At 62.3% G+C, this 57,671-nt stretch carries 35 protein-coding genes; 19 read left to right on the forward strand and 16 right to left on the reverse strand.

Annotated elements, in window-relative coordinates; genetic code table 11:
* Positions 1–232 (forward strand): hypothetical protein (locus NLX68_RS08930; RefSeq protein WP_254283711.1); only part of this gene is annotated, 232 nt, incomplete at its 5' end.
* Between the two features lie 68 nt (positions 233–300).
* On the opposite strand, the gene NLX68_RS08935 is transcribed toward NLX68_RS08930, so the two are convergent.
* From NLX68_RS08935 to NLX68_RS08980, 10 genes are all read right to left on the reverse strand, one after another.
* On the reverse strand, positions 301–1,479 hold the full coding sequence (locus tag NLX68_RS08935; protein WP_254283712.1) for a PepSY domain-containing protein: 1,179 nt from the start codon (positions 1,477–1,479) through the stop codon (positions 301–303).
* Between the two features lie 85 nt (positions 1,480–1,564).
* The gene (locus NLX68_RS08940; RefSeq protein WP_254283713.1) at positions 1,565–4,081 is read right to left on the reverse strand and encodes a TonB-dependent siderophore receptor; all 2,517 of its coding nucleotides are present in this window, start codon (positions 4,079–4,081) and stop codon (positions 1,565–1,567) included.
* 88 nt (positions 4,082–4,169) lie between these two features.
* Positions 4,170–5,135, reverse strand: coding sequence for a FecR domain-containing protein (locus NLX68_RS08945; RefSeq protein ID WP_254283714.1), 966 nt, complete (start codon positions 5,133–5,135; stop codon positions 4,170–4,172).
* A 6-nt stretch (positions 5,136–5,141) separates the two neighbouring features.
* Positions 5,142–5,645, reverse strand: coding sequence for a sigma-70 family RNA polymerase sigma factor (locus tag NLX68_RS08950; RefSeq protein ID WP_026001151.1), 504 nt, complete (start codon positions 5,643–5,645; stop codon positions 5,142–5,144).
* 126 nt (positions 5,646–5,771) lie between these two features.
* On the reverse strand, positions 5,772–6,239 hold the full coding sequence (locus NLX68_RS08955; protein WP_254283715.1) for an SRPBCC family protein: 468 nt from the start codon (positions 6,237–6,239) through the stop codon (positions 5,772–5,774).
* Positions 6,240–6,269: 30 nt separating this feature from the next.
* A complete protein-coding gene (locus tag NLX68_RS08960; protein ID WP_254283716.1) occupies positions 6,270–9,716 on the reverse strand; it encodes a non-ribosomal peptide synthetase in 3,447 nt (1,148 codons plus the stop codon).
* 2 nt (positions 9,717–9,718) lie between these two features.
* Positions 9,719–10,660 (reverse strand): diiron oxygenase, encoded by a 942-nt coding sequence (locus tag NLX68_RS08965; protein ID WP_254283717.1) that lies wholly within the window; start codon positions 10,658–10,660, stop codon positions 9,719–9,721.
* Entirely contained in the window at positions 10,657–11,433 is a 777-nt protein-coding gene (locus NLX68_RS08970) for a DUF3050 domain-containing protein (RefSeq protein ID WP_254283718.1), read from the reverse strand. Before NLX68_RS08970 ends, NLX68_RS08965 begins: the two co-directional genes overlap by 4 nt.
* 615 nt (positions 11,434–12,048) lie before the next feature.
* Positions 12,049–12,639 carry a thioesterase domain-containing protein gene (locus NLX68_RS08975; protein WP_254283719.1) on the reverse strand — a complete coding sequence of 197 codons (591 nt, stop codon included), beginning with the start codon at positions 12,637–12,639 and terminating at the stop codon, positions 12,049–12,051.
* Positions 12,640–12,716: 77 nt separating this feature from the next.
* A complete protein-coding gene (locus tag NLX68_RS08980; protein WP_254283720.1) occupies positions 12,717–13,409 on the reverse strand; it encodes a GntR family transcriptional regulator in 693 nt (230 codons plus the stop codon).
* Positions 13,410–13,712: 303 nt separating this feature from the next.
* On the opposite strand from NLX68_RS08980, the gene lapG reads away from it, so the two are divergent.
* Both lapG and lapD read left to right on the forward strand, forming a co-directional pair.
* Positions 13,713–14,405: a cysteine protease LapG gene (lapG, locus tag NLX68_RS08985; RefSeq protein ID WP_045197930.1), complete on the forward strand. Its 693-nt coding sequence runs from the start codon at positions 13,713–13,715 to the stop codon at positions 14,403–14,405.
* Positions 14,406–14,415: 10 nt separating this feature from the next.
* Positions 14,416–16,362 carry a cyclic di-GMP receptor LapD gene (gene lapD / locus NLX68_RS08990; RefSeq protein WP_254283721.1) on the forward strand — a complete coding sequence of 649 codons (1,947 nt, stop codon included), beginning with the start codon at positions 14,416–14,418 and terminating at the stop codon, positions 16,360–16,362.
* 37 nt (positions 16,363–16,399) lie between these two features.
* Here the strand turns inward: lapD and NLX68_RS08995 are convergent, their stop codons facing one another.
* Together NLX68_RS08995 and NLX68_RS09000 are read right to left on the reverse strand one after the other, a co-directional pair.
* On the reverse strand, positions 16,400–16,744 hold the full coding sequence (locus NLX68_RS08995) for a hypothetical protein (protein WP_036995343.1): 345 nt from the start codon (positions 16,742–16,744) through the stop codon (positions 16,400–16,402).
* Positions 16,745–16,901: 157 nt separating this feature from the next.
* Positions 16,902–37,091, reverse strand: a complete 20,190-nt coding sequence (locus tag NLX68_RS09000; protein ID WP_254283722.1) for an immunoglobulin-like domain-containing protein — start codon at positions 37,089–37,091, stop codon at positions 16,902–16,904.
* 345 nt (positions 37,092–37,436) lie between these two features.
* Here NLX68_RS09000 and NLX68_RS09005 point away from each other — a divergent pair, with 345 nt between their 5' ends.
* The 7 genes from NLX68_RS09005 (at position 37,437) to NLX68_RS09035 (ending at position 46,271) form a co-directional block, all read left to right on the forward strand.
* Positions 37,437–38,774 carry a TolC family outer membrane protein gene (locus NLX68_RS09005; protein WP_254283723.1) on the forward strand — a complete coding sequence of 446 codons (1,338 nt, stop codon included), beginning with the start codon at positions 37,437–37,439 and terminating at the stop codon, positions 38,772–38,774.
* A 42-nt stretch (positions 38,775–38,816) separates the two neighbouring features.
* Entirely contained in the window at positions 38,817–40,973 is a 2,157-nt protein-coding gene (locus tag NLX68_RS09010; RefSeq protein WP_254283724.1) for a type I secretion system permease/ATPase, read from the forward strand.
* Positions 40,974–40,980: 7 nt separating this feature from the next.
* Positions 40,981–42,336, forward strand: a complete 1,356-nt coding sequence (locus NLX68_RS09015) for an HlyD family type I secretion periplasmic adaptor subunit (RefSeq protein WP_254284064.1) — start codon at positions 40,981–40,983, stop codon at positions 42,334–42,336.
* Positions 42,337–42,583: 247 nt separating this feature from the next.
* Positions 42,584–43,483 (forward strand): TauD/TfdA family dioxygenase, encoded by a 900-nt coding sequence (locus NLX68_RS09020; protein WP_254283725.1) that lies wholly within the window; start codon positions 42,584–42,586, stop codon positions 43,481–43,483.
* 18 nt (positions 43,484–43,501) lie between these two features.
* Positions 43,502–44,521 (forward strand): ABC transporter substrate-binding protein, encoded by a 1,020-nt coding sequence (locus NLX68_RS09025; protein WP_100782582.1) that lies wholly within the window; start codon positions 43,502–43,504, stop codon positions 44,519–44,521.
* A 5-nt stretch (positions 44,522–44,526) separates the two neighbouring features.
* A complete protein-coding gene (locus NLX68_RS09030; RefSeq protein WP_254283726.1) occupies positions 44,527–45,390 on the forward strand; it encodes an ABC transporter ATP-binding protein in 864 nt (287 codons plus the stop codon).
* 14 nt (positions 45,391–45,404) lie between these two features.
* Positions 45,405–46,271: an ABC transporter permease gene (locus NLX68_RS09035; protein ID WP_254283727.1), complete on the forward strand. Its 867-nt coding sequence runs from the start codon at positions 45,405–45,407 to the stop codon at positions 46,269–46,271.
* A 5-nt stretch (positions 46,272–46,276) separates the two neighbouring features.
* On the opposite strand, the gene NLX68_RS09040 is transcribed toward NLX68_RS09035, so the two are convergent.
* A complete protein-coding gene (locus NLX68_RS09040) occupies positions 46,277–47,287 on the reverse strand; it encodes a YafY family protein (protein ID WP_254283728.1) in 1,011 nt (336 codons plus the stop codon).
* Positions 47,288–47,493: 206 nt separating this feature from the next.
* Between NLX68_RS09040 and NLX68_RS09045 the strand changes: the two genes are divergently transcribed.
* From NLX68_RS09045 to NLX68_RS09070, 6 genes are all read left to right on the forward strand, one after another.
* Positions 47,494–48,312, forward strand: a complete 819-nt coding sequence (locus NLX68_RS09045; RefSeq protein WP_254283729.1) for a tetratricopeptide repeat protein — start codon at positions 47,494–47,496, stop codon at positions 48,310–48,312.
* Positions 48,313–48,406: 94 nt separating this feature from the next.
* Complete coding sequence (locus NLX68_RS09050) at positions 48,407–48,859, forward strand: MarR family winged helix-turn-helix transcriptional regulator (protein ID WP_254283730.1); 453 nt, start codon at positions 48,407–48,409, stop codon at positions 48,857–48,859.
* Positions 48,856–50,946 (forward strand): FUSC family protein, encoded by a 2,091-nt coding sequence (locus NLX68_RS09055; RefSeq protein WP_254283731.1) that lies wholly within the window; start codon positions 48,856–48,858, stop codon positions 50,944–50,946. Before NLX68_RS09050 ends, NLX68_RS09055 begins: the two co-directional genes overlap by 4 nt.
* The gene (locus NLX68_RS09060; protein ID WP_254283732.1) at positions 50,943–51,155 is read left to right on the forward strand and encodes a DUF1656 domain-containing protein; all 213 of its coding nucleotides are present in this window, start codon (positions 50,943–50,945) and stop codon (positions 51,153–51,155) included. The genes NLX68_RS09055 and NLX68_RS09060 overlap by 4 nt, the downstream gene beginning before the upstream one ends.
* The gene (locus NLX68_RS09065) at positions 51,152–52,027 is read left to right on the forward strand and encodes an HlyD family secretion protein (RefSeq protein WP_254283733.1); all 876 of its coding nucleotides are present in this window, start codon (positions 51,152–51,154) and stop codon (positions 52,025–52,027) included. The genes NLX68_RS09060 and NLX68_RS09065 overlap by 4 nt, the downstream gene beginning before the upstream one ends.
* Positions 52,024–53,424, forward strand: coding sequence for an efflux transporter outer membrane subunit (locus tag NLX68_RS09070; RefSeq protein ID WP_254283734.1), 1,401 nt, complete (start codon positions 52,024–52,026; stop codon positions 53,422–53,424). The genes NLX68_RS09065 and NLX68_RS09070 overlap by 4 nt, the downstream gene beginning before the upstream one ends.
* A gap of 79 nt (positions 53,425–53,503) precedes the next feature.
* On the opposite strand, the gene NLX68_RS09075 is transcribed toward NLX68_RS09070, so the two are convergent.
* Together NLX68_RS09075 and NLX68_RS09080 are read right to left on the reverse strand one after the other, a co-directional pair.
* Positions 53,504–54,250, reverse strand: coding sequence for a slipin family protein (locus NLX68_RS09075; RefSeq protein WP_010222080.1), 747 nt, complete (start codon positions 54,248–54,250; stop codon positions 53,504–53,506).
* A gap of 1 nt (position 54,251) precedes the next feature.
* Entirely contained in the window at positions 54,252–55,637 is a 1,386-nt protein-coding gene (locus NLX68_RS09080; RefSeq protein ID WP_254283735.1) for a nodulation protein NfeD, read from the reverse strand.
* Between the two features lie 102 nt (positions 55,638–55,739).
* On the opposite strand from NLX68_RS09080, the gene NLX68_RS09085 reads away from it, so the two are divergent.
* From NLX68_RS09085 to NLX68_RS09095, 3 genes are all read left to right on the forward strand, one after another.
* Positions 55,740–56,198: an aminoacyl-tRNA deacylase gene (locus NLX68_RS09085; RefSeq protein WP_010222082.1), complete on the forward strand. Its 459-nt coding sequence runs from the start codon at positions 55,740–55,742 to the stop codon at positions 56,196–56,198.
* A gap of 60 nt (positions 56,199–56,258) precedes the next feature.
* Positions 56,259–56,501 (forward strand): DUF2789 domain-containing protein, encoded by a 243-nt coding sequence (locus NLX68_RS09090; protein ID WP_254283736.1) that lies wholly within the window; start codon positions 56,259–56,261, stop codon positions 56,499–56,501.
* Positions 56,502–56,572: 71 nt separating this feature from the next.
* Positions 56,573–57,208 carry a hypothetical protein gene (locus NLX68_RS09095; protein WP_010222084.1) on the forward strand — a complete coding sequence of 212 codons (636 nt, stop codon included), beginning with the start codon at positions 56,573–56,575 and terminating at the stop codon, positions 57,206–57,208.
* 12 nt (positions 57,209–57,220) lie between these two features.
* On the opposite strand, the gene NLX68_RS09100 is transcribed toward NLX68_RS09095, so the two are convergent.
* Positions 57,221–57,661, reverse strand: coding sequence for a CBS domain-containing protein (locus NLX68_RS09100; protein WP_254283737.1), 441 nt, complete (start codon positions 57,659–57,661; stop codon positions 57,221–57,223).
* Positions 57,662–57,671 lie beyond the last annotated feature (10 nt).

The following is a 57,671-nucleotide window of genomic DNA, read 5'->3' on the forward strand; positions in this document are numbered from 1 at the left end:
GAACTCAGCAGTGAAACGATGCATCGCCGATGGTAGTGTGGGGTTTCCCCATGTGAGAGTAGGTCATCGTCAAGATTCAATTCCAGAACCCCTGTCTGCACTGCAGACAGGGGTTTTGTCTTTCTGGCGGTTGCAGATTGCTCTTTCTGTGTTGGTGGTTGTGGTAGTGCTGGTGGGAGCGGGCTTGCCCCGCGATGAGGCCGGTACAGCCAGCACACCAGGTGAAGCCTGAATTGTGACCGCTGTGCGCCCGATCGCGGGGCAAGCCCGCTCCCACAGATCCCAAGGCGTCACCAGCACTTATCCAGCTCTACGCACCTTCCCACTACGCCGCGCCTGCAATTTGCGCCACCCGATATACACCCCGGTCAACGACAGCACCGCAATCATCACGCCCAGCACTGCAATCAACACCTGGCCGGTCATACCGATGATGCGTCCGCCATGGATGGGTAGCTGCAGGCGGTAAAAGCGTTCCCCCAGGGTGCCTTGCCCGGCAATCTCCTTGCCCAGCAGATGCCCGTCAGTCCCGTGAAAGAACAACCAGGACTTACCTTGGGCATCGGTATCGTGCTGACCAAACCCCGCGCCATAGAAGTTGTACTCGAAGCTGTAGTACAGCTCACCGATCGGCGCCTTCAGCCCCAGCCGCTGACCCTCCTGTTGTGCCAGCTGGTAGGCCTGTTGATAGCTCAGCTGGGTAACCCCCAGTTGTGCCTTGGGCAGGGTGCCACGGGCTTCATAGACGCTTGGCTCGACAGGTGAGAACAACGACACCGCCGGTTTGAACACCTGGGCCGGCAGGTTCATCGCCACGCTGCTGAGCGCAACCGGCAGCAGCAGTAACCACAACCACAAACCGCCTGCCCTGTGGATATCCATGTTCAGCCGATAGGCATGACCGCCCTTGATCTTCCAGGCTTTCGACCACTTGCCCCAGAACGGCCGCCCACGAGGCAAGGTCAGCAGCACGGCGATAAAGCAGTCGATCACCCACATGATCGCCACCACACCCATCAGCAGGATCCCCCAGTTACCGGGCAGGGTCAGGCTGTAGTGCAACTCGAGCATGAACGGCATGAAGTTCTCCCGGGAGAAACAGCATTCACCCCAATAGCGCTGGCCCAGGGTCAGGCCGCTGACCGGGTCGAGATAGAACACGGTGTTCTTCTCGGCATAGGGCTCGCCGCTGGCAGGATCGTTGCGTGGCACCATCGCCAGCAGTGCTGCATGCCCAGGCTCGTTCGGATACTCCATGTACCAGACCTGCAGCCGCGGGTGCTCGGCCTGCAACTTATCCACAAGCACCCCCGGTTGCTGCCGTTCACCCACGGCGGGGGCTTCGTAGAAGGAAGGGTTGAGCCATTCGTCCAGTTCGTGATGAAAGGCCAGGACGCTGCCGGTGAGGCCGGCCAGGGCTAGAAACAGTGCGGTGATCAGGCCGAGGTAGCGGTGTAGCAGTACGTAGAGCTGACGCATGAGTAAAGGTCCGGGGTAAGTCGCCAGATGCAACAAAGCCAGCGCCCGGAATCAGGTGCTGGCTTTGGCGTTCATACAGGTGAGGTCAGAACTGGTAGCTGACCGTGGCACTGACGTTGCGCTCTTCGCCCATGTAGCAGTAACTCAGGCTGGCACAGGAGGCGATGTAGCTTTCGTTGGTGAGGTTGTTGGCGTTGAGCCGCACATCCAGCCCCTTGAGCCCGACCTTGCCCAGGTCATAACCAACCGAAGCATCGAACAGGGTGTAGGAGGGCACCTTCATGGTGTTCTCGGCATCCACCCAGCTGTAGCCGACATAGCGCACACCACCGCCCAGGCGCAGGCCGTCGAGGGCGCCCTGGCGGACGTTGTAGTCAGCCCACAGCGAGGCCATGTGCCGCGGTGCCTGGGTCGGCGAGTTGCCCTTGTTGTCGAGGTCGCTGGCAAGCAACGTGCTCGGCATCGACTTGGAGTACTCGATATCGGTGAAGGTGTAGCTGCCGAGGACTTTCAGGTTGTCGGTGACCTGCATGTGCGCTTCCAGCTCCAGGCCCTGAGAACGGACCTGGCCGACAGGACGGTAGAACTCTTCCTGCGGCAGCTTGGAGGCAAGGTTCTCCTGCTCGATGCGGAACACCGAGGCGGTGAACAGGTTGTCGGTGCCCGGCGGCTGGTACTTGATACCGGCCTCCCACTGGGTACCCTCGGTCGGCGCCAGCGGGTTGCCCGACTGGTCGGCGTAGGAGTTGGGGTTGAACGACTCGGAGTAGCTGATGTACGGCGCAATGCCGTTCTCGAACAGGTACAGCACGCCGGCGCGACCGGTCAGCTTGGTACGCTCGTCACTGATCTTGGTCCCCAGCGGACGGCTGGCTTCGGCGATGCGGTTCTCATCCGACGTCTTCACCCAGTCCTGACGCAGGCCCAGGGAGAAACGCCACTGGTCGAGCTCGATCAGGTCCTGCAGGTATACGCCGGTCTGCTGCAGGCGACGCAGGTAGCTGGTGGGGTCGAAGTAGGTGATTTGCGAGTTGCCATACTGCGGATCGAAGGCATTGATGGGGGCTAGGGCGCCACTGCGCCAGTCGACCACGGTCTTGCGTCGCTGGTAGTCCAAGCCCAGCAGTGTGGTGTGCTTGGCGCTGCCGGTGAAGTATTCGGCCTGGAGCATGTTGTCGATGATGTACGAATGCAGTTTTTCATCGCCGCCGGTGTAGTAGCGGTTCAGCTCATTGCTGGTCGGCGTGGTCCAGCCCCAGGCATACACCTGGTCCATCTTCACCGTCGAATCCAGGTAGCGGAGGTTCTGCCGCGCGCTGAACACGTCGTTGAAGCGGTGCTCGAACTGGTAGCCGAACGACTGCTGGTCACGCTCGTAACGGTCGACGCCCGGCTCGCCTTCGAAGAAATGATCGGAGATGCGCCGGCCATTGCGCTGGTGCAGCGCACCATCGGCCGGCACGCCGCCGTGATAACCGCCGTCGGGGTCATGCTGCAGGTAGGCCTGCAGGGTCAGCGAAGTATCTTCGCTGAAGTTGATGCTGACGGTTGGCGCCAGGGCGAAGCGCTTTTCTTCGTTGTGGTCGAACTGGGTGTCGGACTGATCGACCAGGCCCACCAGGCGATAGGCGATGCGCTGGTCGTCATCCAGCGGGCCGCTGAAGTCGAAACCGACGCCACGCTGGCCCTGGGTGCCGACGGTGGCCTGGACTTGATGATAGGCCTCGTACAGTGGCTTCTTGCTGGTCAGGGCGACCAGGCCGCCGGGCGAGCTGCGGCCATAGAGCACCGAAGACGGCCCCTTGAGGATATCCACCCGCTCGAGGAAGTACGGATCGACCTGCATGGTGCTGTAGGTGCCGCTGTCACCCATGGACTTCAGACCGTCCAGGTAGATGTTATCCACAGAGCCGTCGTTGAAGCCGCGCATGGCCACGTAGTCGTAGCGGTGAGTCGCGCCATAGGGGTTGGTCAGCACGCCCGGGGTGTAGAGCATGGTCTGGGCCACGGTCTGCGAGCCCTGGTCGTCCATTTGCTGACGGGTAACCACCGACACCGACTGCGAGGTTTCCAGAATCGGCGCACTGGTCTTGGTCGCGACCTGGCTGTGGGTGGCGTTGTAGCCTTCCATGCTGCCCAGCGCGTTACCCAGGGCGAACTCGCGCACTTCTGTACTTGGCAACGACAGCGCTGCGTCCTGTGGCTGAGCCCGCAGCACAAAGCTGCCGCCATCCTGGCTGACGGCCTCCAGGCCCGAACCGTTGAGCAATTGGCGCAGCGCCTGGTCGGTGGCGTAACTGCCTTGCAGGCCTGGCGACTGCAGGCCCTGGGTCATTTGCGGCGTGCTCGACAAGGTGATCTGGGCCTGGCGGGCGAACTGGTTGAGCACGTCATCCAGGGAACCGGCGGGGATGTTGTACTGCTGGCTGACACTGCCCGCTTGCGCGGCAAGCGCCACAGCCGGTACAGCAGTAATGCCCAGGGCGGTGCTGAGCAGCGCGGCGCGGATGGCCTTACCGAGGGTGCTGCTCGTGGCAGAATCTAAGACAGGTTGAAAATCATTCTTCTTGTTGAGCCGCAACAGGGGCGAAGCATTACGCATGGAGAGCATCCGTAGAGTCGGTAAGGGCAGAAGGAGTCGCTTACTGTCCTAGCCGGACTCGTTGGTAAAACCCGCCAAAAAAACTTGTTCAGGCCAGTCGCTCGAGGCGCACCCACCAGCGAGTGCGATGGCTGACCTTCACTGGCAGCGTCTGCGGCAGCAGCTGCAGCAGTTTGTCGGTGTCCTCAAGGCGGAACACACCGGACAGGCGCAAGTCGGCAATGTCATCGGCGCAGCTCAGATAACCGTGGCGATAGCGCCCGACTTCGGCGAGGAAATCGCCCAGGCGCATGTCGCGGGTGACGATCAGCCCTTCGGCCCAGGCGCCGGTATCCATGTCCTGATTGTGCAGGAGGGTTGCGCCCCGGGCATCGAGGCGATAACTCTGGCCGGCGTGAACCCATTGCAGCGGGCCTGGCGAGTGGATGGCGACGCTGCCCTGGTTGACGCTGATGCGGGTGCAGTCGCTGTCCTGGCGCACCACGAAGCGGCCGTCGAAGCCTTGCAGCAAGGCTTCGCGGGTGCGTATCAGCAACGGACGACCCGGGCCGGTCGTATCCTTGGCGCAGGTCAGCATCAACTCGCCGCGCTTGAGGCGAATCAGGCGCTGATCGGCCTCGAAGGCGAGGTCGGCGGCGCTGTTGGTGTTCAGTTGCAGCAACGAGCCATCCGGCAGGCGCAAGCTGCGCCGCTGACCGGTGGCGCTGGTAAAATCTGCGGTCAGCGGGCTGACAACGTCCAGGTCCTTGCCCAGCCAGGCCGCCGAGCCGAGCACCAGCACGCCGCTGAGCAGCTTCAGGGCCTGACGCCGGTGCAGGCGCTGGCTGCTGTTCTCCAGGGTCTGCAAGGCCACACTGGCACCTGGTATGGCGCGCAGGTTGAGCTCCTGATGCAGGGATTGCACCCGTTGCCAGGCCAACTCATGGTCCTGATGGGCTGTACGCCACCGTTCGCATTGTTGCTGCAGATGAGCGTTGTGGCCGTTTTCACGCAGTTTGAGCATCCAGTGGATAGCCTGCTTGACCACCCGCGGGCCGGGGTTGAGAGTTGTCATGCCAGCTTACGCCTCGCTCTCGTAGCGCAGCAGGTAGCAGTGATACAGGGCATCGGCCACATAGCGCTCTACCGAGCGCAAGGACACGCCCATCTGCTCGGCAATGTCCTTGTGGCTCAAGCCTTCGCACTGCGCCAGCAAAAAGGCGCGGCGCACCTTGGGCTTGAGGCCGTCAAGCATCTGCGCGATGCGCTCGAGCAGCTCCAGCAGCAGTTCGCGGGTTTCCAGCGAAGGGACTTCGCCCTCGGGCAGGTGCGCCAAGGCTTCGAGGTAGGCGCGGTGCAGCTCTTCACGCCGCCAATGGTCGATCACCAGGCCGCGGGCGATGGTCCGCAGGAACGCCCGGGGGGCGTTCAGCTCCAGCTGTTCGCGCCGCTGCAGCAGGCGCACGAAAGTGTCCTGGGCCAGATCCGCGGCATCGGCGGCATTGCCCAGCTTGCTGCGCAGCCAAGTGTTCAGCCAGCCGTGGTGGTGGCTGTAAAGCGTGTGCACGGACTCTCGAGAGGGCATGAAGGTGCGCTGCTGAAGGGGTCATAAATGATAATTAGTCTCATTGTTGGCATCCTTGGACTATTTTGCAACTGTTGATCAGGGCAAGCTCGCTCTTGTAGGAGCGGGCTTGCCTCGCGATCAGGTTTAACTCAACAAATTCCTCACATTGTTCATCGCCTCATCGGCAAACCCCTGCAAAAACGCCTGAAAGCCTGGCAGCGCCTCGCTGCCGCCTTGCCACGGCTCGGCCTGAATGGTCCAGGTCGCTCGCGCCTGGCGCTCGCCCAGCGCCTCGACCTGCATCGCCGCCCACAGGTTGCCGATGTTCAGGCTGGTGTAGATCAGGCTCCAGGTCATGCTCATGGCCTGCTCGTCACGGGTATTGAGCTGTTCGATGACCACGTTGCCGTCCTTGAACAGCTTCTTGCGCACCGAACGCACACCGTTGCCGGTCATCTCGATGTGCGCCAGGGCCGGGATGAACACCGGGAAGCCGGCGAAATTGCCGACGATGTTCCAGACACTGGCGGCATCGCTGGCGATCTCGACACTGGCCACCACTCGGCAGCCAGCAGGGTTGTGGATCAGGGTGTCGGGTTGAAGGGCTTGCATGGGTGGATCTCCTGCGTGGGTTGAAGGCGGTCAGATGAAGGCAATGTCGTGCAGGTACTGGCAGCCGCGTTGCAGCAACTGCGGGGTTTTCTGCGGGTAGCGCGCGCCCATGCGCTCGACACCGGCGCGGGCATTGCCATGCTCGATTCGCGAGATGTCGCCGATGTCTTCCTCGAAGCCATCCAGGTAGAAACCCAGAACATCGAACAGCGCGTTGTCGCGATCGACTCGCTGCAACTGCCGTTGCCACTGCTCGATGCTGACCAGCTCGAATGGCGTGCCGCTGTCACGGAACACCGAGACGTAGTCGCTCCAGCTCAGTGGCTCGGGGTTGTGCAGGTTGAACACCGCCTGCTCGGGCTGGTAACGGCTGCTGTGGAAGGCGATGAAGCGGGCGAGAAAATCCACCGGCATCAGGTCGAAGTTGAGCTCCAGGGCCGGCACCTGACCGAGTTGCAACGAGCCTTTGAGCATCAGCATCAGCCGGTTGCGCTGGGGTTGGCAGATGCCGCTGCGGCTGTCGAAGGTGATGTTGCCGGGGCGAAACAGGTTGACCCACACCCCTTGGGCGCGGGCACGCTGGAGGATGCGCTCGCCCACCCATTTGCTCAGGTTGTAGCCATTACGCAGGTAGAGCGGCGGTGTTGTCGCCGGGTCCCGCTCCAGCACCTGGCCATTGGTGTCGATGGCGCTGCAGGCCGACAGGGTCGAGATGAAATTGAAGACTTTCTTGCGCCGGCCTTCGCACAAGCGCAGGCACTCGAACAGTGGCTCGACGTTGTCGGCAGCCAGGGTGCGGTAATCCAGCACATGGTTGACCTGCGCTGCGTTGTGCAGCAGCGCACCGTACTCGCTGTCCAGATAGTCGTAGTCGCTGTCGGTCAGGCCCAGTCGCGGCTGGCGCAGGTCGGCGGCGAAGACTTTCACCCGGCTCATGTCAAGGCCGTGCAAGCCGTTGTCCACCAGCGCTGCGGCGAAACGTTGCGGCGCTGACTGACTGGCGCTGGAGCGCACCAGGCAGGCTACTTCGCTGGCGCCCCATGCAAGCAGCGCTTCGATCAGGTGCACGCCAAGAAAACTGTTGGCACCAGTGACGACTACCTTGTGCACATCGCCCAATTGCGCCATTGGCAGCACATTCAGATGCAGTTCGCGACAGGCATCGCGTTCGGCTTGCGGATCGAGGCCGTGAGCCTGCGTATGCTCGCCGCTGACCAACGTTGCCAGGCGCTGCACGGTAGGCATCTCGATAAACTGATTGATCGCAATGGCGCAAGCGAACTGCTCGCGAACCGCCAGCAACAAACGCGATAGCAGGATCGAGTGGCCGCCGAGGCTAAAGAAGCTGGCGTCGGTGGAGATGTCCTCCTCGGGCAGTTCCAGCAGTTCGCTCCACACCTCAACCAGCTGCGTTTCAACAGGCGTAACCGGACCCAAGTGCTGGTCGCGCGGCGCCAGGGCCGGTGGCATTGCCAGCAGCGCCTGGCGATCGATCTTGCCGTTGGCGGTGTAGGGCATCTGTGCCAGTTGCTGATAGACGCCTGGGCGCATGTAGTCGGGCAGTCGTTGCTCGGCATGCCGGCACAGGGCAGCTTCGCCATTGTCGCCAGTGGCTTGTGCGCAGAACGCCAGGATCCGCCGCTGGCCATCGATGACCACCGCCACCTGGTGGAACAGCCCGCTGCTGCGCAGGCAGTGCTCGATCTCCTCTGGTTCGACGCGAAAGCCGCGGATCTTCACCTGGTTGTCGCGGCGGCCACAGAGCTCGATGCCGTCGGCTGTCCATTTGCCGATATCGCCGCTGCGGTACACGCGGATCGTGCTGCCATCGGCACGCGGCAGGTTGAGGAAGCGCTCATCGCTCAGGGTTGGATTGTTCAGATAGCCCAGGCCAACGCCCGGCCCTGCGATGTACAACTCACCGGGGCTGTCTTCGGCGACCGGTTGCAGCTCGTCGTCGAGGATCAACACCTGGGTGTTGGCGATCGGGCGGCCGAGGTTGCGGTTGTTGTCGTCAGCCTGGAATACCCGGGTCGTCGCCAGCACGGTGGTTTCGGTCGGGCCGTAGATGTTGTGCAGCTGGCACTGCCCGGCCAGGCGTGCGATCACCTCCGGCTCACAGACATCGCCGCCGGTAATCAGGTGGCTCAGCCCTAGCGGCTGGTCGCGTGGCAGGATGCTCAGCAGCGCCGGCGGCAGGAAGGCGTGGGTCACCTGCTGGTCGTGGAGCAGAGCCAGCAGACGCGCCGGGTCGCGGCGTTGATCTTCAGTGGGTACCACCAGCTCGCCGCCGCAAACCCAGGTGGCCAGGATATCCAGCAACGAGGCATCGAAGCCGATGGTCGAGAACTGCAGTGCGCGGCTGTGCTGATCCAGCTGCACATGGGCGCTGTACCAGGCCTGGAAGTGGCTGAGGTTGCGCTGGCTGAGCAGCACGCCCTTGGGCTGGCCGGTGGTGCCCGAGGTGTAGATCGCCACGCAGGGGGCGTCTGGCGCGGGTCGCTGGCGCAACAGTGATGGCAGCGGCTGCGCCAGCGGTGTGGGCAGCTGGCGCAGGTCCAGGGTCGGCAGTGACAGGTCATCCACTGGCAGCTGACCGTCATGTAGCAGCAAGCTGGCGCCGGCATTCTCCAGAATGTAGCGCAGGCGTTCGGCCGGTTGCGCCGGGTCCAGCGGCAAGTACACCGCTCCACAACCGAATACCGCGAGCACGCTGGCGTAGAGCGCGGCGCACTTGCCCAGGCAAACGCCGATCACGGGTGGTTCGGTGCTGGTCGAGGAAACACTCATACGTTGCTGGATGGCTGCCGCCTGGGCATGCAACTGTGCGTAGTTGATGCGCTGGCCGTTGAGGTTCAGTGCCGTTTTGTCGGCATGAAGGCGCAGGCTCTGCTCCAGGCGCTCGATCAGCGGGACGTCGGCCGCGGCGAGTAATGCGGGGTTATCGGTCTGGTTGAAACGGTGGAAACAGGCCAACTGCTCCAGCCAGTCGAGGCCCTGTTCCTGATCCTGTTGCCCGGGGCTGATGGCGGCAGCCTGCTGCAAGTATTCAGGGTTTCGCGAGAAGCGGCTGACGAGCAGCGCGAGCATGTCCCGCAGGCTGTCGATGGCGTGCAAGCGCAAGTGCTGACCGTTACCTGAACGTTCGGGCGCCAGACGCTGGCGCTCGATCAGGCGTTGCGCGGTGGCGCTGCCGGTCCAGCACAGCAGCTCGAGTGTGGGCAGGGCGTCAGGGTTTTGCACATAGACCCCCAGACGCAAGCTCAGCAGGGCGCAGTCGCCCAACGTCTGCCAGTCACAGGCTCGCAGCGCCAGGCTGCCGTCATCGATCAGCAACTGTGGCTGGCGCCAGGGGCGTGTCAGCAAGGCTTCGGCGCTGTCGGCCAGGTGCAGCGCGTGACCGTGCTCGTACAGTTCCCGATGCAGCAGCTGCAGCGCCGGGCTTGCGCCGATCAGAAGGATTTCCAGGCGTCTCATGGTTATCTCCTTGGCTTGGGCAGGTAGTGCGCCAGAGCGTCTTGCACACAGGGCGAGTCGAGCATGGAACTGGCGCGGAACAGGCGCAGGATGTTGCCTAGCAGCGGATGCTGGTGATCGATCGGGTAGGCCATGGACGTCACTTCCTGGCGCAGCGCCGCTCGCGCGGTCTCGTTGATCGGCAACTGGGCGATCAGGGCAAAGTCGAAGCGCTTCTGGATGTCGTTGGTCAGGTACTGCGCGAGAAACACCGGCAGGATTTCAGCGATGCAGTGCCGGTCCGCGTCGGGGGCGCTGTGCCAGTAGATGCGCACCAGCCGTGCCCAGAAGCTCGAATGGCGGCCTTCGTCGAGCAGGTGATCGGCCATCAAGCCCTGCACCGATGGCTTGACCGTGTCATCCCGGGCGAAGGCGGCGACATCGTCGGTCAGGGTGTTCTCGGCGATGCCCACGCAGATCAGCTCAAGGGCGTCGCGCAGGTGCGCCGGCGCCAGCGCCAGGGCTGCGGGGATCGCCCTGCTCAGCTCGATTTCCTCGGGCAGGGCCATCGGTTCAATCCCGGTCAGGGCGATGGTTTGTTGCATGAAGTCCATGGCCACCAGGGCGTGGTAGTCCTCATCCACCACCACGGTCATGGCGTCATAGCGACAGGCGAATGGAAAGCGAATGGCGAAGCGATCCTTGGCGATCCGCCGCGCCGTGCGGTCGACGATCTCGGTCTCGAAAATCACCACGTCGTTGATGAACTTGTACAGGCTCTGGGTCAGGGCGAAATCGCGCTGCTGCGGGCACTCGCGCATAAAGGTCTCACTGAGCACCAGCGGCTGGCGGCTGAGCGGATAAATCAGCCGCTGATCGTCCTCGACCAGGCGTCGCGGCCGGGTGCGGATGGTTGCGCGGCTCTCCCAGGCCTCGGCGCAGGAGTGGTAATCAAGGGCATTCATGCGCTGACCTCCGCGACGGGCTCGCGCATCGACAGGCGCAGGCGGTCCCACAGGGCAATGCGGCTGTCGACGGCGGCAATGGCAGCTTCCAATACCTGGCGCTCCTGCCCCGGGTCGCCTTTCACCAGCCGGGCCAGCAGGGCCTCGGCGGCCGGGCCGTGATCTTCGGCGTCGACTTCGATGTGCCGTTGCAGGTAGTAGCGCAACGTCGGCGCCTGTTCGCCGGTGATGCCCCAGTCATCGAGGATGCGCTGGAACATGCATGGAATCACACTCTCACGCCCATGCAGGAAGGCTGCAGCGACGCTATGGGCAGGCGCGCCCAGGGCGGTCTCCAGGGTGTGGCAGACGAACTGCCGGGCCGCCTCGCTGGCACCTGCGCGTTGCAGGGCGCTGGCATAGCCGACACCTTCTCGTTGCAGGTTGATGAAGCGTTCGATCGCCGAGGTGCTGGCGCCGACTTCACGCATGGCGTCCAGGTACAGCTCGAAATGGCTGTAGTGCCCCTGGCCCAGGCGATCGTCGGACTCCTCGCCGAGGACGATCTCGTTGATCAGACGCGCGGCGTTCGGATCAAGCGGCGGCAACCAGGGCAACTGGATGCAGGTCAGCTCCTGTTGCAGGCGTTTGGTCAGCGACATGAAATCCCAGACTGCAAATACATGGGTTTCCATGAACCGTTGCAATACCGGTAATGAATCTATTTCGGCAAAGATGGGGTGCGCGGCAAGTTCGGCTTTGCGGGCGATAAGGTGCGAAGTCAAAGTGCTCATGGCGTTTCCTTGTCAGTGGCTGACGTTCGGTTCATTCGCCTTCAGCGCCAGTGTCGAAGTTTTCGAGGGCCGAGCAGGGGCCTCGACTGAATCATTCGATAAAAGCGCGATGGCAGGCGTATCGATGCAATAAGCATCCTGTTCACAGGCTTACGGGTATTTTTTTACTCAGGCTGGCCCGTGCCGATAAAAAGTTAGAACAACTTTTAAGTGTTCGGCAATCATTTTGTTAATTATATTTTCAGTTGATATTTTCGGGTGTGAGACAAGTAATTAAAACTTTGGTTTAAAGTTTTATTTTTATGTAAGTGCTCCTTCCGGCAACGAAGTGTCAGAATAAAAACTGCGTGAGTGAATGCCTCACTCGGAGCACTAAATAATGTAAGTCGGACGGGGTTGACTCTTGGGGGCAGCTGATCGTTATCGGTCCTTGCCCGGCGCTAGGCTCCTTCTGCAGGTGTGCAATAGGCACGCGACCTGGCCCGCCTGACGGCGATCAGCGGTCGCTGCGCGGGTAAGAGTGTGCCGAAAATGCAGGGGCCGCCATGGCTGGCGGCAACAGGAGGAGAGAATTCAGGGGCCAGAGCCCCTTGCCGGAAGGCCGTGGGCCTGGGTTTACAGGCTTAGCAGGCCCAGATGGGTGTTGATGATCTGGAGCAGGCGCTGATTGAACATAAGGTCGTTGCCTTGCTCTTCAGGTAGTTCGATCAGCTCGATCTCGCGGCTGCTGAAATCATGCCAGCCCAGCATCCGCGATAGATAACCTGACGGATACAGCGCAGTGACGGGCACGTTGAGCGCTGCTGCCGATTCACCGGCCGTCGTCGCATGGGGGCTGTCGCATGTGGAGACAAACAGATGACGAGTTTGCCCTGGGTGCAGTTGCGCGGCGTGATTGGCCAGGGCAAAGGCTAGCTGGGCGCCCGGCCCCTGGCCGAACAGGGCATGGGGGTTGCGCAGGTAGACCTGCAAGCGTTCGACCAAAGATGCGACCAGGGCGCACGTGTTTTGCAGGGGCAGCGAGGTTGTCAGATCGCCGTAGGCCAGGACGTTGACGGTCACCAGCTCGATATGTTCGTTAAGCTCCGCTGCCCAGGCACGGTATTGGCTCAGATGGTCCTCGCTGCAGGCAAGGCAGATCAGACGAACCTGGGGCGGCTGGGCAGAGCCTGGTACGGTTCTGCGCTGAAGAGTAGGGGCGTGCACTGCCTTTCCTTTCGCTCAAGGTATGCCCCGAGCGCAATTGCGGCCATTGGCCGGGGTCGCCGGCAGTGGCCGTGGTTTCACTCTGTCGATTGTCGGTTCAGGTAGGCCTTCATCGTTTTCGCCCCGTTGTTCAGGTGGCGTTCGAGAATCCTGACGGCATCTTCAACCGACTTGTCATTAGCGGCGTCCACCAACCCGATGTGATCGTCCTGGGTCAACTTGCCCAGGCCCATCGAGGATAAGTGGAAACGCAGAAAGCGTTCTTCTTCATTGAGTTCGTTTTCAATCAGTCGCAAGAGTTTCTGATTGGTCGCCTTGCTATACAGGCTCATGTGGAACAAGCGGTTCAGGCGCCCGATTTCGGCATGCCGGGTTTCGTTTTCCAGTTGGGCGATATAGCTGCGCGCCAGGGCAATGTCGTCGGCATCGAGCAACGGAATCGACTGACGCAACGCTTCGGATTCCAGAATGACCCGCAAGGCATAGGTATCTACGGCATCTTCGCCGATCAGCGGCGCGACCACCGCACCTTTGTGCGCCACCACCTGCAGCAGCGATTGCGCCTCCAGTTGGCGCAGGGCTTCGCGCACGGGCATGCGGCTGACGCCAAACAAAGTGGCCAGTTCCTGTTGGCGCAACGCCAGACCGGGCTCCAGGCGACCATCAAGGATGGCACTGCGCAGCCGTTCTTCGATCACAGTACGAGCCAAGTGTGGCGGAACTTGCTCGCCACCCAGGATTTCGCTCAGGAGTTTGGTTTTTCCGCCCACGCTGTCTTTGCCTGAAGTCGAAGGGGGTCATTGGATCCAATAACCCTAGTTAGGAGAGATTTACTTGTCAAACCGCATCGATGAGGCCGCGCATCAACAATGCGAAACCACGCTCACCGGCGCCATGCTTGCTATCGTGAAGGAAGTTTTTGCTCAAGGGAAGCAGGGTTGTAGCCCGCGCCTGACAAGGGGTTGCTCATGATCAACAGGTTGATGGCAGGGTGATTGTATGGTGCCATTGTTTTTTTCGGGGTGAGGCCGCACCATCGGCGTTTTCTCACAAGTCTGCGCGGATTATTCGCATTGGCGATACGTTGGGCTGTTCAATTGACCCTGCGCCGGCTTGGCCTGGCCGTGGTGCTCGGCTGCCTGTTGCTGGGCGGCCTGCATGCGGACTGGGATTTTTCCCAGATCAGCCGCCGCGCTCAGTCGTTGTACGGGCCATTGGGGCCTGGTCAGGGCCGCATCGATGCCTGGCAGAACCTGTTGGCAACCCAGAAGCAAGGCAGCGAAGCTGAGCGCCTGAAGGTGGTCAACCAGTTCTTCAACCAGCAGTTGCGCTATGTCGAAGACATCGACCTGTGGCGTGAGGTGGACTACTGGGCAACGCCGGTGCAATCGTTGATCAAGGGCGCTGGTGACTGTGAAGACTACGCTATCGCCAAGTATTTCAGCCTGCGTCGGCTCGGGGTTCCTGCCGAAAAACTGCGCATTACCTACGTCAAGGCCCTGCGCCAGAACCGTGCGCACATGGTCCTGACCTATTATTCAAGCCCGGAGGCCATGCCGCTGGTGCTCGACAGCCTGATCGATGCGATCAAGCCCGCCAGCCAGCGGCCGGATCTGTTGCCGGTGTATTCGTTCAACGGTGAGGGCCTGTGGCTGACCGGGGCGGGTGGCAACAAGAAAGTCGGCGACACCAAACGGTTGTCGCGTTGGCAGGATCTATTGAAGAAGATGCAGGCCGAAGGCTTCCCCGCCGAGCCGGCTTACTGAAGGAGCACAGATGTCACTGTTCAAACAATTGCTGCTTGCCATCTGCCTGTTCCTGGTGGTCGCCTTCAGCGGCAGCTTCATGGTCAGCCTGGAGAGTTCGCGCAGCCAGTACGTCAACCAGTTGCGCTCTCACGCCCAGGATGCCGCCACGGCCCTGGCGTTGTCGCTGACACCGAATATCGATGACCCGGCAATGGTCGAGCTGATGGTCAGCTCGATCTTCGACAGTGGTTACTATTCGAGCATCAAGGTCATCGACATGGGCTCCAACGCCCTGCTGGTCGAACGCCATGCCGAGCCTGATGCCAATGGTGTGCCGGCCTGGTTCATCCGCCTGATCGGCCTGGAGGCGGCCGGTGGCGATGCCATCGTCAGCCGCGGCTGGCAACAGGCGGCACGGGTCGAGGTGGTCAGCCATCCGATGTTCGCCCTGGCCAAGCTCTGGCAGAGTGCACTGGGCAGCCTCGGCTGGCTGCTGCTGTGCGGCGCGTTGAGTGCGGTGCTTGGTGCATTGTTGCTGCGTCGCCAGCTCAAGCCGCTGGATTACATGGTGGCGCAGTCCCACGCCATTGCCCGGCGTGAGTTCCTCAGCCTGCCAGACCTGCCACGCACCCCGGAGTTGCGCCGGGTAGTGCAGGCCATGAACCAGATGGTCGAGAAGCTCAAGGCGCTGTTCCAGGAGCAGGCCGAACGCAGCGAGAAGCTGCGGGTCGAGTCGTACCAGGACAGCCTCACCGGCCTTGCCAACCGCCGCTATTTCGAAATGCAGCTCAACGCCCTGGTCAGCAACCTCGAAGAAGCGCGCCCGGGTTACCTGCTGTTGCTGCGGGTCAAGGACCTGGCCGGGCTCAACCAGCGTCTGGGTGGTCAGCGCACCGACCAGTTGTTGCAAGCAGTCGGCCAGCAGTTGCAACGCATCTGCGGCAACTACCCGGAAACCAACAACCTGATCACCCGCAGCCGCGGCGGCGAGTTCGCCGTGCTGGCGCCGGGGTTGGTGCATGAAGAGGCGACCCAGTTGGCCCAGGCCCTGGAAGTGACCTTGCAGAGCCTGGCCGACACCGGCGCCAGCGATGTGACCCCGGTCGCTTGCATCGGCATGGCCCCTTACAGTCCGGGCGATGACCCGCAGGCCTTGCTCAAGCTTGCCGACGAAGCCCTGGCCCGCGCCGAGAGCCAGCTGGAGCCGGGCTGGGTGTGCCTGGAGCAGGGCACCGCGCCGCAAGCCGGCGATACTCACCATGCCTGGCACACGCTGCTTGATGAGGCGTTGCAGCAGGGTCGCTTCCAGTTGTTCTTCCAGCCGGTGGTGGCCTGCGATGCGCCGGAGCGTGTGCTGCATTACAAAGTGATCTCGCGGGTGCTCGACGCCCAGGGCCAGGCCGTAGCCGCCGGGCGCTTCCTGCCGTGGCTGGAGCGTTTTGGCTGGTCGGCGCGGCTCGATGTGCTGATGCTCGAACAGGTGCTCAAGCATATGCACAACCACAATGAAGCGCTGGCCCTGAACGTGTCGGCGGCGACCCTGGCCGACCCCAAGGCGTTACAGCGAGTCTACGAGCTGCTTGGCCAGAACGCTGTGCTGGGCCCGCGCCTGACCCTTGAGATCGGCGAAGAACAACTGCCTGAACAAGCGGTGCTCGAACAGCTCACCCGCCGCCTGCGGGCCTTGGGCTTCAGCCTCAGCCTGCAGCGTTTTGGCGGACGTTTCAGCATGATCGGCAACCTGGCGCACCTGGGCCTGGCCTACCTGAAAATCGACGGCAGCTATATCCGCGCCATCGACCATGAACGGCACAAGCGCCTGTTCATCGAAGCGATCCAGCGCGCAGCGCACAGCATCGACTTGCCGCTGATTGCCGAGCGGGTCGAAACCGAGGGTGAGCTCAAGGTATTGCGTGAGATGGGCATTCAAGGGGTTCAGGGACGACTGATCGGCGAGCCGGCACCCTGGCGTTGAGGCAAGCGGCTGCAGGCCGGCAACGGGCCTGCAGCACTCAGATCAGGCCGCCGTTTTCTTCACTGTCATCGATCAGGTTGGTCAACCCGCCCAGCACCTGGCGAGCATTGGAGCGGCTGAGCAATTTGGCCTGCGCGCCGGGCGGCAGGTCGGTAATGCTGATCACGCCTTTGGTGGTCAGCACTTCGATCAAATCCTCGAGCACCCGGATCATGTCCAGGTCACTCTGCTTGAGTTGTTTGAGGCTGTTCTCGACCACATCGTCGGCGAACCACTCCTGGACCTCGGCATGGTCGGCCGGGAGGATTTCCGTGTATTCGGCGTAGGGTGCGGCCTCTACCCGGACCAGTTGGCCCTGTGCATCGCGTTGCACGTAGAACATGGGGTATCCCTCTGAATGTCAGTCCGTATCCGCAGTCAGCAGCATAGGCCAAGCTGGTCGGGCGTGTAGCCCGGCGAGCGAGTATGCGCTGTGAATACGGTGCAGGCAAAGTCCGAAGCTCCGCGCCAGCCCCGGGAGGGCTGGCGCAGGCCGTGGATCAGCTATTGGAGTGGTCGATCTTGATGGTCGGGTCGGCACCGGTAACCAGCGAGTTGATCGTGGTATTGGCCCAATTGACCCCTTCCAGCTTGATCGTCACATCGGCATTGGCCAGGCCGCCGGAGGCATTGAGCTTGCCTTCGGAGCTGACCTGCAGGGTCGACTCGCCGTTGACGGTGGTGATCTTCAGGTAGTTGTCGATGGTGCTGGCCTTCTCGCCCTGGAGCAGGTCGCTCAGGTCCAGACGGTCACCTTCGGCAGCCTTGAAGTCCTTGATTACGTCCTTGCCGGTGTCGCCAGCCTTCCACACGAAGGTGTCGGCCCCGCTACCGCCGGTCATGATGTCGTCGCCTTTGCCGCCGATCAGGATGTCGTTGCCTTCACCGCCCAGCAGGGTGTCGTTGCCGGTACCGCCAAGGAGGATGTCATTGCCCTTGCCGCCATCGAGGTAGTCGTTGCCACCCTGGCCGAAGAGAATGTCATTGCCGTCGCCACCGATGAGGATGTCGGCGCCATCGTTGCTGCGCGACACATCGAACTCGCTGACGTGCTCGGTGATGTACTGGTGCAGCACGCGGCCATCGACGTCACCCAGGTTGACCCCCAGCTTGCCGGCCACGTAGGCCTGCATGGCCTCGACACCGTTGCCGGCGATCGAGTCGAAGCTGACCAGGTCACCGAACAGGATGTCGTGACCATCACCACCGCTGACCGTATCGTTGCCCGGCTTGGTGGCCTCGGTGTGACCGAGGATCGCTTCGGCCAGTTGGCTTGGGTCGATGTTGGTCTGCGGTTTACCGTCGCTGTCGAACGGCTTGAGGTCATTGACATTGACGCCATTGTTCAAGCCGATGGCTTCGACACTGGACAGGCCGCTGAGGATCGCGAAGCTGTCCAGCGAGTTGTCCCAGGTGGCGTTGCTGGTCGAGCTGCCGGAACCCGAACGGCTGGACAGCTCATAAGTACCGTCACCCTGGGCACGGATGGTGCCGGAGGTCTGGGTGTACCAGTTGCCGTAGTACTTGTACTGGGCGTTCAGGTTACCGTCGACGTCGATGCTGACCCGGTTGTTGGCGTCGAGGCTGTAGCGATCCAGGGTATCGCCCGGCTTGTAGTTGATCGCCTTGAGGAAGTTGTCGAGGCTCCAGCTGGAGTACGCCAGCGTCGGGTTTACCTGCTCGTTGGCCTGGTGATAGGTCGGCTGGCCATCGGTGATGAAGAACGTCTGGTTGCTGCCGGTGCTGCCGGTTTCCTTGAGGTTCTGGAACCAGTTGGCGGTGGTCTTGAAGGCGTCCTCGTAGTTGGTACCCCCGTTGGAGTACATCGACTTCAGTGCGTCCTTGAGCGCCTGCAGCGAACCGGAGTCGGCCAGGTTGACCGAGATCGACTTGTTGACCTGGCTGGAGAAGTCCACCAGCAGGATGTTCACGGTACCCGACTGTGCACCCTTCACACTGTTGGCCAGGCTATCGAACACCGACTGCAGGGACTTCTGCGCAGCGTCCACACCGGCGGCTTTCATACTGCCGGAGGTATCGACGATGAACGCCAGGTTGTAGTCCTGCCCCGGTACCACGTGCAGGCCGTTGACGTCGGCGACGACAATGTCGTTGCTGGTGCCCAGGGTCTGGGTGTCGCTCTCAGCCGTGAGGTTGGTGGTGACGTAGGTATCCGGGTGAACGGTAACCTTGATGGTGCCCTGGCTGAAGTCGGTGCTGCCGTTGGCTTTCTCGGTGGCCGTCGAGGTGACGGTCACGTCGAACTGGCCCTGGTAGTAGGCCGGTGGCTTGATGCTCAGGCCGTTGAGGTTCCAGCCGGTGACATCGACTTCACCTTTGCCGACGGTGATGGTGTGGCCGGCGCCATCGCTCAGTACCGAGCCTGCCGGAATGCCGCCCAGCTTGACGCTGAGGGTTTCCGAACCGTCGGTGTCGGTGAGGTTGGTGGAGATACCGACCAGCTTGACGGTGCCGTTCTCGGCGCCTTCGTTGAGCTTGTAGCCCTGGTAGTAGCCTTCGCCGTTGCTGCCGTGCAGCTCGCCGACGGTGACGCCGGCGTTGGTCAGCTCGTTCACGCCCGGGTACATCGGGATATTGGCGTTGCTCAGGTCGACCGGGGTGCTGCCGTTGACCGACAGGTTGACGTCATAGCTGCCAGGGCCGCTCTGGTTGGCGTGGTAGATGTCCAGGGTGTAGTAGCCGCTGATGGTCGGCTTGAACGAGCCGTTGATCGCACCGCCTGCGCCCCAGGTGGCCTGGGCCACGTTCTTGCCGCCGATGGTGATCAGCAGGCTGTCATCGCCGACACCGCTGAAGCTGTAGGTCTTGCCCGCTTCCAGGTAGATCAGGCCGGAGGTCTTCGAGCCGGAACCGCCAACGACGCTGGCGTCGGACTGGGCGTTGGTCACCAGCGAGCTGCTGTTGGCCTTGCCCGAGTTGTCGAACACGGTCTTCAGCGCATCGCCGGTGATGCCGTTGCCATGGGTGCCCAGGTGGCTGAGGCTGTTCCAGGTTTCCTTGACCAGGCCGATCGAGTTGACGTTGTTGCTGCCAATGTTCAGGTCAGGCTTGTCGGCCACCGGGGTGATATCGACCTTGACGGTGGCCTCGTTGCCCAGGCCCTGGCCGTCAGTTGGCTTGAACTTGATCTGTGCGTAGTCGGCTTCTTTGTTGCCGACGCCGGTGCCGCCGTTGGCATCGATGCCCGACTCGTTGTGATCCGGTACGAATTTCAGCTTGCCAGCGTCGATGTCGGCCTTGCTGAAGACCTTGCCGGTGTCAGCGTCGGTCAGGGTTTTCCAGACGTTGCCATCCTTGTACTGCAGCACGCCATCGGCGGGCAGTTTGGTGATGGTCAGACCCAGGTTAGCCGCAGGGGTATCGGCATCGGTGATGCCGAAGTTGGCCCAGCTCAGCACCAGATCGGTATCTTCGGTACCGGTCACGGCACCGCCAGCGGCAACAGGTGCCTCGTTGCTGACGATGGTGGTGGTGACACTGCCAGCGCTGCCGCTGACCACCAGGTTCTCGAAGTTGCCGCCGGTGGCCGAGTCGATCTTCACGGTGAAGTTCTCGGCGCTTTCGGCAATGCCGTCGCGGATGATCGGCACGCTGAAGGTGCCAACGTTGCTGCCCGCCTTGATCACCACGGTGGCCACACCGGTGTAGTCCGCACCATTGGTGGCGGTACCGCTGTAGGTCAGCTTGATGACCACATCGGTTTGCGCCTTGCTGGTCAGGGTCAGGGTGTAGTTGGCCGAATCACCTTCAGCCACCGAGGTGGTGCCGCTGATGCTGACGGTGGTGGTGTCGATGGTGTCGGTCACCTGGGTGACGGCTGGCTGATTGCTGATTGCCAGGTCTTCGAAGTTGCCACCGGTGGCGCCGGTAATGGTCGCGTTGACGCTGCCGGCATCAATGTACACGTCGTCCGCTGGTGCAGGCACGCTGACCGTACCGGTGGTCTTGCCCGCGTCGATGATGATGCTGGCACCGTTGCTCAGGGTCACGGTGACCGGGGTCTGCGCCTTGTTGCTCAAGGTGGCGGTGTAGGTGATGTTGCCACCTTCAGCGACCGACGGCGTAGCGCTCAGGGTCAGGTTGGTGGTGTCGATGGTATCGGTGACGCTGGTCACGGCAGACGAACCGTCGATCTTCAGCTCTTCGAAGTCACCACCGGTGCTGCCAGTGATTTTCGCACTGACGTTACCGGCATCGATGTACACGTCATCGCCAGGCGCGGCGATGGTCACCTTGCCTTCGGTCTGGCCTGCGGCGATGGTGATGGTCTCACCGTTGCTCAGGGTGACCTTCATCTCGGTACCGGCCGGATTGCTCAGCTTGGCCACGTAAGTGATCGCGCCGCCTTCGGCCACGGTCGGGGTTGCGGTCAGGGTCAGGCTGGTGGAGTCCTTGGTGCCCGGGCCGTCGGTGACGCTGACGGTGGTGTTGCCGGTGCTGACCAGTTTCTCGTAGTTACCGCCGCTGGTGCCGGTGATGCTGTTGGTCAAGTCCGGGTTGGTGGTGTGCACGTTGTTCGGTGCAACGTAATCCACAGTGCCTGTGGTCTGGCCGACAACGATGGTGATTTGCTGACCGTTGGCCAGGTTGATCACCAGGTCGGAACCGGTCACCGGCGCGGAGACCTTGGCGGTGTAAGTCACTACGCCGCCTTCGACAACACTGTTGGTGCTGGCGGTCAGGGTAACCGTCGAAGTGTCGATGGTGTCCTTGACGTCGGTGATCGCTGGAGTGTTATCCACAGCCAGCTTCTCGAAATCGCCGCCGGTGGTGCCAGTGACGGTCACGCTCAGCTGGCCAGCATCGATGTAAACGTCGTCGCTTGGTGCATCGATGGTGATCTTGCCTTCGGTCTGGCCTTTGGCAATGGTGATCACTTCACCGTTGCTCAGGGTCACTTTCATCTCGGTGCCGGCCGGATTAGTCAGCGTCGCGGTGTAAGTGATCGAGCCGCCTTCATTGACGGTTGGAGTCGCGGTGAGCTTGAGGCCGGTGGTGTCATCGGTGCCTGGGCCGTCAGTGACGGTGGTCACTGGGTTGCCCGCGGTATCCAGCTTCTCGTAGTTGCCACCGGTGGTGCCGGTGATGCTGTTGGTCAGGTCCGGATTGGTGGTGTGCACGTTGTTCGGTGCAACGAAGTCCACGGTGCCCGAGCTGGAACCGACTGGAATGGTGATTTGTTGGCCGTTGGCCAGGGTGATCACCAGGTTCGAGCCGGTAACCGGAGCGGTGACCGACGCGGTGTAGGTGACTACGCCGCCTTCGGTGACGCTTGGGGTGGCGGTCAGGGTGACAGTCGAGGTGTCGATGGTGTCGGTGACGTCGGTGACCGCTGGAGTGTTATCCACAGCCAGTTTTTCGAAGTCGCCACCGGTGGTGCCAGCGATGGTCACGCTGACTTCGCCGGCGTCGATGTACACGTCATCGGACGGCGCAGGCAGGGTAATGCTGCCTTCGGTCTGACCCTTGGCGATGGTGATGACTTCACCGTTGCTTAGGGTCACCTTCATTTCGGTGCCGGCTGGGTTGGTCAGGGTCGCGGTGTAGACGATCTCGCCGCCTTCAGCGACCGAACCAGTGGCGGTCAATTTCAGACCGGTAGTGTCGTCGGTACCCGGGCCGTCGGTGACGGTGGTCACTGGGTTGCCCGCGGTATCCAGCTTCTCGTAGTTGCCGCCGGAAGTGCCGGTGATGCTGTTGGTCAGGTCCGGATTGGTGGTGTGCACGTTGTTGGGTGCAACGAAGTCCACGGTACCCGAGCTGGAGCCTACAGGGATGGTGATCTGCTGACCGTTGGCCAGGGTGATCACCAGGTTCGAGCCGGTAACCGGAGCAGTGACGGAAGCGGTGTAAGTCACCACACCACCCTCAGTGACGCTTGGAGTCGCGGTCAGGGTGACGGTCGAAGTGTCGATAGTGTCAGTCACTTCGGTGACGGCTGGAGTGTTATCCACAGCCAGCTTCTCGAAGTCACCACCAGTGGTGCCAGTCACAGTGACGCTGACTTCGCCGGCGTCGACGTACACATCGTCTTCCGGTGCCGGAACAGTGATGCTGCCTTCAGTCTGACCTTTGGCGATGGTGATCACTTCACCATTGCTCAGGGTGACCTTCATTTCGGTACCGGCCGGATTGGTCAGGGTGGCGGTGTAGATGATGTCGCCGCCCTCGGCCACGGAGCCGGTAGCGGTCAGTTTCAGACCGGTAGTGTCGTCGGTACCCGGGCCGTCGGTGACGGTGGTCACTGGGTTGCCCGCAGTGTCCAGCTTCTCGTAGTTGCCACCGGTGGTGCCGGTGATGCTGTTGGTCAGGTCCGGATTGGTGGTGTGCACGTTGTTCGGTGCAACGAAGTCCACGGTACCCGAGCTGGCGCCGACCGGAATGGTGATTTGTTGGCCGTTGGCCAGGGTGATCACCAGGTTCGAGCCGGTAACCGGAGCGGTGACCGACGCGGTGTAGGTGACTACGCCGCCTTCGGTGACGCTTGGGGTGGCGGTCAGGGTGACAGTCGAGGTGTCGATGGTGTCGGTGACGTCGGTGACCGCTGGAGTGTTATCCACAGCCAGTTTTTCGAAGTCGCCACCGGTGGTGCCAGCGATGGTCACGCTGACTTCGCCGGCGTCGATGTACACGTCATCGGACGGCGCAGGCAGGGTAATGCTGCCTTCGGTCTGACCCTTGGCGATGGTGATGACTTCACCGTTGCTCAGGGTCACCTTCATTTCGGTGCCGGCTGGATTGGTCAGGGTGGCGGTGTAGACGATCTCGCCGCCTTCAGCGACCGAACCAGTGGCGGTCAATTTCAGACCGGTAGTGTCGTCGGTGCCTGGACCGTCAGTGACGGTGGTCACCGGAGTACCAGCAGTTTCCAGCTTCTCGTAGTTGCCGCCCGAAGTACCGGTGATGCTGTTGGCCAGGTCCGGATTGGTGGTGTGCACGTTGTTCGGTGCAACGAAGTCCACGGTGCCCGAGCTGGAGCCGACCGGAATAGTGATCTGCTGACCGTTGGCCAGGGTGATCACCAGGTTCGAGCCGGTAACCGGAGCGGTGACGGAAGCGGTGTAAGTCACCACGCCGCCTTCGGTCACGCTTGGAGTCGCGGTCAGGGTGACGGTCGAAGTGTCGATGGTATCGGTCACTTCGGTGACAGCAGCTGCTGGATCGACTTCGACTTTCTCGAAATCGCCACCGGTGGTGCCGGAGATGGTCACGCTGACTTCACCGGCGTCGATGTACACGTCGTCCGATGGTGCCGGCAGGGTGATGCTGCCTTCGGTCTGACCTTTGGCGATGGTGATCACTTCACCATTGCTCAGGGTGACCTTCATTTCGGTGCCGGCTGGGTTGGTCAGGGTGGCGGTGTAGACGATCTCGCCGCCTTCAGCGACCGAACCAGTGGCGGTCAATTTCAGACCGGTAGTGTCGTCGGTACCCGGGCCGTCGGTGACGGTAGTCACTGGGTTGCCAGCGGTATCCAGCTTCTCGTAGTTGCCACCGGTGGTGCCGGTGATGCTGTTGGTCAGATCCGGGTTGGTGGTGTGCACGTTGTTTGGCGCAACGAAGTCCACGGTGCCCGAGCTGGAGCCGACTGGGATGGTGATTTGCTGACCGTTGGCCAGGTTGATCACCAACGCGGAACCAGTCACTGGCGCAGTAACCGATGCGGTGTAGGTGACTACGCCGCCTTCCGAAACGCTTGGGGTCGCAGTCAGGGTGACGGTCGAGGTGTCGATGGTGTCGGTGACTTCAGTCACGGCAGCCGCCGGGTCGACTTCGACTTTCTCGAAATCGCCACCGGTGGTGCCAGCGATGGTCACGCTGACTTCGCCCGCGTCGATGTACACGTCGTCTTCTGGTGCCGGAACAGTGATGCTGCCTTCGGTCTGACCTTTGGCGATGGTGATGACTTCACCATTGCTCAGGGTGACCTTCATTTCGGTACCGGCCGGATTGGTCAGGGTGGCGGTGTAGACGATCTCGCCGCCTTCAGCGACCGAACCGGTAGCGGTCAGCTTCAGGCCAGTAGTGTCGTCGGTGCCTGGACCGTCAGTGACGGTGGTCACCGGAGTACCAGCAGTTTCCAGCTTCTCGTAGTTGCCGCCCGAAGTACCGGTGATGCTGTTGGTCAGGTCCGGGTTGGTGGTGTGCACGTTGTTTGGCGCAACGAAGTCCACGGTGCCGGAGCTGGAGCCTACAGGGATGGTGATCTGTTGGCCGTTAGCCAGAGTCACCACGAGCGCAGAACCGGTTACTGGAGCAGTCACCGAAGCGGTGTAAGTAACCACGCCACCTTCAGTCACGCTTGGGGTCGCAGTCAGGGTGACGGTCGAGGTGTCGATGGTGTCAGTCACTTCGGTGACGGCCGGGGTGTTATCCACAGCCAGCTTCTCGAAGTCACCACCAGTGGTGCCAGTCACAGTGACGCTGACTTCGCCGGCGTCGATGTACACATCATCCGACGGCGCCGGCAGGGTAATGCTGCCTTCGGTCTGACCTTTGGCGATGGTGATGACTTCACCATTGCTCAGGGTGACCTTCATTTCGGTACCGGCCGGGTTGGTCAGGGTGGCGGTGTAGACGATCTCGCCGCCTTCGGCCACGGAGCCGGTAGCCGTCAGCTTCAGGCCAGTGGTGTCGTCAGTGCCAGGACCGTCAGTGACGGTGGTCACCGGAGTACCAGCAGTTTCCAGCTTCTCGTAGTTGCCGCCCGAAGTACCGGTGATGCTGTTGGTCAGGTCCGGATTGGTGGTGTGCACGTTGTTCGGTGCAACGAAGTCCACGGTGCCCGAGCTGGAGCCGACCGGAATAGTGATCTGCTGACCGTTGGCCAGGGTGATCACCAGGTTCGAGCCGGTAACCGGAGCAGTCACGGAGGCGGTGTAAGTAACCACGCCACCTTCGGTCACGCTCGGGGTAGCGGTCAGCGTAACGGTGCTGGTGTCGATAGTGTCAGTCACTTCGGTGACGGCTGGAGTGTTATCCACAGCCAGCTTCTCGAAGTCACCACCAGTGGTGCCAGTCACAGTGACGCTGACTTCGCCGGCGTCGACGTACACATCGTCTTCCGGTGCCGGAACAGTGATGCTGCCTTCAGTCTGACCTTTGGCGATGGTGATCACTTCACCATTGCTCAGGGTGACCTTCATTTCGGTGCCGGCTGGGTTGGTCAGGGTGGCGGTGTAGACGATCTCGCCGCCTTCAGCCACGGAGCCAGTAGCGGTCAGTTTCAGACCGGTGGTGTCATCGGTGCCTGGGCCGTCAGTGACGGTGGTCACTGGGTTGCCCGCGGTATCCAGTTTCTCGTAGTTGCCACCGGTGGTACCGGTAATGCTGTTGGTCAGGTCTGGATTGGTGGTGTGCACGTTATTCGGCGCAACGAAGTCCACGGTACCCGAGCTCGAACCGACTGGGATGGTGATCTGTTGGCCGTTGGCCAGAGTAATAACCAGCGCAGAGCCAGTCACCGGAGCAGTCACGGAGGCGGTGTAAGTAACCACGCCACCTTCGGTCACGCTTGGGGTAGCGGTCAGGGTGACGGTCGAAGTGTCGATGGTGTCAGTCACTTCGGTCACAGCAGCCGCTGGATCGACTTCGACTTTCTCGAAATCGCCACCGGTGGTGCCGGCGATGGTCACGCTGACTTCGCCCGCGTCGATGTACACATCGTCTTCCGGTGCCGGAACAGTGATGCTGCCTTCGGTCTGACCCTTGGCAATGGTGATGACTTCACCGTTGCTCAGGGTCACCTTCATTTCGGTGCCGGCCGGGTTGGTCAGCGTAGCGGTGTAGATGATGTCGCCGCCTTCGGCCACGGAGCCGGTAGCGGTCAGCTTCAGGCCGGTGGTGTCGTCGGTACCTGGACCGTCGGTGACGGTGGTCACTGGGTTACCCGCAGTGTCCAGCTTCTCGTAGTTACCACCGGTGGTGCCGGTGATGCTGTTGGTCAGATCCGGATTGGTGGTGTGCACGTTATTCGGCGCAACGAAGTCCACGGTACCCGAGCTCGAACCGACTGGGATGGTGATCTGTTGGCCGTTGGCCAGAGTAATAACCAGCGCAGAGCCAGTCACCGGAGCAGTCACGGAGGCGGTGTAAGTAACCACGCCGCCTTCGGTCACGCTTGGAGTCGCGGTCAGGGTGACGGTCGAAGTGTCGATGGTGTCAGTCACTTCGGTGACGGCCGGGGTGTTATCCACAGCCAGCTTCTCGAAGTCGCCACCGGTAGTTCCGGTCACGGTGACGCTGACTTCGCCAGCATCGATGTACACATCGTCTTCTGGTGCTGGAACAGTAATGCTGCCTTCGGTCTGACCTTTGGCGATGGTGATGACTTCACCATTGCTCAGGGTGACTTTCATCTCGGTGCCAGCCGGATTGGTCAGGGTGGCGGTGTAGACGATCTCGCCGCCTTCAGCGACCGAACCGGTAGCGGTCAGTTTCAGACCGGTGGTGTCATCGGTGCCTGGGCCGTCAGTGACGGTGGTCACTGGGTTGCCCGCGGTATCCAGTTTCTCGTAGTTGCCACCGGTGGTACCGGTAATGCTGTTGGTCAGATCCGGATTGGTGGTGTGCACGTTATTCGGCGCAACGAAGTCCACGGTGCCGGAGCTGGAGCCTACAGGGATGGTGATCTGTTGGCCGTTAGCCAGAGTCACCACGAGCGCAGAACCGGTTACTGGAGCGGTGACGGAAGCGGTGTAAGTCACCACACCACCCTCAGTGACGCTTGGAGTCGCGGTCAGGGTGACGGTCGAAGTGTCGATAGTGTCAGTCACTTCGGTGACGGCCGGGGTGTTATCCACAGCCAGCTTCTCGAAGTCGCCACCGGTAGTACCGGTCACGGTGACGCTGACTTCGCCAGCATCGATGTACACATCGTCTTCCGGTGCCGGAACAGTGATGCTGCCTTCGGTCTGACCCTTGGCGATGGTGATGACTTCACCGTTGCTCAGGGTCACCTTCATTTCGGTACCGGCCGGATTGGTCAGGGTGGCGGTGTAGACGATGTCGCCGCCTTCAGCGACCGAACCAGTGGCGGTCAATTTCAGACCGGTGGTGTCATCGGTGCCTGGGCCGTCAGTGACGGTGGTCACTGGGTTGCCGGCAGTTTCCAGCTTCTCGTAGTTGCCACCGGTGGTACCGGTAATGCTGTTGGTCAGGTCTGGATTGGTGGTGTGCACGTTGTTCGGTGCAACGAAGTCCACGGTACCCGAGCTGGAGCCGACCGGAATAGTGATTTGCTGACCGTTGGCCAGGGTGATCACCAGGTTCGAGCCGGTAACCGGAGCAGTGACGGAAGCGGTGTAAGTCACCACACCACCCTCAGTGACGCTTGGAGTCGCGGTCAGGGTGACAGTCGAAGTATCGATGGTATCGGTGACTTCGGTGACGGCCGGGGTGTTATCCACAGCCAGCTTCTCGAAGTCGCCACCGGTAGTACCGGTCACGGTGACGCTGACTTCGCCAGCATCGATGTACACATCGTCTTCTGGTGCTGGAACAGTAATGCTGCCTTCGGTCTGACCTTTGGCGATGGTGATGACTTCACCGTTGCTCAGGGTCACCTTCATTTCGGTGCCGGCCGGGTTGGTCAGCGTAGCGGTGTAGACGATTTCGCCGCCTTCAGCCACGGAGCCAGTAGCCGTCAGCTTCAGACCGGTGGTGTCGTCGGTACCCGGGCCGTCGGTGACGGTAGTCACTGGGTTGCCCGCAGTGTCCAGCTTCTCGTAGTTGCCACCGGTGGTGCTGGTGATGCTGTTGGTCAGGTCCGGATTGGTGGTGTGCACGTTGTTCGGTGCAACGAAGTCCACGGTGCCCGAGCTGGAACCGACTGGAATGGTGATTTGTTGGCCGTTGGCCAGGGTGATCACCAGGTTCGAGCCGGTAACCGGAGCAGTCACGGAAGCGGTGTAAGTAACCACGCCACCTTCGGTCACGCTTGGAGTCGCGGTCAGGGTGACAGTCGAAGTATCGATGGTATCGGTGACTTCGGTGACGGCCGGGGTGTTATCCACAGCCAGCTTCTCGAAGTCGCCACCGGTAGTACCGGTCACGGTGACGCTGACTTCGCCCGCATCAACGTACACATCGTCTTCTGGTGCTGGAACAGTGATGCTGCCTTCAGTCTGACCCTTGGCGATGGTGATGACTTCACCGTTGCTCAGGGTCACCTTCATTTCGGTGCCGGCCGGGTTGGTCAGCGTAGCGGTGTAGACGATCTCGCCGCCCTCGGCCACGGAGCCAGTAGCCGTCAGCTTCAGACCGGTGGTGTCGTCGGTACCCGGGCCGTCGGTGACGGTAGTCACTGGGTTGCCGGCAGTTTCCAGCTTCTCGTAGTTACCACCGGTGGTGCCGGTGATGCTGTTGGTCAGATCCGGGTTGGTGGTGTGCACGTTATTGGGTGCAACGAAATCCACGGTGCCGGAGCTGGCGCCGACCGGAATGGTGATCTGTTGGCCGTTGGCCAGGGTGATCACCAGGTTCGAGCCGGTAACCGGAGCGGTGACGGAAGCGGTGTAAGTCACCACGCCACCTTCGGTCACGCTTGGGGTAGCGGTCAGGGTGACGGTCGAAGTGTCGATGGTATCGGTCACTTCGGTGACAGCAGCCGCTGGATCGACTTCGACTTTCTCGAAATCGCCACCGGTGGTGCCAGCGATGGTCACGCTGACTTCGCCGGCATCGATGTACACATCGTCTTCCGGTGCCGGAACAGTGATGCTGCCTTCGGTCTGACCCTTGGCAATGGTGATGACTTCACCGTTGCTCAGGGTCACCTTCATTTCGGTGCCGGCCGGGTTGGTCAGGGTGGCGGTGTAGACGATCTCGCCGCCTTCAGCGACCGAACCGGTAGCGGTCAGCTTCAGGCCAGTAGTGTCGTCGGTACCCGGGCCGTCGGTGACGGTAGTCACTGGGTTGCCAGCGGTATCCAGCTTCTCGTAGTTACCACCGGTGGTGCCGGTGATGCTGTTGGTCAGATCCGGGTTGGTGGTGTGCACGTTGTTTGGCGCAACGAAGTCCACGGTGCCGGAGCTGGAGCCTACAGGGATGGTGATTTGTTGGCCGTTAGCCAGAGTCACCACGAGCGCAGAACCGGTTACTGGAGCGGTGACGGAAGCGGTGTAGGTAACCACGCCACCCTCGGTCACGCTCGGGGTAGCGGTCAGGGTAACGGTGCTGGTGTCGATGGTGTCAGTCACTTCGGTGACGGCCGGGGTGTTATCCACAGCCAGCTTCTCGAAGTCGCCACCGGTAGTACCGGTCACAGTGACGCTGACTTCGCCTGCATCGATGTACACATCGTCTTCCGGTGCAGGAACAGTGATGCTGCCTTCTGTCTGACCCTTGGCGATGGTGATGACTTCACCGTTGCTCAGGGTCACCTTCATTTCGGTGCCGGCTGGGTTGGTCAGGGTGGCGGTGTAGACGATCTCGCCGCCTTCAGCGACCGAACCGGTAGCGGTCAGCTTCAGGCCAGTAGTGTCGTCGGTACCCGGGCCGTCGGTGACGGTAGTCACTGGGTTGCCAGCGGTATCCAGCTTCTCGTAGTTACCACCGGTGGTGCCGGTGATGCTGTTGGTCAGATCCGGGTTGGTGGTGTGCACGTTGTTCGGTGCAACGAAGTCCACGGTGCCGGAGCTGGAACCGACCGGAATGGTGATCTGCTGACCGTTGGCCAGGGTGATCACCAGGTTCGAGCCGGTAACCGGAGCGGTGACGGAAGCGGTGTAAGTCACCACGCCGCCTTCCGAAACGCTTGGAGTCGCGGTCAGGGTAACGGTGCTGGTGTCGATGGTGTCAGTCACTTCGGTCACAGCAGCTGCTGGATCGACTTCGACTTTTTCGAAATCGCCACCGGTGGTGCCGGCGATGGTCACGCTGACTTCGCCCGCGTCGATGTACACATCATCCGACGGCGCCGGCAGGGTGATGCTGCCTTCAGTCTGACCCTTGGCGATGGTAATGACTTCACCGTTGCTCAGGGTGACCTTCATTTCGGTGCCGGCTGGGTTGGTCAGGGTGGCGGTGTAGACGATCTCGCCGCCTTCAGCGACCGAACCAGTAGCGGTCAGTTTCAGGCCGGTGGTGTCGTCGGTACCCGGGCCGTCGGTGACGGTGGTCACTGGGTTGCCCGCAGTTTCCAGCTTCTCGTAGTTACCACCGGTGGTGCCGGTGATGCTGTTGGTCAGATCCGGGTTGGTGGTGTGTACGTTGTTCGGCGCAACGAAGTCCACGGTACCCGAGCTGGCGCCGACCGGAATGGTGATCTGTTGGCCGTTGGCCAGGGTGATCACCAGGTTCGAGCCGGTAACCGGAGCGGTGACCGACGCGGTGTAGGTGACTACGCCGCCTTCGGTGACGCTTGGGGTGGCGGTCAGGGTGACAGTCGAGGTGTCGATGGTGTCGGTGACGTCGGTGACCGCTGGAGTGTTATCCACAGCCAGTTTTTCGAAGTCGCCACCGGTGGTGCCAGCGATGGTCACGCTGACTTCACCGGCGTCGATGTACACGTCATCGGTTGGCGCCGGCAGGGTGATGCTGCCTTCGGTCTGACCTTTGGCGATGGTGATGACTTCACCATTGCTCAGGGTCACCTTCATTTCGGTACCGGCCGGATTGGTCAGGGTCGCGGTGTAGACGATTTCGCCGCCTTCAGCCACGGAGCCAGTAGCGGTCAGTTTCAGACCGGTGGTGTCATCGGTGCCTGGGCCGTCAGTGACGGTGGTCACTGGGTTGCCCGCGGTATCCAGCTTCTCGTAGTTGCCACCGGTGGTACCGGTAATGCTGTTGGTCAGGTCTGGATTGGTGGTGTGCACGTTGTTGGGTGCAACGAAGTCCACGGTACCCGAGCTGGAGCCGACCGGAATAGTGATTTGCTGACCGTTGGCCAGGGTGATCACCAGGTTCGAGCCGGTAACCGGAGCAGTGACGGAAGCGGTGTAAGTCACCACACCACCCTCAGTGACGCTTGGGGTAGCGGTCAGCGTAACGGTGCTGGTGTCGATAGTGTCAGTCACTTCGGTGACGGCTGGAGTGTTATCCACAGCCAGCTTCTCGAAGTCGCCACCGGTAGTTCCGGTCACGGTGACGCTGACTTCGCCAGCATCGATGTACACATCGTCTTCTGGTGCTGGAACAGTAATGCTGCCTTCGGTCTGACCTTTGGCGATGGTGATGACTTCACCATTGCTCAGGGTGACCTTCATTTCGGTACCGGCCGGATTGGTCAGGGTGGCGGTGTAGATGATGTCGCCGCCCTCGGCCACGGAGCCGGTAGCGGTCAGTTTCAGACCGGTAGTGTCGTCAGTATCTGGACCGTCGGTGACGGTGGTCACTGGGTTGCCCGCAGTGTCCAGCTTCTCGTAGTTGCCACCGGTGGTGCTGGTGATGCTGTTGGTCAGGTCCGGGTTGGTGGTGTGCACGTTGTTCGGCGCAACGAAGTCCACGGTGCCGGAGCTGGCGCCGACCGGAATGGTGATTTGCTGACCGTTGGCCAGGGTGATCACCAGGTTCGAGCCGGTAACCGGAGCAGTGACGGAAGCGGTGTAAGTCACCACACCACCCTCAGTGACGCTTGGAGTCGCGGTCAGGGTGACGGTCGAAGTGTCGATAGTGTCAGTCACTTCGGTGACGGCCGGGGTGTTATCCACAGCCAGCTTCTCGAAATCGCCACCGGTAGTACCGGTCACGGTGACGCTGACTTCGCCGGCGTCGACGTACACGTCGTCTTCTGGTGCTGGAACAGTGATGCTGCCTTCAGTCTGACCTTTGGCGATGGTGATCACTTCACCGTTGCTCAGGGTGACCTTCATCTCGGTGCCCGCAGGGTTGGTCAGGGTGGCGGTGTAGACGATCTCGCCGCCTTCAGCGACCGAACCAGTGGCGGTCAATTTCAGACCGGTAGTGTCGTCGGTACCCGGGCCGTCGGTGACGGTAGTCACTGGGTTGCCAGCGGTATCCAGCTTCTCGTAGTTGCCGCCGGAAGTACCGGTGATGCTGTTGGTCAGATCCGGATTGGTGGTGTGCACGTTGTTTGGCGCAACGAAATCCACGGTACCGGAGCTGGAGCCTACAGGGATGGTGATCTGTTGGCCGTTAGCCAGAGTCACCACGAGCGCAGAACCGGTTACTGGAGCAGTCACCGAAGCGGTGTAAGTAACTACGCCACCTTCGGTCACGCTTGGAGTCGCGGTCAGGGTGACGGTCGAAGTGTCGATGGTGTCAGTCACTTCGGTGACGGCCGGGGTGTTATCCACAGCCAGCTTCTCGAAATCGCCACCGGTAGTACCGGTCACAGTGACGCTGACTTCGCCCGCGTCGATGTACACGTCATCCGACGGGGCAGGCAGGGTAATGCTGCCTTCGGTCTGACCTTTGGCGATGGTGATGACTTCACCATTGCTCAGGGTGACCTTCATTTCGGTGCCCGCTGGGTTGGTCAGCGTAGCGGTATAAACAATCGAACCGCCTTCTTCCACCGAACCAGTGGCGGTCAATTTCAGACCGGTAGTGTCGTCGGTACCCGGGCCGTCGGTGACGGTAGTCACTGGGTTGCCAGCGGTATCCAGCTTCTCGTAGTTGCCACCGGTAGTGCCGGTGATGCTGTTGGTCAGATCCGGATTGGTGGTGTGCACGTTGTTTGGCGCAACGAAATCCACGGTACCGGAGCTGGAGCCTACAGGGATGGTGATCTGTTGGCCGTTAGCCAGAGTCACCACGAGCGCAGAACCGGTTACTGGAGCAGTCACCGAAGCGGTGTAAGTAACTACGCCACCTTCGGTCACGCTTGGGGTGGCAGTCAGGGTGACGGTCGAGGTGTCGATGGTGTCGGTGACGTCGGTGACCGCTGGAGTGTTATCCACAGCCAGTTTTTCGAAGTCACCACCGGTTGTGCCAGCGATGGTCACGCTGACTTCACCGGCGTCGATGTACACATCATCCGACGGCGCCGGCAGGGTAATGCTGCCTTCGGTCTGACCTTTGGCGATGGTGATGACTTCACCGTTGCTCAGGGTGACCTTCATCTCGGTGCCCGCAGGGTTGGTCAGGGTGGCGGTGTAAACGATCTCGCCGCCTTCAGCGACCGAACCAGTGGCGGTCAATTTCAGACCGGTAGTGTCGTCGGTACCCGGGCCGTCGGTGACGGTAGTCACTGGGTTGCCAGCGGTATCCAGCTTCTCGTAGTTGCCGCCGGAAGTGCCGGTGATGCTATTGGTCAGGTCCGGGTTGGTGGTGTGCACGTTGTTCGGTGCAACGAAGTCCACGGTGCCGGAGCTGGAGCCTACAGGGATGGTGATCTGTTGGCCGTTAGCCAGAGTCACAACGAGCGCAGAACCGGTTACTGGAGCAGTCACCGAAGCGGTGTAAGTAACCACGCCACCTTCGGTCACGCTTGGGGTGGCAGTCAGGGTGACGGTCGAGGTGTCGATGGTGTCGGTGACTTCAGTCACGGCAGCCGCCGGGTCGACTTCAACTTTCTCGAAATCGCCCCCGGTGGTGCCGGCGATGGTCACGCTGACTTCACCGGCATCGATGTACACGTCATCCGACGGCGCCGGCAGAGTAATGCTGCCTGCGGTCTGACCTGCAGCAATGGTGATGACTTCACCGTTGCTCAGGGTGACCTTCATCTCGGTGCCCGCAGGGTTGGTCAGGGTGGCGGTGTAAACGATCTCGCCGCCTTCAGCGACCGAACCAGTAGCGGTCAGTTTCAGACCGGTGGTGTCATCGGTGCCTGGGCCGTCAGTGACGGTGGTCACTGGGTTGCCCGCGGTATCCAGCTTCTCGTAGTTGCCGCCGGAAGTGCCGGTGATGCTGTTGGTCAGGTCCGGATTGGTGGTGTGCACGTTGTTCGGTGCAACGAAGTCCACGGTACCCGAGCTGGCGCCGACCGGAATGGTGATCTGTTGGCCGTTGGCCAGGGTGATCACCAGGTTCGAGCCGGTAACCGGAGCGGTGACGGAAGCGGTGTAGGTAACCACGCCACCTTCGGTCACGCTCGGGGTAGCGGTCAGGGTAACGGTCGAAGTGTCGATGGTGTCAGTCACTTCGGTGACGGCCGGGGTGTTATCCACAGCCAGCTTCTCGAAATCGCCACCGGTAGTACCGGTCACAGTGACGCTGACTTCGCCCGCGTCGATGTACACGTCATCCGACGGGGCAGGCAAAGTAATGCTGCCTTCAGTCTGACCCGCAGCGATGGTGATGACTTCACCGTTGCTCAGGGTGACCTTCATCTCGGTGCCCGCTGGGTTGGTCAGCGTAGCGGTATAAACAATCGAACCGCCTTCTTCCACCGAACCGGTCGCGGTCAATTTCAGACCGGTAGTGTCGTCGGTACCCGGGCCGTCGGTGACGGTGGTCACTGGGTTGCCCGCGGTATCCAGCTTCTCGTAGTTGCCACCGGAAGTGCCGGTGATGCTGTTGGTCAGGTCCGGGTTGGTGGTGTGCACGTTGTTCGGTGCAACAAACTCAACCGAGCCAGTGCTCTGACCGACAGGGATAGTGATCTGCTGACCGTTGGCCAGAGTAATGACCAGCGCAGAACCGGTAACCGGCGCAGTGACCGAAGCGGTGTAGGTAACCACCCCACCTTCGGCAACGCTGCTGTTCGCAGTCAAGGTGACAGTCGACGTATCGATGGTGTCCGTCACTTGAGTAACGGCCGGAGTGCCATCTACAGCAACTTTCTCGAAATCACCGCCAGTAGTGCCAGTGACGGTCACGCTCACTTCACCGGCATCGATGTAGACGTCATCGGCAGGCGCAGCGACGGTAATGCTGCCTTCGGTCTGGCCCGCGGCGATGGTGATGACTTCACCGTTGCTCAGGGTGACCTTCATCTCGGTGCCCGCTGGGTTGGTCAGCGTAGCGGTGTAAACAATCGAACCACCTTCAGCGACCGAGCCAGTGGCAGTCAGTTTCAGGCCAGTAGTGTCATCGGTACCTGGGCCGTCAGTAACGGTAGTCACCGGATTACCAGCAGTTTCCAGCTTCTCGTAGTTACCACCGGTGGTACCGGTAATGCTGTTGGTCAGATCCGGGTTGGTAGTGTGCACGTTGTTCGGTGCAACGAACTCGACCGAGCCAGTGCTCTGGCCGACCGGGATAGTGATCTGCTGACCATTGGCCAGGGTAATAACCAGCGCAGAACCGGTGACTGGCGCAGTGACCGAAGCGGTGTAGGTCACCACACCACCTTCGGCAACGCTGCTATTGGCCGTCAGGGTGACGGTCGAGGTATCGATGGTGTCAGTAACTTCAGTCACTGCCGGCTGATTGCTGACCACCAGGTTCTCGAAGTTGCCGCCATCGACTGTGTCGATGCTCACGCTGACGTTGCCGGCATCGACATACACGTCATCGCTTGGCGCGGGCACGGTGACGCTGCCTTCGGTCTGGCCCGCCGCAATGGTGATCACCGCGCCGTTGCTCAGGGTCACGGTCACTGGCGTGCCGGCCGGGTTGGTCAGGGTCGCGGTGTAGATGATCGAGCCGCCTTCGGCCACGGTACCGGTGGCGTTCAGGCTCAGGCCGGTGTCATCGATCGAGTCGGTAATGGTGGTGACCGCTGGGGTCGGGTTCGGTACCAGGTTCTCGAAGTTGCCGCCCGTGGCGCCAGTGATGGTGGTGCTGACGCTGCTGCCGTTGTTGTAGACGTCGTTCGGTGGCGTCTGCACGTCAACGGTACCGGTGCTCTGGCCGGCGCCGATGGTGATAGTGCTGCCGTTGGACAGGGTGACGGTCACCGGCGTCTGCGCCGGATTGGTCAGGGTGGCGGTGTAGGTGATCACGCCGCCTTCGGTGACACTCGGGTTGGCGGTCAGGGTGACTGTGGTGGTGTCGATGGTGTCGGTGATCTGGGTCACCGCCGGGGTGGTGTCCGGGGTGACGATCAGGCCCGCGCCGCCGGTGGTGCCGGTGATGGTCGTGGAGATCTCACTGCTGTCCAGGTACACGGTATCGTTCGGCGGGATGGTCACGCTGACGCTGCCGGTGGTCTGCCCGGCGTTGATGACGATGACCTGGCCATTGGACAGGGTCACGGTCAGGTCGGTCAGCGGTGGCTGGCCCAGGGTGGCGGTGTAGATGATCACGCCACCGGCCTCGGTGATCGACGGCGTGGCGCTCAGGGTCAGGCCGGACTCGCGGGTAGGCGTGGTGGTTGCCGGGTTGCTGGCATCGTCCAGGCCGCCCAGCTCCTGGGTGGCGGCGCCGGTGGCAAAGCCGATAGGGCCGGTCGGGAAGCCAATGGTCGGGTCGACCGAGCCTGCGGTGGCATCGAGCATGACGAAGCTGTGGCCACCACCGGCCGCGCCGCCGCTACCTGCGGCAGTCGGGCCGGCTGCGGTGGCTTCAAGTTCGGTAGTCGGGTCAGCACCGGCGGCGATGGCCTGTTGCAGCTCTTCGACCGAAGGCGCGGCCTGAGCGGTGGCAGCCGCCAGGTCAGTGCTGCTGTCCGGGGTGTCGGCGCTCCACTGAGTATCACGGCCCAGGTCCAGACTGCGGCCATCGGCCAATTCCAGGGTGACGGCACCGGCCAGGCCGGTGAGTACCTGCTCGCCAGCGAACAGGCGGTCACCTTCGATGAGTACACGTTGAATCCCTTCTGGGGATACGGCGATTACTTGGCCAACAATGCTTTTGACGATGGCAACAACACTGCTCATTGGACTCTCCGGACTACCCGTTCAATTTGGCTTCCATGCCAGCAGGCGCTGAATTGCCGCTTCTGATGGAATGTTTCAATAGTGAGTTCGACGCTTTTGGCGTCAATAATTTGTCGATATCTGTTGGCTATTAAGTTTATGCCAAAGTATTGACCTTCCTGCTGCCATCCTAAACAATCAGCTCTGTAATGTCACATTGATATTTGAGCGGCTGCCACTCTTCCACCGTACGAACCAAGTACTCCTTCGGAAGTTTCCGACATAAGGTCAATCCGGTTGCCATTTTCTAATGCAGCAACGATTTCTGCTGTGATTTGGGACAAGACGTCCCTGGGAAAAAGTTAAATGCGCGCGTCACTGTTCACTGCTCTTCCTTTCGTCCTCGCCACCGGTTTCGTTCAAGCACAGAGCCTGCCAGAGGCCATGCAGAAAGCCCTCGAGGTGCACCCGGAAATTCAGGCCGGGGTTAACAGCCGAATTGCTGCCGACTACCAACTGCGCGCCGCCAAGGGCGGTTACCTGCCGCGTGTCGATGTGCTGGCCGGTTATGGCCGTGAAGGCACCGACAGCCCGAGCACCGGCAACCGCTGGGAAACCCTCAACCGCGGTGAGTCGAGTGTGCGTCTGCGGCAGATGGTCTTCGACGGTTTTGCCACCTCGAGCGAAGTCGGCCGCCAGCAAGCCACTGTCAACTCCCGTGCCTACTCGCTGCTGGGGGCGTCCGAGCGCACCGCGCTGACCGTAGCCCAGGTCTACCTGGATGTCCTGACCCGTCGCGAGATGGTCCGTCTGGCAGAAGACAACCTGCGCAGCCACGAACGTATCTACGACCAGATCAAGCTGCGCACCGCCCGTGGCGTCGGCCGCCTGGCTGACCTTGACCAGGCCGAAGCGCGTCTGGCCCAGGCGCGCAACAACCTGATCACCGAGCAGACCAACCTCGCCGATGCCAAGACCAACTACCTGAGCGTGGTCGGTCAGCTGCCGGACGAGTTAAGCAGCCCTGCGCCGTTTGTCGACCTGTTGCCAGCCAACCTCGACGAAGCCCGTCAGCAGATGGTCGAGAGCAGCCCGATCCTGCGCTCGGCGGAGTCCGATATCGCTGCAGCGGAGAAACAATACGAGGCGGCAAAGTCTACTTTCTATCCGCGTTTTGATGCAGAACTCGGACGGACGGCCGATAACGATCTGGATGGCATGAACGGCCACAACAACGAATGGCAGGCTATGCTGCGCATGAGTTTCAACTTGTACGCCGGCGGCAGTAACAAGGCCGACCTGGAATCCAAGTCGTACCTGACCAACCAGGCGCTGGACATTCGTAACAATGCCTTGCGCCAGCTCAATGAGGAGCTAGGCCTGGCATGGAATGCTATGGACAACGCCAATGCGCAGTTGCCGATCGCCCAGCAATACGTCGATCGCAGCAACAGTGTGCGCACCGCCTACCAGAAGCAGTTCAGCCTGGGCGAACGTACCTTGCTAGACTTGCTCGACAGCGAGAACGAACTCTTCACCGCGCAGCGTCGGCTGACCGAAGTGAAGAACATCCAGCTGTTTACTCAGTACCGAATCAAAGCGACCATTGGTCAACTGCTCAAGAGCCAGGGTGTTGTCGCACCGATGGCCTCCGTGGTGCAGAACGACCTTAAACCGAAAGTGAACCTGCCAGGCATGAACTGAGGTTCACTGTCATAGCCAACCGCAACCGTTAAGAGAGCCCGCGTGGAATCAGAAGTCAGTCGAGTCCAGCTCAGCCATGATCCCCGCAGTCAGCACGATGACCCGTTGCTGGACAGCCTGCTGTCTCTCTGCGTGCTGCACCAGAAGCCCGCCAGCCGGGCCATGCTGACCACCGGCCTGCCGTTGCCGGCCCAGCGCCTGAGCCCGGAGCTGCTGCCACGTGCGGCAGCCCGTGCCGGCCTGCAGGGCCGCTTGCTGCAACGCAAGCTGGAGCAGATCCCGAGCATCGCCATGCCGGCCATGCTCCTGCTCAAGGACGGTCGCAGCACGGTGTTGCTGGGGTGGGAGAACGACGACACCGCCCGCCTGTTGCTCAGCGAGAGCGACGGCGGCGAGGTGCATGTCAGCCGTGAAGCCCTGCAGAGCGACTACAGTGGCCGGGTGTTCTTCGCCCAGCCGCAGCACAAGTTCGACGTCAATCACGGCAACCTGATCCCGCGGGCGCGCTCCTGGTTCCGTGACACCCTCAAGCGCAGCCGCTGGCTGTACATCGACGCCATCGCCGCAAGCCTGGTGATCAACCTGATCGCCCTGGCCGCGCCGCTGTTCGTGATGAACGTCTACGACCGCGTGGTGCCCAACCAGGCCACCTCGACCCTCTGGGTCCTGGCCCTGGGTATCTCCGGCGCCTACATCTTCGACCTGATCCTCAAGGGCCTGCGCAGCTTGTGCCTGGACCTGGCCGGGAAGAAGACCGACCTGATCATCTCCGCCACGCTGTTCGAGCGCATCGTTGGCATGGCCATGAAATACCGGCCGGCAAGGGTCGGCAGCTTTGCCCAGAACATCCATGAATTCCAGGGCCTGCGCGACTTCCTCGCCTCGTTGACCCTGACCAGCCTGATCGACCTGCCGTTCACCCTGTTGATCCTGCTGGTGATCGCCATCATCGGCGGGCACCTGGTGTGGATTCCAATCATCGCCTTCCCGCTGGCCCTGGGCATCGGTTATGCCCTGCAGAAGCCGCTGGTGGCGACCCTTGAACGGACCATGGCGCTGGCCTCCGAGCGCCAGTCGAGCCTGATCGAGACCCTCGCCGGGCTCGATGCGGTCAAGGTCAACAACGCCGAAAGCGAACGCCAGTACATGTGGGAGCAAACCATCGGCACCCTCAGCCGCCTCGAGCTGCGGGTCAAGGTGCTCTCGGGCCTGGCGATGAACATCACCCTGCTGATCCAGCAACTGGCAGGCGTGGCGCTGATCTGCGCCGGCGTCTACCAGATCATGGCTGGCAACCTCAGCATGGGCGGCCTGATCGCCTGCTACATGCTCAGTGGCCGTGCCCTCGGCCCGCTCGGCCAGCTCTCCGGCCTGCTGACCCGTTACCAGCAAGCCAAGGTCACCATGGTCTCCACCGACCAGATGATGGAGCTGCCGCAAGAGCGCAACTTCGAAGAACGCCCGTTGAGCCGTCAGGTGCTGCAGGGCGCCATCGAGTTCCGTGGCGTCGACTTTACCTACCCGAACCAGCAGAACCTGGCGCTCAAGGGCGTCAATGTATCGATCCGCCCCGGCGAGAAAATAGGCATCATCGGCCGCAGCGGCTCGGGCAAGAGCTCGCTGGCCAAGTTGATCGTCGGTCTCTACGAAGCCGATGCCGGCTCCTTGCTGGTCGATGGCGTGGACATCCGCCAGATCGACGTCAGCGAACTGCGCCACAACATCGGCTACGTGCCCCAGGATATCCAGCTGCTGGCCGGTACCCTGCGTGACAACCTGGTCAGCGGTGCCCGCTACGTGGAGGACGAAATGGTCCTGCAGGCTGCCGAGTTGTCCGGGGTGCATGAGTTCGCCCGGCTGCACCCGCAAGGTTATGAGCTGCAGGTCGGCGAGCGTGGCCAGAACCTCTCCGGTGGCCAGCGGCAGAACGTCGCCCTCGGCCGTGCCATGTTGCTCAACCCGCAGATCTTGCTGCTCGACGAGCCGACCAGCGCCATGGACAACACCGGTGAAGAGCGCCTCAAGCAACGCCTGCAAGCGGTCATCGAGAACAAGACCGTGGTCCTGGTGACTCACCGGGCTTCGCTGTTGTCACTGGTCGACCGCCTGATCGTTGTCGATCGCGGGCAGATAGTCGCGGATGGCCCGAAAGCCGCCGTCATGGATGCGCTGAAGAAGGGGCAGATCAGTGTTGCTTAAGTTGGATATGGGCCAGATCAAGGACAGCCTGCGCAGGTACTTCAAGGGTTCCGAGTCGCTCAGCGGGCAACCGCTGCCAGAGGTCAACAAGGCACTGATCGAAGATGCCCCGCGCATCGTGCGCCTGACCATCTGGGGGGTGCTTGGCTTCTTCCTGTTCATGGGCCTCTGGGCCAACTTCGCCATTATCGACGAAGTGACCCGTGGCGAAGGCAAGGCGATCCCGTCGTCCAAACTGCAGAAAATCCAGAACCTGGAAGGCGGCATCGTCGCGCAGATCTACGCCAAAGAAGGCGAGATCGTCGAAGTGGGCGACCCGTTGCTGCGTCTGGACGACACCCGCTTTGTTTCCAACGTCGGTGAGACCGAGGCGGACCGCCTGGCCATGGCCCTGCGCGTCGAACGCCTGAGCGCCGAGGTCGAAGACCGGCCGCTGAAGATCGACGCAGAAATCCGCAAGGCCGCGCCGAGCCAGGCCGCCAACGAAGAATCCCTGTACCAGAGCCGCCGCCAGCAGTTGCAGGACGAAATCGGCGGCCTGCAGGAGCAACTGGTGCAGCGTCAGCAGGAGCTGCGCGAGTTCAGCTCCAAGCAGGGCCAGTACCGCAACAGCCTGCAGCTGTTGCGCCAGGAGATCAGCATGTCCGAGCCGCTGGTGGCCCAGGGCGCGATCTCCCAGGTGGAAGTGCTGCGCCTCAAGCGTGCCGAAGTGGAGAACCGTGGCCAGCTGGACGCGACCTCGCTGGCGATTCCGCGCGCCGAATCGGCGATCAAGGAAGTCGAGCGCAAGATCGACGAGACCCGCGGCAAGTTTCGCAGCGAAGCCCTGACCCAACTCAACGAGGCGCGCACCGACCTGAGCAAGGCCCAGGCCACCGGCAAGGCCCTGGACGACCGGGTCAACCGTACCCTGGTGACCTCGCCGGTGCGCGGTATCGTCAAGCAGCTGCTGGTCAACACCGTTGGTGGGGTGATCCAGCCGGGCAGCGACCTGGTCGAGATCGTCCCGCTGGATGACACCTTGCTGGTCGAAGCGCGCATCCGCCCGCAAGACATCGCCTTCCTGCACCCGGGGCAGGAGGCGATGGTCAAGTTCACCGCCTATGACTTCACCATCTACGGCGGCTTGAAAGCCAAGCTCGAACAGATCGGTGCCGACACCATCACCGACGAAGACAAGAACACCTTCTACGTGATCAAGCTGCGCACCGAGCGCAGCCACCTGGGGACCGACGAAAAGCCGCTGCTGATCATCCCGGGGATGGTCGCTTCGGTGGACATCATCACCGGCAAGAAGAGCGTGCTGAGCTACCTGCTCAAGCCGATCATCCGCGCCCGTGCTGAGGCCTTGCGCGAGCGTTGACAGCATCGCGGGGCAAGCCCGCTCCTACAGGGTTGTGTAGGAGCGGGCTTGCCCCGCGAAGAGGCCCCCAACCTCACCATATGCTTATGCGCTAAAGATATTTAAATTCTTTCTCTTATGACTTTATAGTCACTCCCCTGCGTACCTGCCGACCAATCGGCGCGCCGCACGACCGAACCAACACGGAACACCGTGAGTTTCTGATCGATGCGCGCACCATTGGGCGCGCTCTGCGTGGGAGTGAATCATGACAGCGGCCTCTAACGCCTTGTCGTCCATCGACAGTGCACAGCAGCAAGCCTTCGAAATCCTGCCGTTCAGTGGTGCCGTCGGCGCCGAGATCATCGGCCTGGACCTGACCCGAGCAGTCAGCGCCGAGGACTTCACCCGGATCCACCGGGCCCATCTCGACCACCACGTGCTGGTGTTTCGCGACCAGCGCATTACCCCCGAACAACAGATCGCCTTCAGCCGCCGCTTCGGTGTGCTGCAGATTCACGTGCTCAAGCAGTTTTTGCTCCGCGGCCACCCGGAAATCCTGATCGTCTCCAACATCATCGAAAACGGGCAGAACATCGGCCTGGGCGATGCCGGCAAGTTCTGGCACTCGGACCTGTCGTACAAGGAACTGCCAAGCCTTGGCTCGATGCTGCACGCCCAGGAGCTGCCCCGCGAAGGCGGCGACACGGTGTTCGCCGATATGCACAAGGCCTGGGACGGCCTGCCCGAAGCCCTGCGCAAAGCCGTTGAAGGCCGCAGCGCCGCGCATTCCTATACCGCCCGCTACAGCGAGAGCAAGTTCGCAGGCAACTGGCGCCCGACCCTGACCGCCGAGCAACTGGCGCAGGTTCAGGAAGTCATTCACCCGGTCGTGCGCACCCACCCGGAAAACGGCCGCAAGGCGCTGTTTGTCAGCGAAGGCTTCACCACCCGCATCGTTGGCTTGCCCGAAGACGAAAGCCGGCAGCTCCTTGCCGAGCTCTACGCCCACAGCGTGCTCGAGCAGAACATCTACCGTCACCAATGGCAGCCCCATGACCTGGTGTTCTGGGACAACCGCTCATTGATCCACCTGGCCAGCGGCTGCCCTGCGCACCTGCGCCGCAAGCTGTACCGCACCACCATCCAGGGCGATGCCCCGTTCTGATCTTTCGAGGAGTACAGCATGCGCAAATCAATCAGCCGCCTGGCGGCCAGTATCGGCCTGGGTGCCAGCCTGCTCGCCGGCAGCCTGGTGGCACCGGCCACGGCCCAGGCCGAAGGTGAAATCCGCATTGCCGAACAGTTCGGCATTGTTTACCTGCTGCTCAACGTGGTGCGCGATCAGAACCTGATCGAGAAGCATGGCAAGGCGCAGGGCATCGACATCAAGGTCGATTGGACGCAGCTGTCGGGTGGCGCCGCGATCAACGACGCCTTGCTCTCCGGTTCGGTGGATATCGCCGGCGCCGGCGTCGGCCCGCTGCTGACCATCTGGGACCGCACCCAGGGCCGGCAGAACGTCAAGGCCGTGGCCTCGCTGGGCAACTTTCCCTACTACCTGGTCAGCAGCAATCCCAAGGTGAAGACCATCGCCGACTTCAGCGAGAAAGACCGCATCGCCCTGCCGGCGGTGGGCGTCTCGGTGCAGTCGCGGTTCCTGCAGTACGCCGCCGCCAAGCAGTGGGGCGACAAGGAATACAACCGCCTCGACAAATACACCCTGGCCGTTCCCCATCCTGATGCCACCGCGGCCTTGCTGGCCGGTGGCACCGAGCTGAACGCGCACTTCTCCAACCCGCCGTTCCAGGATCAGGTACTGGCCAACAAGGACGTGCACGTGGTGCTCAACACCTACGACCTGCTCGGCCCGAACTCGCCGACCGTGTTGTTCGCCACCGAGAAATTTCGCAACGACAACCCCAAGACCTACAAAGCCTTCGTCGATGCCCTGGCGCAAGCCGCCGAGTTCGCCCAGAACGACAAGGCCGCCGCAGCCGACACCTACATCCGCGTGACCAAGGCCAAGATCGACCGCGAGGCACTGCTGAAGATCATCGACAACCCGCAGTACGAATTCAGCGTGACGCCGAAGAACACCTATCCGCTGGCTGAATTCCTCTACCGCGTGGGCGCGATCAAGCACAAACCCGAATCCTGGAAGGACTACTTCTTCCAGGACGAGAAACCGCTGCAAGGGAGCTGAGCCGGATGAACACCCCATTGCCAGGCCACACGGTCAGCAAGCTGAGCAGCGTCGCAACGCCGCCGCTGCTGCAGGTGGATAACCTAAGCCTGGAGTACCGCACCGCGCAGCGCGTGGTGCGGGCCACCCACCAGGTCAGTTTCGCAGTGGACAAGGCCGACCGCTTTGTCCTGCTCGGGCCCTCGGGTTGTGGCAAGTCGACCCTGCTCAAGGCGGTGGCCGGCTTCATTGAGCCCCGGGAAGGGCAGATCCGCTTGCAGGGCCAGGCAGTGCAGGGCCCGGGCCCGGACCGCATTGTGGTGTTCCAGGAGTTCGACCAGCTGCCGCCGTGGAAAACCGTCAAGCAGAACGTGATGTTCCCGTTGCTCGCTTCCGGCACGCTCAAGCGCAAGGAGGCCGAAGCGCGCGCCTTGCACTACCTGGAGAAAGTCGGCCTGGCCGGCTTTGCCGACGCCTATCCGCATACCCTGTCGGGCGGCATGAAAGCCCGCGTGGCGATTGCCCGGGCGCTGGCCATGCAGCCAAAGATCCTGCTGATGGACGAACCCTTCGCCGCCCTCGACGCCCTGACCCGGCGCAAGATGCAGGAAGAGTTGCTGCTGCTCTGGGAAGAGGTGCGTTTCACCTTGTTGTTCGTCACCCATTCGATCGAAGAAGCGCTGGTGGTTGGCAACCGCATCCTCTTGCTGTCGCCGCATCCGGGCCGGGTACGCGCCGAGATCCACAGCCACCAGTACGACCTGCAGAGCCTGGGCGCCAGCGACTTTCAGGCGTCGGCGCGGCGCATCCACCGCTTGCTGTTCGACGACGATGCCCAGGTCGAGCACGACCCAGCCTTGGGCTTCGCCGACATTCGCATTGCCTACTGACCGGGAGTTTTGCCATGACCTCAACTGTTACGCCGCGTCAGGAATACGAAGTCGTCCTCGAACCGCTGCTCAGTGTCCCGGTTGAGCGCGAACTGCCGCTGGGTCAGCGCCTCTGGCAACAGGGCTGGCTGCGCAAGGGCCTGATCCTGATTCTGCTGGCCCTGGCCTGGGAAGCCATCGCCCGCTACCAGGGCAACGACCTGCTGCTGCCGAGCTTCCTGCAGACCGCGGCAGCCCTGTATGACGGCCTGCTCAGCGGCGAGCTGCCGGCCAAGGTCGGCGTGTCGCTGGTGGTGCTGCTCAAGGGCTATCTGCTGGGGATCGTCCTGGCTTTCGGCCTGACCAGCCTGGCGGTGTCGACCCAGTTCGGCCGCGACCTGCTCAGCACCCTGACCTCGATGTTCAACCCGCTGCCGGCGATTGCCTTGCTGCCGCTGGCCCTGCTCTGGTTCGGCCTGGGCGACAACAGCCTGATCTTCGTGTTGGTGCATTCGGTGCTCTGGGCCCTGGCGCTCAATACCTACGCGGGCTTTCTCGGGGTATCGGAGACCCTGCGCATGGCCGGTCGCAACTATGGCCTGCGTGGCTTGCGGCTGGTGGTGCAGATCCTGATTCCGGCGGCGCTGCCGTCGATCCTCTCGGGCCTGAAGATCGGCTGGGCCTTTGCCTGGCGCACACTGATCGCCGCCGAACTGGTGTTCGGCGCCACCAGCGGCAAGGGCGGGCTGGGCTGGTACATCTTCCAGAACCGCAACGAGCTGTACACCGACAAGGTGTTCGCCGGGCTCGCGGTGGTGATCCTCATCGGCCTGCTGGTCGAAAGCCTGGTGTTCAACACCCTGGAGCGTATTACTGTGCGCCGCTGGGGCATGCAGCGCTGACAGGCTCAGGCCGATCGATACTGCGCGGCGGCATTGTGGAGGGTTTCGGCAATTTGCTGGCGCAGGCTCAGGGGCTGCTCGACGATCAGCCCGTCGCCCTGGCTCAGTAGCCACCAGCGTAGCTGCCAGCTGTTGCTGACGGTGGCCTGCAGGCGGTGGCCATTCTCCAGCGGGGTCAGGTGCATGTCCGCCGACAGCGGCGTCTCGCGCACCAGGCGGGCGAGGTTGTCGCTGATCCAGGCCTGCAGCTCGATCTTGTCGCTATCGCCGAACTGCAGGGCATCGCTGCGCAGGTAGGCCTGCAGATCGAAGGCATGCAGGCCTTCGGTCGGGCTGTCGAGAATGCGCAGCTTGCGAAAGCGATGCACGGCGAACTGGCGAATGTCGGTACAGGACGCGGCGCTGGCAATCAGGTAACTGACCTGGCCGCGCTGGATCAGCGCCAGCGGGTTGAGGGTCAGTTCGCTGAGCGTGTCGTTGTGAGCCGAGTAGTACTGGCAGTGCAACTGGTATTCCTCAAGCAGCGCGTGTTGCACGGTCTCGAGGATGCTGTCGGGCACTTCCGGTGCCTGCATGTTCATGTCCGGGCGCACGCTGGCGACCTTGTCCAGCCAGCGCGCCACCTTGTTCGCCCCCGACAGGTGTTCGAGCTTTTGCCGGGCATGGCTGAAGCGCGGGTCCAGCACTTTCAGCATGCTCCCCGGCAACAGCGGGCGCACGGCCTCTTCCACCAGCGCCAGGCTTAGCGCCTCGCTGACACTGATACCGCGCAGCTCGATGCAGGCGTTGGCCGCCCAGTGCCAGCCATAAGGGATGCTCTTGTCGTTGCGTTCCAGCGGGAAGATCAGCGACAGCTCATTGAGGTCGCGCTCGATGCTGCGCTTGCTGATGGAAAAACCTGCGTCCTGCAGGCGGCCTACCAACTCGGCACTGGTAATCCCCGGCGAGCGGCTGGGCAACTGGCGCAGCAACTCCCATTGGCGGCTGAGGGTGGCACGTGTCGTGGCAGAGGGCAAAAGGCGGCGTCCTTGTCTAGGCTTGCGGTTGTAGCATGGCGCCAGCGCGGTGATATGGCAATTAGCCATTTATGTATCCAGATCAAGGATGAAGCAGTTGAGTGCCCTAACTGAATTGTTCGCGACAGGTTTTGTCGTGACCGTGCGCAGAATCACGCCTCATCACTCCCGCTGTTGGATCTGTGGGTAGTTCAATGAGGACGAACATGTCAGCTGCCAGCAACATTTACCCACTGCTTGAGCGCCTGTTGCCCGAGCGGATCATCCCTGCGCCTGGTCGGCCCGGCCGCCTGCAGCGGTTGTACGCCGGGGTCGGCATGCCCAGCCAGCGGGCAGCGCTGGGCGAAAGTTTCAGCCTGATCAGCCGCCTGGATGAAGCCGCTGACCTGCAGGCGGTGTACGACGACCTGCGCGCCCAGGCCCTGGAGGGCAACGTCGGTGCACTCAATGACCTGGGCTGGATCTGGCTCAACGGCAAGTACTGGCGCGCCGATCCGACCTTGGCCGGGCATCTGTTGCGTATGGCCGCCCTGCAGGGCAGCGCTGCTGCCTGGTTCAACCTTGGCCAGCAGCATTACTTCGGCAAAGGCGTCGAGGTGGCCTACGCCAGCGCGGCGGAGTATTACCAGCAGGCTTTCGAGCGTGGCTTGGAACATGCCGCAGCCGCCCTTGGCGATCTCTACGAGGAAGAAATCTGTGACAGCGACAGCCAGGAGTGGCAGGTCGACCTGCAGCAGGCCTATCGCTGGTTTCTACGTGGGGCCCAGCGCGGTGACGCCCGTTGCCGCTTCGAGGTTGGTTACCGGCTGCTGCATGGGCTGACGGTCAACGTCGACACCAAAGCCGCGGTGTACTGGCTGGAACTGGCCGCTGTGGCCGGGGTGATGCAGGCTGCCGAAGCGTTGGCGCTGCACTTCAGCGAGGTCAACAACGCCCTGCGTTATCTGTTCTGGCGCGAACAGGCGATCAACCTGGGCAGCAAGCTGGCGCTGAACATGAAGCTGGACGATCAGCTGCAACCTTGAACATGACGTCTGTCAGCCGCTATTGACGGCAGGGGCGGTGATCGAAGAATATTGATAGTTAGCAAACTATGAATATAACCACGAACCTCCCTTCATGACCCTCGACGCACTGCAACTCAACATCAGCAGCGGTATGGTGGTGGCCGGCCGGCACTGGCGGCGCATCTGCCAGGCGACCCTGGCCGGCTACGGCATTTCCGAAGCCTGTGCGATGCCACTGCTGATGATCGTGCGCCTGGGCGATGGTGTGCACCAGGTCGCTGTAGCGCAAGCGGCAGGGCTTGAAAGCCCGTCGCTGGTACGTCTGCTCGACCAGCTGTGCACGGCCGGCTTCGTCTGCCGCACGGAAGATCCGCTCGACCGCCGGGCCAAGGCACTGAGCCTGACCGCCAGCGGCCGGGTGCTCGCCGAAGCCATCGAAGGCGAACTGGTGCGCCTGCGCCGTGAAGTGCTGCAGGGCATCGACGAAGCCGACCTGCTGGCCACCCTGCGCGTGCTGCGCGCCTTCGAAGACGCTGCCCAGCGCACCCCGGGCGTGCCGACGTGAACGGTTTTTTCAGCTCGATGCCGCCCGCGCGCGACTGGTTCTACGGCGTGCGCACCTTCGCCGCTTCGATGATCGCCCTGTACATCGCCCTGCTCATGCAGCTGCCGCGGCCTTACTGGGCCATGGCCACGGTGTACATCGTCTCCAGCCCATTTGTCGGGCCCACCAGTTCCAAGGCCTTGTACCGCGCCATGGGCACCCTGCTCGGCGCCGCCGGGGCGGTGTTCCTGGTGCCGCTGCTGGTGCAGACGCCGGTGCTGCTGACGGTCGCCGTGGCCTTGTGGACCGGCACCTTGCTGTTCCTCTCGCTGCACCTGCGCACCGCCAATAGCTATGCGCTGATGCTTGCTGGCTACACCTTGCCGATGATTGCCCTGCCGGTGGTCGACGAGCCGCTGGCCGTGTTCGACATTGCTTCGTCACGGGCTCAGGAAATCTGCCTGGGCATTGTCTGTGCGGCGGTGGTCGGCGCGATCTTCTGGCCGCGGCGCCTGACCCCGGTGCTGGTCGGCGCCACCGGCAACTGGTTCAACGAGGCGATTCGCTACAGCGAGACCTTTCTGGCCCGCGAAGCCAGCGCCGAGAAAGTCGGCGGTCTGCGTGCCTCGATGGTCACCACCTTCAACTCGCTGGAGCTGATGATCGGCCAGCTGTCCCATGAAGGCGCCCGCCCGCAAACGGTAAAGAACGCCCGTGAGCTGCGTGGGCGGATGATCCACCTGCTGCCGGTGATCGATGCCCTCGACGACGCCTTGCTTGCCCTCGAAGGCCGCGCCCCGGCCCAGACCGAGCAATTGCAGCCATTGCTGGGCGAGGCCCGTGCCTGGCTGCAAGGCACCGCGCAGGATGCATCGCCGGCGCGCTGGTCTGCTCTGCGTGGGCAAATCGAACACCTGCAACCGAGCGCCGTGTCCCTCGACCAACGCGCCTCGCTGCTGCTGTCCAACGCGCTTTATCGGCTGGCCGAGTGGGTCGATCTGTGGCAGGACTGCTGCAGCCTGCAGCACGCTATCCGCAATGAAGACCTGTCGCCGTGGCGCGCGGTCTATCGGCACTGGCGCCTGGGCCGGCTGACGCCATTCTTTGACCGTGGCTTGATGCTCTATTCGGTGTTCTCCACCGTCACCGCGATCATTGCCGCCACCACGCTGTGGATCCTGCTTGGCTGGAGCGACGGTGGCAGCGCGGTGATTCTCGCTGCCGTGGCCTGTAGCTTCTTTGCCGCCATGGACGACCCGGCGCCGCAGATCTACCGGTTTTTCTTCTGGACCTCGCTGTCGGTGCTGTTCGCCAGCCTTTACCTGTTCCTGGTGCTGCCCAACCTGCACGACTTCCCGATGCTGGTGCTGGCCTTCGCCGTGCCGTGCATCTGCGTCGGCACCTTGACCGTGCAGCCGCGCTTCTACCTGGGCACCTTGCTGACCATCGTCAACACCGCCTCCTTCATCAGCATCCAGGGCGCCTACGACGCCAACTTCCTGACCTTTATCAACGCCAACCTGGCCGGGCCGGTGGGCTTGCTGTTCGCCTTTATCTGGACCCTGGTGGTGCGCCCGTTTGGCGTCGAGCTTGCGGCCAAGCGCCTGACCCGTTTCAGTTGGCACGACATCGTCGGCATGACCCAGCCGGCGACCCTGGCCGAGCATCGGCGCCTGGGTGTGCAGATGCTCGATCGGCTGATGCAGCAACTGCCGCGCCTGACCCAGACCGGCCAGGACACCGGCACTGCGCTGCGTGACCTGCGCGTGGGCCTGAACCTGCTCGACCTGCTGGCCTACATGCCACGGGTCGGCGCACACCCGCGCCAGCTGCTGGGGCGGGTGGTGGAGGAGGTGGGTGAACACTTTCAGGCCTGCCTGGATGCCCGCCGTCGCCTGCACGCTCCCGAGGTGTTGCTGCAGAGCATGGAACGCGCCCGCCGCGCCCTGAACCTCAATGACCTGGCCGATAGCGCCGAAGCCCGCGTGCACCTGCTACACGCCCTGAGTGGTTTGCGCCTGGCGCTGTTGCCAGGTGTCGAGGTGGTGCTGGAACCATCCGACGATCAGCCACAACTGCCCTACGGCATCGACGGAGCACCGCTGTGATCGGAGATCTGGATATCAGCGGGGTGTTCCTGCCCACGCTGCTGGTGATGATGGTGCTCACCTACCTGGTGTTCCTCGGTGTGCACGCGCTGCTCAACCGGGTGCACTTCTACCGCCTGGTCTGGCACCGGGCGCTGTTCAACGTTGCGCTTTACGCCGTGCTGCTCGGCACGGTCGACCACTTTTGCCGAAACCTGATGCTGCCATGAAAAAACCCTTGTTGACCCTGGGCCGCGTGGTCCTGACCCTGCTGGTAGTGACGCTGGCGACCGTACTGGTCTGGCAGATGGTCATGTACTACATGTTCGCGCCCTGGACCCGGGACGGGCACATCCGTGCTGATGTGATCCAGATTGCCCCGGATGTCTCCGGCCTGATTCAGCAAGTGGCGGTGCGCGACAACCAGGTGGTCAAGCGCGGTGACGTGCTGTTCACCATCGACCAGGACCGCTTCCACCTGGCCTTGCGCCAGGCCCAGGCGACCCTGGCCGAGCGCAAGGAAACCCTGGCCCAGGCCCAGCGCGAAGCCCGGCGTAACCGTGGCCTGGGCAACCTGGTGGCGCAGGAGCAACTGGAAGAGAGCCAGTCGCGCCAGGCCCGCGCCGAATCGGCCCTGGCCGAAGCCCAGGTGGCGGTGGATGCCGCGCAACTGAACCTCGACCGCTCGGTGGTACGCAGCCCGGTCGATGGCTACCTCAACGACCGCGCGCCGCGTGCCCATGAGTTTGTCAGCGCCGGGCGGCCAGTGCTGTCGGTGGTCGACAGCGACTCCTACCATGTCGATGGCTACTTCGAAGAAACCAAGCTGGCCGGCATTCACATCGGCCAGGCTGTGGATATCCGCGTGCTCGGCGACAATACCCGCCTGAGCGGGCGGGTGCAGAGCATCGCCGCCGGTATCGAGGACCGCGACCGCAGCAGTGGCGCCAACCTGCTGCCCAACGTCAACCCGGCGTTCAGCTGGGTGCGGCTGGCCCAGCGGATCCCGGTGCGCATTGCCTTCGATGAAGTGCCGGCGGACTTTCGCATGATCGCCGGGCGTACCGCGACGGTGTCGATCCTTGAGGGCCGCGGGCAATGAAACGGCTGTCGCTGCTTGGCCTGAGCCTGCTGCTGTCGGCCTGCCAGATGGTCGGGCCGGATTACCACGTGCCCAAGGACGCTGCCATCCAGCGCGCCGACCTGCAGGGCGAACTGCGCCAGGACGCCAACAGCGTGGTCTCGGCGCCTGTGCCCAAAGACTGGTGGCACCTGTACCAGGACGAGCGCCTCAATGAGCTGGTGCGTCAGGCCCTGGCCGCCAACACTGAACTGCGCGTAGCGGCAGCGAATATCGCCAAGGCCCGTGCCCAGGTCGAAGAAGCCGAGGCCCAGGGCGGCCTCAATGCTGGCGTGAAGCTGGGCGCCCAGCGTTTGCAAGAGTCTGGCGAGGCTTTCCTGCTGCCAGAGAAGGTGCCGGTGGCCAACATTGGTGAGGCGATTATCAGCGCTTCCTACCAGTTTGACCTGTGGGGCACCCTCAAGCGTGGCGTCGAGGCCGCCCAGGCCAATGCCGATGCGACCCAGGCCGCCGCCGATACTGCGCGCATCACCCTGGTGGCGGACGTGGTCCGCGCCTACACCCAGGTGTGCGCGGCCAACGAGGAATATCACATCGCCCATGAGTCCCTGGGCCTGCAAGAACAGAGCGTGACCCTGACCCAACGCCTGCGCGACGCTGGTCGTGGTGACGAAACCCAGGTGACCCGGTCGCAGACCCAGTTCAAATCCCTGCGCGCCGAGCTACCGCGTTACCAGGCGGCGCGTGAAGCGGGCCTGTACACCTTGTCGATGCTGCTGGCCAAACCGCTCAATCAGTTGCCGGCCGGCACGGGCGATTGCGCCGAGTTGCCGCATATCGCCCAGGTCCTGCCGGTGGGTGATGGCGCGGCGCTGCTCAAGCGCCGCCCGGATATCCGTCAGGCCGAACGCAGCCTGGCGGCGGCCACGGCGACCATTGGCGTGGCCACGGGGCAGTTGTATCCGGACATCAGTATCGGTGCCCAGGTGGGCACTATCGGTATTCTCGACAACCTGGGCGAACCTGCGACCAACCGCTGGGGCTTCGGCCCGCTGCTGACCTGGACGGTGCCGACCAACGGTTCGCGAGCGCGCATTCGCGCGGCAGAAGCTTCGACCCAGGCGGCGCTGGCGCATTTTGATGGCGTGGTGCTCAACGCCATTCGTGAAACCCAGACCAGCCTTGCGCAGTACAGTGCTTTGCTGGAGCGCCGTGATGCCCTGGCTGATGCCGAGCGCTCGGCGCAATTGGCGGCGGACCAGACCCACCGCTTTTATCAGGCCGGGCGCGAGTCGTTCCTCGCCGACCTGCAGGCAACCCGCACCTACACCGACATGCGCGCGCAGCTGGCGGCGGCCAATACCCAGGTGGCGATGGGGCAGATTGGCTTGTTCCTGGCGTTGGGTGGTGGTTGGTAAGAGCGGCAAGGCCAGCTCCCACAGGGTCCGGCGTCAACAGATCCTTTGTGGGAGCCGGCCTTGCCGGCGATTGGCGACTTCACTTATCCACAAGCCCCTTGAGCATCTCGATCGGCAACGGAAACACGATAGTCGACGACTTGTCCCCGGCAATAGTGCCCAGGGTCTGCATGTACCGCAGCTGCATCGCGCCCGATTGGCGGCCGAGCATTTCCGCGGCCTGCATCAGCTTCTCCGATGCCTGCAATTCGCCTTCGGCATGGATCACCTTGGCTCGCCGCTCCCGTTCAGCCTCGGCCTGACGGGCAATGGCGCGGATCATCGACTCATTGAGGTCGACGTGCTTGATCTCGACGTTGGCGACCTTGATGCCCCAGGCATCGGTCTGCGCATCCAGCACCTGGCGGATGTCCAGGTTCAGCCGCTCGCGCTCGGCCAGTAACTCATCCAGCTCATGCTTGCCGAGCACCGCGCGCAGAGTGGTCTGCGCCAGTTGGCTGGTGGCCATGAGAAAGTCTTCGACCTGGATGATTGCCTTCTGCGGGTCGAGCACGCGAAAGTACAGCACCGCGTTGACCTTGACCGAGACGTTGTCGCGGGTGATTACATCCTGCGGCGGCACATCCAGCACCACCGTGCGCAGGTCGACCCGGACCATCTGCTGGATCCCCGGGATCAGCAACACCAGGCCCGGGCCCTTGACTCGCCAGAAGCGTCCGAGCTGGAACACCACGCCACGTTCGTATTCGCGCAGGATGCGGAATGCCGCCAGCAACAGCACCGCCAGCAGTGCCAGCAATGCGCCAAAGCCCAGTTCGAAAAACATCTCAGTCTCCTTGCGCCGGTGTTTCTGCTTCGGCGCTGACGTCCAGTAGTACGCCCTTGCGTGTAATCACCCGGACGCGTTGCCCCACCTGCAGTGGCGTCTGGCATTGGGCCTGCCACTGCTCACCCTGCACCTGCACCGAGCCGATGAACGGGTCGCTGTCATTGACCGCCATCACCGTCGCCAGACTGCCCACCAGCCCGGCATCACCGCTGACCAGCGCGCGCTTGCGCGCCTTCATGGCCATGCCCAACACACCGCCGAGCAGTAGCGCCGAGAGCAGCGCGAGGGTCAGGATCAATGCCAGGGGGATGCCGAAGCCGGGCACGTCGGTGTCCATCAAAATCACCGCGCCGACCACGAACGCGACGATGCCGCCAAAGCCGACCACACCGAAACTGGGCAGGAACGCCTCGGCAATCATGAAGGCGATACCGAGCATGATCAGCGCCGCCCCGGCATAGCTCACCGGCAATAGCTGCAGGGCATACAGAGCGACCAGCAGGCAGATGCCGCCGATCACCCCGCCCACTCCGGAGCCGGGGCTCATGAACTCGAACATCAGCCCGTAGATGCCGATCATGATCAGGATCAGCGCCACGCTGGGGTTGGTGATCACCGCCAGCAGGCGCGTGCGCCAGTCCGGTTCGCGTTCGATGATCGCCACATTGGCCGTATGCAACTGCACCGGCTGGCCAGCGGCTTCCAGGCTCTTGCCGTCGAGTTGGCGCAGCAGGTCGGGGAGGTCGTTGGCGATACGGTCAATGACTTTCAGGCGCAGGGCTTCGTTGGCGGGCAGGCTCACCGATTCGCGCACCGCTTGCTCCGCCCAATCGGCATTGCGCCCGCGCAGTTGCGCCAGGCCGCGAATGTAGGCGGCGGCGTCGTTGACCTGCTTGCGGGTCAGGGTGTCCTGTTCACTGGTCGGCGCTTGCTTGTCGCCGGTGGGCGAGGCGGGCGGTGCGGCCGGGTCCTTGGGCGTGCCCGGCAGGCCGCCGATCTGCACCGGCGTGGCGGCGCCAAGGTTTGTGCCCGGGGCCATTGCCGCCACGTGGCTGGCATAAAGGATGTAAGTGCCGGCGCTGGCCGCGCGGGCGCCACCGGGAGCGACGAAGGTCGCGACTGGCACCGGGCTGGCGACAATCGCCTTGATGATCGCGCGCATCGAGCTGTCGAGCCCGCCCGGGGTGTCGAGGCGGATGACCACCAGTTGCGCCTGCTGTGTCTTGGCCTGCTCCAGGCCGCGTATCAGATAGTCGGCGCTGGCCGGACCGATGGCACCGTCGATACTCATCACCAGCACCGGATTGCCGGGCGCAGCTGCGCCGCTCGTCAGGGTGCCGAGCATCAGTAGAAACAGCAGGTGCCGACACCAGCGAGCGATCACCTGAATTCACCCGGGCAGTGCGTGTCCAATAAGTTTAGTCGGCTGCTTGATGCAGCACGGCCTAAACTTCAGAAGTGGGGGCGTTGTATCCGGAGGTGCATCATGCGTATGGCAAAAACCCTGCAGCAATGCCTGGACAAGGCCGGCTGCGACTATGAAATCGTTTCTCATCCGCACTCATCCACCAGCCTTGAGTCGGCGCGTACCGCCGGCGTACCTGCCGAGCGGGTGGCCAAGTCGGTCATGCTCGACGACCGCCGGGGCAATTACCTGATGGCCGTGCTACCGGCTAACCGTCACCTGGACATGAGCAAGGTGCGGGCCACCGGACCCTGGCAAATGACCCATGAAAGCGGCTTGCCACATCTGTTCGGCGACTGCGAACGTGGTGCCATTCCGGCGTTGGGTGATGCTTACTCGATCAAGATGCTGCTCGATCCGACCCTGACCCGTCAGGGGGATATTTATGTCGAGGCGGGCGATCACGATCACCTGATCCACATGAACATGACGCAGTACCTGAAACTGGTGCCAAACGCCGAAGTGCGTGAGGTTTGCTGATGATCAACCCATTGCCAGGCTGGCGTCGTGGATGCCCGGCCTGGCCCCAAGGAGTCACGCATGGAATCAAATATTCATCCGTTTTCGGACCTCTTCAAACAGTTGGGCCTGCCCGATGATGCCCAGGGAATAGACCAATTCATCACCAGCCATTCGCCGCTTAAAAACGGCATAAAACTGGTTGATGCGCCATTTTGGACCGAAAGTCAGAGGGCATTTCTGAGAGAAAGTATCCTTGAGGATGCTGACTGGGCTGAGCCGTTCGACCAGCTCAACGAGGCGCTACGGCGTCCGAGAAAATAAACGCTGAGCGGCACATCTGCCAGTGGACGGCGTTGCTATGCTCAGGAAAAAACAACAAGGGGATAGCGCCAATGAAAGATCCCTATGCCGCCGGTTTCTGGTGTGCCGTGACTGCCCTGGGCCTGCTGACCGTCGGTTATTTCTACGGAATCAAACAGACCCACCAGTTGGGCCAGGCACTGGTGTTTCTCTATGCCGCCGGGGGCGTGATCGGCGCGCTGGCGCTGACCGCGCTGGCCTGGATTGGCTGGCAGCAATTGCGCGTGAGCAAGCGTCAACTGGCCCAGGGCCGAACGCTGGTCGCGATCTGGAACACCAAGGTTGCCTTGCGCCGGGTCGAGACGGTGTTCGACCGCTATTTCTGGGGCAGCTACTGGCAGCCCGGGCGTACCTTTCAGGAGGTGATGGGCGAGCTGGAAGGCACGCCGCTGGAGCAGAGCCTTGAAGCCCTGAAACGCCAATGCCGCGAGCTTGATCGCGAAACCCATGACCGCCGCCACTGGCTGGACAACGCCCGCGAGCTCTCGACCGTGGCCACCGCCATGGCCCGGGAACGTTATCAACTGGACTTGTGCGACTCGCAGCAAAGCAGCGGTCGTGGCGCCGCCGTGCTCAATCGCGACCTGGAAGTGCTGGTGTACACCTGGTCGGCGCGTTTGCGCAGTTTCGACCACCAGCTCGACGAGCTGGAGGGCGAGTACCGCTGAGCGCGCAGCGAATCAGTCGCCGCGGATGTACTGTTCCAGCTGCAGGATCATGTTGGCCTGTTCAGCGATGGCTTCCTTGACCAGGTCGCCAATCGACAGCAGGCCGAGCAGTTCGCCGTTCTCGACCACCGGCAAGTGGCGCAGGTGGCTGTTGGTCATCATGTTCATGCAGTATTCGACATTCTGGTGCGTATCGACGGTCACCACCGGCGCACTCATGATCGCGCTGACCGGTGTGCCCACCGAAGAGCGGCCCTTGAGCACCATCTTGCGCGCATAGTCGCGCTCACTGACGATCCCCACTACCTGTCCGTCCAGCACCACGGGCAGGGCACCGACGTTCTTCTCGGCCATCAGGCGCAGCGCATCGAGCACCATATGGTCAGGGCCGATGGTGTGTACCTGGTGGTGCTGCTGGGCTTTTGTTTTTAGAAGTTGTGCCACGGTTTTCATAGAGGCCTCT

It is taken from the genome of Pseudomonas sp. SBB6, assembly GCF_024213215.1.
GTDB classification, from domain to species: domain Bacteria; phylum Pseudomonadota; class Gammaproteobacteria; order Pseudomonadales; family Pseudomonadaceae; genus Aquipseudomonas; species Aquipseudomonas donghuensis.

Excerpts from the sequence above, each read along its gene's own strand:
- NLX68_RS08935 (WP_254283712.1), bottom strand. The coding sequence starts at position 1,479 with ATGCGTCAGCTCTACGTACTGCTACACCGCTACCTCGGCCTGATCACC.
- NLX68_RS08940 (WP_254283713.1), bottom strand. The coding sequence starts at position 4,081 with ATGCGTAATGCTTCGCCCCTGTTGCGGCTCAACAAGAAGAATGATTTT.
- NLX68_RS08945 (WP_254283714.1), bottom strand. The coding sequence starts at position 5,135 with ATGACAACTCTCAACCCCGGCCCGCGGGTGGTCAAGCAGGCTATCCAC.
- NLX68_RS08950 (WP_026001151.1), bottom strand. The coding sequence starts at position 5,645 with ATGCCCTCTCGAGAGTCCGTGCACACGCTTTACAGCCACCACCACGGC.
- NLX68_RS08955 (WP_254283715.1), bottom strand. The coding sequence starts at position 6,239 with ATGCAAGCCCTTCAACCCGACACCCTGATCCACAACCCTGCTGGCTGC.
- NLX68_RS08960 (WP_254283716.1), bottom strand. The coding sequence starts at position 9,716 with ATGAGACGCCTGGAAATCCTTCTGATCGGCGCAAGCCCGGCGCTGCAG.
- NLX68_RS08965 (WP_254283717.1), bottom strand. The coding sequence starts at position 10,660 with ATGAATGCCCTTGATTACCACTCCTGCGCCGAGGCCTGGGAGAGCCGC.
- NLX68_RS08970 (WP_254283718.1), bottom strand. The coding sequence starts at position 11,433 with ATGAGCACTTTGACTTCGCACCTTATCGCCCGCAAAGCCGAACTTGCC.
- lapD (WP_254283721.1), top strand. The coding sequence starts at position 14,416 with ATGTCACTGTTCAAACAATTGCTGCTTGCCATCTGCCTGTTCCTGGTG.
- NLX68_RS08995 (WP_036995343.1), bottom strand. The coding sequence starts at position 16,744 with ATGTTCTACGTGCAACGCGATGCACAGGGCCAACTGGTCCGGGTAGAG.
- NLX68_RS09000 (WP_254283722.1), bottom strand. The coding sequence starts at position 37,091 with ATGAGCAGTGTTGTTGCCATCGTCAAAAGCATTGTTGGCCAAGTAATC.
- NLX68_RS09005 (WP_254283723.1), top strand. The coding sequence starts at position 37,437 with ATGCGCGCGTCACTGTTCACTGCTCTTCCTTTCGTCCTCGCCACCGGT.
- NLX68_RS09015 (WP_254284064.1), top strand. The coding sequence starts at position 40,981 with ATGGGCCAGATCAAGGACAGCCTGCGCAGGTACTTCAAGGGTTCCGAG.
- NLX68_RS09020 (WP_254283725.1), top strand. The coding sequence starts at position 42,584 with ATGACAGCGGCCTCTAACGCCTTGTCGTCCATCGACAGTGCACAGCAG.
- NLX68_RS09025 (WP_100782582.1), top strand. The coding sequence starts at position 43,502 with ATGCGCAAATCAATCAGCCGCCTGGCGGCCAGTATCGGCCTGGGTGCC.
- NLX68_RS09030 (WP_254283726.1), top strand. The coding sequence starts at position 44,527 with ATGAACACCCCATTGCCAGGCCACACGGTCAGCAAGCTGAGCAGCGTC.
- NLX68_RS09035 (WP_254283727.1), top strand. The coding sequence starts at position 45,405 with ATGACCTCAACTGTTACGCCGCGTCAGGAATACGAAGTCGTCCTCGAA.
- NLX68_RS09045 (WP_254283729.1), top strand. The coding sequence starts at position 47,494 with ATGTCAGCTGCCAGCAACATTTACCCACTGCTTGAGCGCCTGTTGCCC.
- NLX68_RS09050 (WP_254283730.1), top strand. The coding sequence starts at position 48,407 with ATGACCCTCGACGCACTGCAACTCAACATCAGCAGCGGTATGGTGGTG.
- NLX68_RS09065 (WP_254283733.1), top strand. The coding sequence starts at position 51,152 with ATGAAAAAACCCTTGTTGACCCTGGGCCGCGTGGTCCTGACCCTGCTG.
- NLX68_RS09070 (WP_254283734.1), top strand. The coding sequence starts at position 52,024 with ATGAAACGGCTGTCGCTGCTTGGCCTGAGCCTGCTGCTGTCGGCCTGC.
- NLX68_RS09075 (WP_010222080.1), bottom strand. The coding sequence starts at position 54,250 with ATGTTTTTCGAACTGGGCTTTGGCGCATTGCTGGCACTGCTGGCGGTG.
- NLX68_RS09085 (WP_010222082.1), top strand. The coding sequence starts at position 55,740 with ATGCGTATGGCAAAAACCCTGCAGCAATGCCTGGACAAGGCCGGCTGC.
- NLX68_RS09090 (WP_254283736.1), top strand. The coding sequence starts at position 56,259 with ATGGAATCAAATATTCATCCGTTTTCGGACCTCTTCAAACAGTTGGGC.
- NLX68_RS09095 (WP_010222084.1), top strand. The coding sequence starts at position 56,573 with ATGAAAGATCCCTATGCCGCCGGTTTCTGGTGTGCCGTGACTGCCCTG.
- NLX68_RS09100 (WP_254283737.1), bottom strand. The coding sequence starts at position 57,661 with ATGAAAACCGTGGCACAACTTCTAAAAACAAAAGCCCAGCAGCACCAC.